This window comes from Rhizobium sp. WYCCWR10014, assembly GCF_001657485.1.
Lineage (GTDB): Bacteria > Pseudomonadota > Alphaproteobacteria > Rhizobiales > Rhizobiaceae > Rhizobium.
Genome location: NZ_LXFU01000031.1, coordinates 1 through 56478, shown reverse-complemented (window position 1 = coordinate 56478; position 56478 = coordinate 1). Strand labels below are relative to the sequence as shown.

Sequence of the window (56478 nt, the reverse complement as noted above, 5' to 3'; positions counted from 1 at the left end):
CCGCTGCGTTTCGTGCTGCCCTACCACAAGGGCGGCATCCGTCCGGCCTGGCTGATCCGGCTCGGCCTCTTCCTCTACGACCATCTTGGCGGACGCAAGCTCTTGCCGCCGACATCGGTGCTCGACATGCGCCGCGATCCGGCCGGCAAGCCGCTGAAGGCGCTGTTTTCCAAGGCCTTCGAATATTCCGACGGCTGGGTCGACGATGCCCGCATGGTGGTGCTGAATGCCCGCGATGCCGCCGACAAGGGCGCGCTGATCATGCCGCGCACCAAGGTGGTTTCGGCAAGGCGCGAGAATGGCCTGTGGCATATCGAGACCACCGATACGGTGAGCGGCCGCAATGACAGCTATCAGGCCAGGATGCTGGTCAATGCCGCTGGTCCCTGGGTCGACCATGTCATTCGTTCCGCCTTCGGCCAGAACGAAGCCCACCATGTCCGCCTCGTCCAGGGCAGCCATATCGTCGTGAAGAAGAAATTCGACGATGTGAGAGCCTATTTCTTCCAGAATCCCGACAACCGCATCATCTTCGCCATCCCCTACGAGGGCGACTTCACCCTGATCGGCACCACGGATCGCGACTATACCGCCGATCCCCGGGATGTCCGGATCTCAGAGGAGGAGACCGTCTATCTTTGCAATGCGGCGTCTGAATATTTCAAGGAGCCGGTCAGGCCCGAAGATATCGTCTGGACCTATTCGGCCGTCAGGCCGCTTTATGACGACGGCGCCTCAAAGGCGCAGGAGGCGACGCGCGACTATGTGTTGAAGCTGGAAGGTGAAGGTGACGCCGCGCCGCTGCTCAACGTCTTCGGGGGCAAGCTCACCACCTATCGCCGGCTTTCCGAACATGCGCTGGAGAAGATCGGTGCTGCAATCGGCGCCAAGGGCGCCCCGTGGACGGCCAAAAGCCATCTGCCGGGCGGCGATTTCCCGGTCCGCGGTTACGAGGCACAGGTTGACAAGCTGAGGCGGCGTTATTCGTTCCTCGCCGATCCGCTTGCCCGCCGCCTGGTGCGCCGCTACGGCACCAAGGCAGAGCAGTTGCTTGGCAATGCCAGCGGCATCGACGATCTCGGACGGCTGTTCGGCGGCGATCTCTACGAGGCAGAGGTCACCTATCTCGTCGAACATGAATGGGCCCGGCACGCCGAAGACGTGCTGTGGAGGAGAACAAAGGATGGTCTGCGCCTTTCGAAGGAGCAGGCCCAGTCACTGGAGGAGTACATGGCTGCCATGCCGGCGATGGCCGGGTAGGAGCCATGTGGTCCCCGCTGCGTGGAGGCACGGGAATCGGAATGCTGGAACTGCGAAACGCCGCCAAGATGGTGGGCGCGGACTATCATATCTATCCGACCGATCTGGTTCTCGAGCGGGGCACGCTGAATGTCCTGCTCGGGCCGACGCTCGCGGGCAAAACGTCGCTGATGCGGCTGATGGCGGGGCTTGACCGTCCCACAGGCGGCTCCATCCATTTCGACGGCACTGACGTCACTGGCATGCCGGTACAGAAGCGCAACGTCGCCATGGTCTACCAGCAGTTCATCAACTATCCGGCGCTGAGCGTCTACAACAACATCGCCTCGCCGATGCGCATATCGGGCAAGGATGCTGCCACGATCGACCGTGAGGTGCGCAAGGCGGCCGAGCTTCTGAAGCTCACGCCCTATCTCGATCGCACCCCACTCAATCTGTCCGGCGGCCAGCAGCAGCGTACGGCGCTGGCGCGCGCACTCGTCAAGAATGCCAGCCTCGTGCTGATGGACGAGCCGCTCGCCAATCTCGATTACAAGCTGCGCGAGGAACTGCGCGAGGAACTGCCGAAGATCTTTGCCCAATCCGGCGCAATCTTCGTCTATGCGACGACCGAGCCTTCCGAGGCGCTGCTGCTTGGCGGCAATACGGCAACGCTGAACCAGGGCCGGGTGACCCAGTTCGGGCCGACGATCGAGGTTTATCGCCGACCCGTCAATCTCGCCACCGCCGGAATTTTCGCCGATCCGCCGCTGAACACCCTCGACGTCACGAAATCAGGCAACGTGTTCACGCGTCCGAGCGGGGTTACGATTCCGGTTCCCTCGCATCTGGCCGTCGTGCCGGACGGTCCCGTCACTATCGCCTTTCACCCGCATCATCTCGGCCTTGCGCCGCAGACCGGCGACGCGGCCCGCCTGCAGGCGCGCACGCTGGTTTCAGAGATCACCGGCTCGGAGAGCTTCGTTCACCTGGAATATGACGGTGTACGTTGGGTGATGCTGGCGCATGGCATTCACGACATCGATCCCGACATGGAGGTCGAAGCTTTTCTCGACACCCGCCACCTGATGGCCTTCGGCAGCGACGGCCACGCCATCGCTGCGGCCGGAAAGGTATAGGAGAGCACAATGGCACGCATCACGCTCGACCATATCCGCCACGCCTATGGCGCCAATCCGAAGTCCGACAAGGATTATTCGCTGAAGGAAGTCGACCACGAATGGAACGATGGCGGCGCCTATGCGCTGCTCGGCCCCTCCGGCTGCGGCAAGACCACGCTGCTCAACATCATCTCGGGCCTGCTGCAGCCCTCGCATGGCCGCATCCTGTTCGACGGCAAGGATGTCACGAACCTTTCGACGCAGAGCCGCAACATCGCACAGGTCTTCCAGTTCCCCGTCATCTACGACACGATGACCGTCTACGACAATCTCGCTTTTCCCTTGCGCAACCGCGGTGTGGCCGAAGCGGATGTCGACCGGCGTGTCCGCGACATCCTCGAAATGATCGACCTTGCCAGTTGGGCCAGGCGCAAGGCGCAGGGCCTGACCGCCGACCAGAAGCAGAAGATCTCGCTCGGCCGCGGGCTGGTGCGCAACGACGTCAACGCCATCCTGTTCGACGAGCCGCTGACCGTCATCGATCCGCATATGAAATGGGTGCTGCGTTCGCAGCTGAAGCGGCTGCACAAGCAGTTCGGCTTCACCATGGTCTATGTGACCCACGACCAGACCGAGGCGCTGACTTTCGCCGAGAAGGTCGTCGTCATGTATGACGGCCAGATCGTCCAGATCGGTACGCCGGCCGAGCTCTTCGAGCGGCCGAGCCACACCTTCGTCGGTTATTTCATCGGTTCGCCGGGCATGAATTTCATGCCGGCCAGGATCGCGGGCAGCACTGTGGCGGTCGGAGATGAAACCCTGACGCTCGATTACGCGCCGAAGACATCAGGCACGGCCAAAACCGAACTCGGCATCCGCCCCGAATTCATTCGCCTCGGACGGGAGGGCATGCCGGTCACGATCAGCAAGGTCGAGGATATCGGCCGGCAGAAGATCGTGCGCGCCCGCTTTGCCGGCCAGCCGATCGCCATCGTCGTGCCAGAAGACGCCGACATTCCCGCGGACGCCCGCGTCACCTTCGACCCGTCCGCCATCAGCATCTACGCCGACAGTTGGCGTGTCGGCAGGGAGGCCTGAGCCATGCAGAAGACGTGGAATAACAAAGCCTGGTTTCTGGTCCTGCCGGTGCTGCTACTCGTGGCGTTTTCGGCCGTCATCCCGCTGATGACTGTCGTCAACTATTCAGTGCAGGATACGTTCGGCAACAACGAGTTCTTCTGGGCCGGTACCGACTGGTTCGTCCAGACCCTGCATTCCGACCGCTTCTGGGAATCGCTACAGCGCAATCTGCTGTTCTCCTTCATCATCCTGGCGCTGGAGATTCCGCTTGGCATCTTCATCGCGCTCAACATGCCGAAATCAGGACCGGGCGTTCCCGTCTGCCTGGTGTTGATGGCGCTGCCGCTGCTCATTCCGTGGAACGTCGTCGGCACCATCTGGCAGGTCTTCGGACGCGTCGATATCGGCTTGCTCGGCCACACGCTCGAAGCGATCGGCCTCGACTACAATTATGTCCGCGATCCGATCGATGCCTGGGTGACCGTCATCGTCATGGACGTCTGGCACTGGACAAGCCTCGTCGTGCTGCTCTGCTATGCCGGCCTGGTCTCGATCCCGGATGCCTATTACCAGGCCGCCAAGATCGACGGCGCCTCGCGCTGGTCCGTCTTCCGCTACATCCAGCTGCCGAAGATGAAGCGGGTGCTGCTGATCGCCGTGCTCCTGCGCTTCATGGACAGTTTCATGATCTACACCGAGCCTTTCGTCGTCACCGGCGGCGGGCCCGGCAACTCGACGACGTTCCTATCGATCGACCTCGTGAAAATGGCGGTCGGCCAGTTCGACCTTGGCCCGGCGGCGGCGATGTCGATCATCTACTTCCTCATCATCTTGCTGCTCTCCTGGGTGTTCTACACCGTGATGACCAGCAGCGATGAGAACGGCTAAAGGGGAGGCGAGACATGAGCAACAAATACAAACCTGCAGGCAGCCTTTCCTGGCTCGTTCCGACGATCTACATCATCTTCCTGATCCTGCCGATCTACTGGCTCGTCAATATGAGCTTCAAGGAGAATTCGGAGATCACCGGTGCCTTCTCGCTCTGGCCGACGAACCCGACGCTGCGCAACTACACGGTCATCTTCACCGATCCATCCTGGTATAACGGCTATATCAACTCGATCATCTATGTGGTGATGAACACGGTGATCTCAGTCGCGGCGGCGCTGCCGGCAGCCTACGCCTTCTCGCGCTACCGCTTCCTCGGCGACAAGCACCTGTTCTTCTGGCTGCTGACCAACCGCATGGCGCCGCCGGCGGTCTTCGCGTTGCCGTTCTTCCAGCTCTATTCCGCCTTCGGCCTGATCGACACGCACATCGCCGTGGCCCTTGCCCACTGCCTGTTCAACGTGCCGCTCGCCGTCTGGATCCTCGAAGGCTTCATGTCCGGTGTGCCGAAGGAGATCGACGAGACCGCCTATATCGACGGTTATTCCTTCCCGCGGTTCTTCATCAAGATCTTCATTCCGCTGATCGCCAGCGGCGTCGGCGTCGCGGGCTTCTTCTGCTTCATGTTTTCGTGGGTCGAGCTGCTGCTGGCCCGCACGCTGACGACGACGGCGGCAAAGCCGATCTCGGCGATCATGACGCGAACGGTCTCCGCCTCGGGCATGGACTGGGGCGTGCTGGCGGCTGCCGGCGTGCTCACCATCATTCCGGGCGCACTCGTCATCTATTTCGTCCGCAACTACATCGCCAAGGGCTTCGCGCTCGGGCGCGTTTGAGGAGGAGACGGTCATGAATTTTTCCTGGATGGCCTGGACGCTGCCGACGACGCTGTTCTTCCTGACGATCCTGGCGCTTCTGATCGCCATGAGTGTCTGGGAATATTTTTCGCCGGGCGGCTCGCCGCGCACGGGCGTGCTGCGTTTCGAGACGACGCGCGGCGACCGGCTCTTCATTTCGCTGCTGGGCAGCGCTTTCATTCATCTTGCATGGCTTGGGCTCGGTGGGCCCAACCTGTGGTGGGCTCTTGCCATCTCCGTGGTCTACGCCATCGGCGTCTTCCGCTACGTGTGACGGCAAGGAGAAGACAGATGGCCGGGGGTACTGGCCGCCTGAGACGTAACTGCAATCGCAAACCCTGGGAGGATATTATGCGAAGGCACTTATTGACGACGACAGCAGGCTTGCTGCTGGCAATGACAGCATCGGCCTATGCCGGCATGGACGAGGCCAAGACGTTCCTCGACAAGGAAGTCGGCGATCTCTCGACGCTTCCACGCGCCGACCAGGAAAAGGAAATGCAGTGGTTCGTTGATGCTGCGAAGCCTTTCGCCGGCATGGACATCAAGGTCGTGTCCGAAACGATCACGACCCATGAATACGAATCGAAGGTGCTGGCGCCCGCCTTCACGGCGATCACCGGCATCAAAATCACTCACGACCTCATCGGCGAAGGCGACGTGGTCGAGAAGCTGCAGACGCAGATGCAGTCGGGCGAAAACATCTATGACGCCTATATCAACGATAGCGACCTGATCGGCACCCATTGGCGCTATCAGCAGGCCCGCTCTCTGACCGACTGGATGGCCAACGAAGGCAAGGATGTCACCAATCCCGGCCTCGACATCGACGACTTCATCGGCAAGTCCTTCACGACGGCGCCTGACGGCAAGCTGTACCAGCTGCCTGACCAGCAGTTCGCGAACCTCTACTGGTTCCGTTACGACTGGTTCAACGACGAGAAGAACAAGGCGGACTTCAAGGCGAAGTACGGCTACGATCTCGGCGTGCCGGTCAACTGGTCGGCCTATGAGGATATTGCCGAGTTCTTCACCGGCCGCGAGATCGACGGCAAGAAGGTCTTCGGCCATATGGACTACGGCAAGAAGGACCCATCGCTCGGATGGCGCTTCACCGATGCCTGGCTGTCGATGGCCGGCAACGGCGACAAGGGCATCCCGAACGGCAAGCCTGTCGATGAATGGGGCATCAAGGTCGACGAGAACTCCCGTCCGGTCGGCTCGTGCGTCGCGCGCGGCGGCGATACCAACGGCCCTGCTGCGGTCTATTCCATCCAGAAATATCTGGACTGGATGAAGGCCTATGCACCGGCTGCCGCCCAAGGCATGACTTTCTCCGAATCCGGCCCGGTCCCGTCGCAGGGCGAAGTCGCCCAGCAGATGTTCACCTACACGGCCTTCACCGCCGACTTCGTCAAGGAAGGCCTGCCGGTCGTCAATGCGGACGGCACGCCGAAATGGCGTTTCGCACCGAGCCCGCATGGCGTCTACTGGAAGGACGGCATGAAGCTCGGCTATCAGGACGCCGGTTCGTGGACACTGATGAAGTCCACGCCTGACGACCGCGCCAAGGCGGCCTGGCTCTATGCCCAGTTCGTCACCTCCAAGACTGTCGACGTGAAGAAGAGCCACATGGGCCTGACCTTCATTCGCCAGTCGACGCTGGATCACAAGTCCTTCACCGATCGTGCGCCGAAACTCGGTGGTCTGATCGAATTCTATCGTTCGCCGGCCCGCCTGCAGTGGTCGCCGACCGGTACGAACGTTCCTGACTATCCGAAGCTCGCACAGCTTTGGTGGCAGGCGATTGGTGATGCTTCTTCCGGCGCCAAGACGGCGCAGGAAGCGATGGACTCGCTTTGCTCCGAACAGGAAAAGGTGCTGCAGCGCCTGGAACGCGCAAAGGTCCAGGGCGACATCGGCCCGAAACTCGCCGAGGAGCATGATCTCGCCTATTGGAACGCGGATGCGGTGAAGAACGGCAACCTTGCCCCGCAGCTGAAGATCGAGAACGAGAAGGACAAGCCGGTCACTGTCAACTACGACGAACTCGTCAAGAGCTGGCAGAAGAAGTAAGGCGGACCCGGCCGGAGGCGACGAGGCTTCCGGCCATCACTTCCTGCCACCGGCAGCAAGCCGGTGGCACCCACAATCTTTCTCTCGTGAACCGTCCGCGTCCTGCTGTCCTCTGCAGGCGGAGCGGTTTCGTGCGAGCCGGAGACGGATATGAGCGGCTATATTCTTTCAATCGACCAGGGCACGACATCGTCGCGCGCCATCATCTTCGATGGCGACATGAAAATGGCCGGCTCGGCGCAGGCGGAGATCACCCAATATTATCCGCAGCCCGGATGGGTGGAGCACGACGCCGCCGAAATCTGGCGATCCGTCGTCGACACAGTGCGCAAGGCGATCGCTGACGCCGGTATTGACGCCGCCGATATCGCCGCGATCGGCATCACCAACCAGCGCGAGACGGCGGTCGTCTGGGATCGCGGGTCAGGAAAGCCGCTCCACCGCGCGATTGTCTGGCAGGACAGGCGCACCGCAGAAATGTGCGAAAGCCTGAAGGCCGATGGCTACGAGAAGCTGTTCAGCGCCAAGACCGGGCTGCTGCTCGACCCCTATTTCTCCGGAACGAAGCTGCGCTGGCTGCTCGACAATGTCGATGGCCTGCGTGAGAAGGCCGAGGCCGGCGATGTCTGCTTCGGCACGATCGACAGCTGGCTGATCTACAATCTGACTGATGGACGCGTGCATGCCACCGATGCGACCAATGCATCGAGAACGCTGCTCTACAATATCGATGACGGTGCCTGGGACGAGGAGCTTCTCGGCATTCTCCGTATTCCGGCCGCCATGCTTCCTGACGTCAGGGAATGCGCCGATGATTTCGGCCGCGTCGACAAGGCGCTGTTCGGCGCGGAGCTTCCGATCCTCGGGGTCGCCGGCGACCAGCAGGCGGCGGCGATGGGCAATGCCTGCTTCGAGCCCGGCATGATGAAATCCACCTACGGCACCGGCTGCTTTGCCCTGTTGAACACCGGCCGGGATCGTGTTTCATCCTCCAACCGGATGCTGACGACGATCGCCTATCGGCTTGACGGCGAAACGACCTATGCGCTCGAAGGCTCGATCTTCATCGCCGGTGCCGCCGTGCAGTGGCTGCGCGACGGCCTTGGCATCATCGGCCAGGCATCCGAGGCAGGAGTGCTTGCCGCCAAGGCCGATCCCGGACAGCAGGTCTACATCGTTCCAGCCTTCACCGGCCTCGGCGCCCCCTACTGGGATCCGGCTGCGCGCGGCGCGATCTTCGGTCTGACGCGAAACAGTGGGCCGGCGGAATTTGCCCGCGCGGTGCTTGAATCGGTCGCCTACCAGACGCTCGATTTGTTGGTGGCGATGAAGAAGGACTGGGGCGTCAACCAGTTGGAAACCGTGCTGCGCGTCGATGGCGGCATGGCGGCTTCGGATTGGACGATGCAGTGCCTGGCTGACATGACCAGAAACCCTGTCGACCGCTCGGCGATCCGCGAGACGACGGCGCTGGGCGCGGCCTGGCTTGCCGGCTCGAAAGCCGGCATCTGGCCCGGCAAGCAGGATTTTGCGCAGGCCTGGGCCTGCGACCGCCGCTTCAGCCCTTCGATGGATGAGACCGAGAGGCAGGGCAAGATCATCGGCTGGAAGAATGCCGTCTCCAGAATGATTTCCGACGCCTCGGCGGTATAGAACCGCGTCCGAGGATACCACCTCAGTGGCGGCTTCTCTTAAGCGCTGCCGGCAGCCTTTCTGTTGATGAAGCTCAGGGCGAGCACGGCGAAGATCAGCGTGCCCGTACCAACCTGCTGCCAATAGAAGTTCAGATCGGTCAGCAGCAGGCCATTGGCGACGATGCTGAGCAGCAGCGCGCCGAGTACGGTCCCGCCGACATTCGGCCGTCCGAGTGGGCTGAGTGTCGTGCCGATGAAGGTCGCGCCGATCGCATTCAGCAAGAAGGCATTGCCCGAGGAGGGGATGTAGGTGGTGACGGTTGCGGTCAGGATCAGGCCGGCGATTGCCGCGATCAACCCGACCAGGATGAAAGTCACCGCGACATGGGCCGGCGCGGCGATGCCGGAATAGCGCACGACGCCCGGCTGGATGCCGATCGACAGGATGACGCGGCCGAAACGCGTCCGGGCAAAGACAACGGCAGCGGCCGCGATCACGACGATGGCAGCGGCAAGCGCTACTGGGAAGCCGGCGATCGTGCCATGGCCGAGAAAACGGAAGGCTTCCGGCACGCCGTTCGGCGGTAGATAGACCGGATTGCCGCCATTGGTCAGCAGTTGCTGAACGCTGCGGCCGATAAACAGCGTGCCGAGCGTGGCGAGGAACGGCGACACGCCGATCCCTGAAATCAGCAGCGCGTTGAAGGCGCCGACGAACGCTCCGGCCGCCAGTCCCGCGAGTGCGGCGACTGCCACCGGCTGCCCGGCGAGAACGAGCGAAACCAAGGCGAAGCTGGCGAAATCCATCGCCGTTCCCACCGAAAGATCGATGCCGCCCGACGCGACGGCGAAGGTCATTGCGATGGAGACGATGGCAAGCAGCGTGAAATTATTGACCAGGATGCTCTGCAGGTTGGCAGGCGTCAGGAATGTCGGCGTTGCCACGGAAAACGCGGCAAACACCGCAACCAGGGCGAGGATCAAGCCATAGCGCACCAGGCCGCCGACGAGAAGACGCGGCAGGCCGATGCTGGCGGGGGGAGGGGTCTGGAGCGACATGATCAGGCCTCCTGCCGGCGCAGCAGCGTGGTCGCGGAAACGACGATGAGAATGAGAACGCCCTGGACGCCGCTGACCAGCGTGCTTGAAATGTTCAGCAGCTGGAAACCGTTGACCAGGAAGCCGACCAAAAGGGCCGAAAGCAGCGTCCCGGTGATGGTGGGAACCAGCCGGCGCGAAAAGACCGAGCCGAGCAGGGCCGTGACGACGACGGGCAACAGCATCTCGCCGGCGCCGGTCGTGCTGCCGCTCAGATAGGAAACCGACAGGATGCCAGCGATGCCGCCGGAGACGCCGCTGGCAACGAAGGCGCCGGCCAGCAGCCGGCGAAGCGGCAGACCGGCGGCACGCGCCGCATCCGGGAACTCACCGACGGCGTAGAGACGCAGGCCGAGCGGCGTATATTGCACGATCGCCGTGGTGATCGCCGTAAACCCGAGGAGCACATAGGCAAGAACCGGTATGCCGAAAGCATCCGAGGCGGAAAGCGCCGAGAGAAAAGCCGTCGAGGCCGGCAGGACGGTATTGCCGGTCAACACCAACTCCAGGCCGGCGACGACATTCATGACGGCAAGAGTGGCCAGCAGCGGCACGATGCCGGCATAGACGACGGCAATGGCATTGACCGTGCCGATCAAGGCGCCGGTGAGGATCGCCGCCGCGATCGCCGTCGCATCGCCGTAGCCGAGCTGTGTCAGGCTCGCATAGACTGCGGCGCTGAGGCCCATATTGGCCGCGAGCGACAGGTCGATGCCACCGGTGACGACATTGGAGCCGCCGGCGATCAGCACGATCGTCAACCCAATGGCAAGCACGCCGGAGATGGCCGATTGGCCAAGTACATTGCCGATATTGCCGATGCTGAGGAAATAGGGTGCGGTCAGCGAAAAGATGATCAGGATGGCGGCGAATGCGATCAGCGATCCGAAGCGCAATGCCGCAGCTGCAATATTGCCGGCCGGGCGGGGAGGCGGTTCTGCAGCGGAAAAACCGGAAGGCGCGAATTCCACTTCAGCCGACATGGCGTTGTCCCTCGGGTGATCCGGTCGATTGAGCCAGCACGGCATCCGCCGTGGTCTCCGACGAGATGAATTCCCGCACCACGCGGCCGCGGAAGAGTACCAGGATGCGATCGGTGATACCGATGAGTTCGGGCAGATCCGAAGACAGCACGATGACCCCGGCACCGCGCGATGCGAGTTCGCCGATCAGCGTATAGATCTCGACCTTGGAGCCGATATCGACGCCGACTGTCGGCTCATCGAGGAGATAGACCTCGGAACGGCGGCTCAGCCACTTGGCGATGGCAATCTTCTGCTGGTTGCCGCCCGAAAGCGTGCGCAGCAGGGCATCTCGCCCATTGGTCTTCACTTGCAGCCGCGTAATCAGAGCGTCCACTTCTCTCTGTTCGCGTCTGCGATCGAGAAAGCCAAAACGTGTGAAGCGGCCAAGGCTCGAAAGGCTGATATTTTCCGCGACACTGAGGTCGAGTGCGACGCCGTGGCGACGCCGATCTTCCGGCACCAGGGCGATTTCGCGGCCGGCCGCCTGGGTGGGATTGGTGAAACGGGCAGCCTCGCCGCTGATCTCGATATGGCCGGAAGCCGGCACCTCCAGACCGAAGAGCGTGCGGACCAGCTCCTTCGCACCGGAGCCGAGCAGGCCGGTGAGGCCCAGCACCTCGCCGCGGCGAAGCGTGAAACTGATGTCGCTATATTTCCCCGGCGTCGACAACTGCTCCACCTTGAGGATGTCTTCGCCGGGCGTCACCTGCGGCTTCGGAAACATCTCCTTGATGTCGCGTTCGACCATCAGCCGCGCAATGGCACCTGCCGAAGTCTCCCCGATCGGCAGGGAGGCGACGTCCAGCCCATTGCGCAGCACGGTGACGTGGTCGCAGAGCTCTTCGATTTCGTTCAGGTAATGCGAGATATAGATGATGGTGACGCCTTCGTCGCGCAGACGGCGGATCAGCCGGAAGAGGATATCGGCTTCGCGACGAACCAAGGCGGCCGTCGGCTCGTCGAAGACCAGCACCTTCGGCTGATTGAGGAGCGCGCGGGTGATTTGGACGATCTGCTTTTCGGCCGTCGACAACTCGCCGATCAAGGCGGCGTTCGGCAACCGGATACCGAAATAGTCGTTGAGGATTTCGGATGCGCGGCGCTGCATCAGTCGCCGATCGAGGAACGGCGTGCCCGCGATGCGTGGCTCCCGGCCAAGGAACAGGGCTTCGCCGACGGTGAAGGTCGGCACCAACAGCCGATCCTGGTGAATGAAGTGGATGCCGAGCTCTTCGGCAAGATGCGGTGTCAGCCTGTCGAACGTTCGTCCCTCGATCTCGATCCGGCCGCCATCCGGCTGGTGCAGACCGGCCAGCAGCTTGATCAGCGTCGACTTGCCGGCGCCGTTCTGACCGACGAGGCCGTGGATGGTGCCGCGCCTGACGATCAGAGACGCACCGGCAAGCGCCTGCGCGCCACCGAAATGCTTGACGATGCCTTCAAAGCGGATGATGTCGTCGCGTGCCGTCACCGGCTGCTTCAACGAAATGGCCGTCATGTCGATCTCTCCGGGCGGGTAGATTCCGAGCGATCCGACATGACCGGATCGCTCGGGTTCAATGTCAGCCGATGCCGAGCTTCTTGGTGACTTCGCCGACATTGGTCTTGTTGGCGAGCAGGGCCGGAACATAGGTCTCGCGCGGCAGCGCCTGGCCGGCAAGCAGCTTGGCAACGTTGCGGATGGCGGTGCGGCCGATTTCTGCCGGCTGCTGGGCGACATCGGCGCCGGCCGGGGAATTCGGATCGGCGATGAGCTGCAGCACTTCCGGGCTGCCGTCGACGCCGTAGGTGCGGATCTCGGTTCGCCCGGCGGCGGCCAAAGCCTGGGTCGCGCCAAGCTGCGGAATGTCCCAGGCCGACCAGATCGCCTTGATCGAACCCTTTTCCGGATATTTGTTGAGGATGGCCGTGATCTGCGTGAAGGCGTCCTGCACGGTGTTCGGGATGACGTCGCGCAGTTCCGGCTGGAGGATTTTCACCTTCGGGAAATATTTGACGACATTGACCAACTGGTCGTAGCGGATCGCGCAGGGGGTTACGCCGTAGAAGCCGTTGAAGACGACGATATTACCTTCGCCGCCGATATCGGAGACGAGCTGCAGCGCCAAGTCCTTGCCGATGCCCCAGTTGTCCGAGGTGGTGTTGTTGATCGAATTGGTCGAGCCGACGTCGACGGTCAGAACCGGGATCCCGGCATCGCGCGCCTTCTTCAGCCAGGGATCGATGACGCTGAGCGTGCCGAGGATTTGAACGATCGCATCCGGCTTCTGGGCAATCAGCGTCTGCAGCTGCGAGACCAGCTTGCCGTCGTTGCGTCCGGCATCGACGGCGATCGGCTCGCCGCCGAGGCGCTTTACCTCTTCGATCTGGGCATTATAGGCCTGCAGGTCGAAGAAGTGGTCGGTGCCGGTTGCGCTGATAGCGATGCGCTTGCCTTTCAGGGACAGTTCTTCGTCGGCCGCGAAAACCGGCTTCTGCCCGACGAGCGCAGCACCCGCGACGACGGCCCCGGCCGCGGCAGACAGTTTCAACAGATCTCGCCTTCCGAGGCCGCTTCCGGACTTTTCGTTACTCATCGCAATTTCTCTCCAATTCAGTTATGTCTATAAATTAAGTAGACTAATGAGAATGGGGGAGAAAGGAATTTCCAAAATGACGCTCTCCGATGAAAAGAGTGGACGGAGCGAACGCTCATTCCTGGCTGCGGTTTCCCGCGAGCGGGCCGATCAAGAAGAAACATGCACTGCATAATTCTTGCGCACGCGACCAAATTTGCCGAGGATGAACTGCTGCTAGGCCGTTGTGCCGTGTGGCCCGACTGCAGGCGTAAAATCACTATTTCATGGGCGCCATCAGGTTTTATGCTGCGACGATGATCCAGCGCGAAGCTCGGCTTCCACTTGGCGCGCAACTTGCCTCTCTCCTGCTAGGGAGAATGAAACAATGCCCGATATCGACCCGCAGATTTTCTCAATAAGCCGACCATCGCTCGGAGGCTACATGGCCTTCGTTCAACGCGACATGATCGTCGAGACCTATCGCAGCGCCGCGGGGCAAATGGTTTCGCGGGGCTCCCTTCATAGAATTTCGATCAACCGCACGGCGCACGGCAAATATGCCTATCGGCTTGGAAGCGGGGCATTCCGCAAAGTTGAGAGGCCGCCGTTCACCCTGGGATTTCAACCGGCCGCCACCGTCCTCGAAGTCGATGGCGATGCGGCGGATTATATCTCGATCTTCCAGTCACCTGCGCTCTACAGCGGCATCGGCGGCTCTCGCTTCGATCCCGAGCATTGGGATAGTGATGCGCTCAGCGCCACGACTGATCCGACAACGCTGCAAGTCGCGCTCTCCCTTGCATTTGCCGCCGAGAAGACCGGGCGCGACGATCCGCTTTTGATGCAGCATCTTGGGATGGCGCTCGCCTGCTGCGTCGTAAAGCTGCTGGGCGCAAAACCTGAAGCAGGCGATCGCCCGCTGACATCGGACAATCTCCGGCGTGTGATCGATTACATCGAGAACCTGCTTGGCAAATCCGATCTGAGTGTGGAGGAACTGGCCGGGGTGGCCCATATGAGCCCCTTTCACTTCAGCAGGGAATTCAAACGGGCGGCCGGCATGGCGCCGCATCGCTTCGTTCTCGAACGCAGGATCGAGCGAGCACGGCTTTACCTCGCCGATGGCAAGGAGACGCTCGCAAACATCGCTTATGCCACAGGCTTTTCCAGCCAGGCGCATTTCTCCAGCGTCTTTCGCCGTCTGATGGGGGCGACCCCGAAGGAGTACCAGCGATCGGTCCGTCTTTGAGCGGCTCTTGCCGATGACAGATCAGCAGCTTTGCGAAAGACAACCGCACGAATTTGAAATCTCTTGAGGCTGCGGTCTGCGAGGCTTTTCCCATCAGGAGGCCCATATGACCGTTTTTGCCCAAACCAATCCGATTACCGACATCTGCTTTTTGGTCGAGGATATCGACAAGGCATCGGCCTTCTATGTCGAGCGGCTTGGCTTCAAGCCGCGCCGCCGGGCTCCGGGCTTTGCCGATTTCAAAGGGGCGGGCGTGACGCTGGCGCTGTGGGAGATCGAGCATATCGCCGAGAATACCGGTGTCTCAAGCCGCCGCGCCCCTCCAGGTGCGCACAAGGCCTGCGCGGCCATTGAGCTCGCCTCGCCAGAGCAGGTCGATGCCGCCTATGCGGAGCTGAAAGCTGCGGGCGTGCTCTTCCACGCACCGCCGCAGGACTATGTCTGGAACGCGCGATGCGTCTATTTCGCTGATCCTGACGACAATCTCTGGGAAATTTATGCATGGTCCGCAGGCGGCCCGATCGGTGACATCGACCCGCAATAGCAAGCGCAGTCGGCCGGTCGTCCAACAATCCAACAAGGGGAAAGGCAAGGAAAATGAACGGGGATGACAAACAAATCGTGGTCGGCAGGCGTACCGTCCTGAAGGGCGGAGCCTTTGCCCTTGCTGCAGCGACGGCAGGGATTAGCGTGTTCGTGCCGCGTCAATCGAATGCCGCCGCATCCAAGGTCGTCATCAAATATGACTGGCTGATGAGCAACGGACAGATCGGCGATATCGTCGCAGTCAAGCAAGGGCTGTTCGAGGCCGAGGGTCTCGACGTCGAGTTTTCCCCTGGCGGTCCCAATTCGGCGACGGTGCCGCCCGTGATCACGGGTGATGCGCAGCTCGGCCAATTCTCGGATTCGGCACAGCTTCTTCTTGCCAGGTCATCCGGCGTGCCGATCAAGATCTTCGCCTGCGGTTTCCGCATGGCGCCTTTCGCCTTTTATTCGCTGCCCAAGGCGCCGATCCGCACCGTCAAGGATATGGTCGGCAAGCGCATCGGCATCCAGCCGACCGCCCGTTATGTCCTTGATGCCATTTTGCTGAAGAACGATATCGATCCCTTGAGCCTGACCATCACCAATATCGGCTTCGACATGACGCCGCTGATGACCGGTCAGGTCGATGCAGTGACCGGATGGATCACCAACACGCAGGCCCTTTCCATCATCGGTCCCGATCGCATCGACCTGATGATGAAGGACATGGGCCTGCCGTCCTATGCCAACGTCTATTTCGCCACCGACGATGCCGTGAGCGGCCATGCCGAGACACTGGCAAAGGTGCTGCGTGCCGTCGCCAAGGGCTGGGCCTGGACGCATCAACATCCTGAGGAGGCGGTCAAATTGACGGTGGAGGCCTATCCGCAGCTCGATCTTGCCGTGGAGCTGAAGACGGTGCCGCGCATATTGTCGCTGAGCTTCGACGCGACGACAGGCAAGGACGGCTGGGGCAGCTTCGATCCGGCCGCTCTTGCCGAGCAGATTTCCGTCTACGACAAGATCGGCCAGTTCAAGAGCGGCGCGCCGAAGCTGGAGGATTGCTATACGACTGAGATACTCGACATGACGGCGGGCGACCGCCCGAAGATTGCGTGAGAGCGAATTTGCCTGAAGCAGCGGCCATCGAAACCAGGGATCTGGCTATCGGCTATGCCGGCACTGTCGAGACGACCCGCATTCTGTCCGGCGTCGACCTCATTGTCGGCAGGGGCGAGTTTCTGACCATTCTCGGTCCTTCCGGCTGCGGCAAGTCGACCTTGCTGCGTGCGGTGGCGGATCTTCTTCCGCCGCTTGACGGGCGGCTGTCGGTGCTCGGCAAGACAGCCTCGGAGGCGCGCCGGCGGCGCGAGGTCGCCTTCGTCTTTCAGGATGCAACTCTGTTGCCCTGGCGGACCGTGAGGGAGAATGTTGCGCTGCCGCTGCAGGTGGGGAAGAACAGCGTCTCGCGATCGGTCGATCCGCGGCCCGACCACTGGATCGAACTGGTCGGCCTGTCGCATCTGGCCGACCGCTATCCGCATCAACTGTCCGGGGGCCAGCGGCAGCGTGTCGCCATTGCGCGCGCTCTTCAATGCGAGCCGGATATCCTGCTCATGGACGAGCCCTTTGGTGCGCTCGACGAGATCACCCGCGAACGACTGAACGATGAGCTTCTGGACGTCTGGCGCCGGACCGGCACGACCATCCTGTTCGTGACCCACAGCGTCATCGAGGCGATCTATCTCGGCGGGCGCGTGATGGTCCTGGCGGCCAATCCGGGTCGCGTCCAGGCGCTGATCGACCTTGCACCGCTGAAAGACGAGCGTGGGCTCTGTCGGCGCGAGAGCCTCGATGTCCAGGAGACCGCCGCCCGTCTGCGCCAATTGCTGCAGCAGGGGAGTTCGGCTGCATGACGCATCGTCCGTTGTCATTCGCCGAGGCAATCGGCCTTCCTGTTATTGGCGCTCTTTCGCTGCTCCTTGCCTGGCAATGGCTGGTGCCGGCTCTCGGTGTTCCCGGTTATATCGTTCCAACGCCGCTGGCGATCCTGCGCACGCTTGGCATCGAATGGCGCTTCCTTTTGTCGAATGCGATCCCGACATGGGCCGAGGCGGGCCTCGGCTTCCTCCTGGGCAATAGTCTCGCTGTGATCCTGGCGGTTGCCTTTGTCTATAATCCGCGGTTCCAGGCCGCCTATTTTCCCGTTGTCCTGCTCTTCAACACCATCCCGGTGCTGGCGCTCGCGCCGATCATCATCCTCATCTTCGGCCTCGGCATGCTTCCGAAGGTCATCATCGCTGCTCTCATCTGCTTCTTCCCAACCCTGGTGAATACGGCCCGGGGCCTCAATCTGGCAACTGCGAGCGAGCTTGACCTGATGCATGTGCTTTCGGCGAGCGGGTGGGAGACGTTCTGGCGCCTGCGCGCCCCACGATCCGCGCCCTTGCTCTTTGCGTCGCTGCGCATTTCGGCAACCACCTGTGTGATCGGCGCGATTGTCGGGGAGTGGATCGGTTCGAACCAGGGCCTGGGCGCCGTCATCATCCAGTCGACATTCAACTATCAGGCGGAAAGGCTGTTTGCCGCCGTCGTGCTCGCCTCTTTCTCCGGCATCGTCTTTTTTGCCGCTGTTGCCCAGGTCGAGCGGATTTTCCGTCGGCTGCAGCCGGGGCAAAGGTGAAAGCGTTCAATGCGGCGCGCCGAAACGCTGACGCTTTCCAGGATATGACAAGGCCTCCCGCTGTTATTTGCGGGAGGCCTTGTCCGTTGCTACTCCTCCATGCTCTCACTGATGTCGGAGAGATCGATGCCATGAGTGTCGAACCACCAGTCGGGACCCATCTCGGAATGGCGGTCACGCAAACGCAGATATTTGGCGCGCAGCCGCTTCTGGCGTTCGACCTCTTCCTTGAAGAAGGGATGGTCGAGCGTACCGCCCATCTTATGGATGCGGCGGAGCAGTTTTCGCAAGACGTATCCCTGCTCCTTGTTGCCCGGCCGGTAGCCGCTCTCCACGATCGTCATGACCGTCTCGCACAATGTCCCGAGCGCATCGTCTTGCGGCGTGCCGTTGACGATCATGTCGAGACGCTCGAGACCGAAGCCGACGTCGATGCAGGTTCCGAGCGGATTGACGATGTTTCCGATCTCGACGCCATCCTTATAGAACTCGGTGCAGTATCCGCTGATGCTGCCATCGCTCCACATGCATTCCGGATCCGGCACAATGGGCACGCGCCCGCGATAGAGCGGCGTCCATTCCACCAGACGGTCTGGATGGATTGTCACATGATCCGGCACGAGCCCCACCGTTTCCAAAAAATCGAGCCAGAAATCGATGGCATTGCCGACGGTCATTTCCCGGAAGGAGAAAAGGCCGAGCATGGTGAAATGGAGAAGATGGGTTCCGTCGCCGATCTCGTCGAGGTCGCCCATGCGCAGGCAAGCCTGGCTGTTTGCGACGGTTCCACTATGGGAGGGATCGGTGAAGAGGGGCTTGTACTGCTGCATTCCAGCGCTGCAGAAGAGCGTGGTATGATCATGCGGCCGTACGGATTCTATGCGTATGAAATCGATGCCCTTGGAAAGGCAAAAGTCTTGATATTGCTGGATCAGGCGTCCCGCGGTGACATAGGCAACCTCCTTCGTTGTTCGTGCCTTCGAAAAATATAGAGGTCTCCGGCGCGCACGACAACCCGCTGCTATCGAAGATAAGCCGGGATGGCACTCTTGAACATTAACTCACTTGAGACTAAATGTAACCTCAAGTGAAAAGGAGCTTTGCCATGATGGGATTTGCCGGTATCGCCGATGTTCTCGGGCTGCCCGCCAGGGAGCCGGTATCGCGTTCGGCCTTCGGCCTGCTCTCTAGCATCGAGGAAGGATTGCCAGTCAAGGCGCTTGATCGGATGGCGCTGCTTCTGGCGCCTGATGACGCCCAGTTCAAATACCGGCTGGTTCCGAAGGCCACCTATGAACGGCGCAAGTCCAAGCATCGGCTCTCCTCAGATGAAGGCATAAAGCTTGCCCGTCTCGCGCGTGTCTGGGGTCAGGCGCTCGATGTCTGGCAGACCGAGATCGAGGCCCGCGATTTCCTGTTTCGGCCGCATGCAATGCTTGAGGACAGGCGACCGATCGACGTGGTCATTCAGAGCGAGATCGGCGGCGAGCTCGTGCTCGATATTCTCGGAAGCTTGAAATACGGCAGCGCTGCGTGAGCGCACAGCTTCTTGACCGCACACTGACATCCGTCCGCATCGGAGATCCCAGTGGAACCTATCCGATCTTCGACGCCACCGGCTCGACCATCGCGCCTGGCCGGTGGAACACGTCCGGCAGCCCGATCATCTATACGAGCGAGCATTATTCCACGGCACTGCTCGAAAAGCTCGTGCATGGCAGCGGGCGGCTGCCACCCAATCAGCACTATGTCACGATCATCCTACCGCGTGGGCTAAGCTACGAGGTCTTCTCCGAGCCCGCGCTGCCCGGCTGGGACAGCATGCCGGCAAACGTCAGCAAGGCTTTCGGCGAGCGGTGGTGCCAGGAAAAGCGCAGCGCCATCCTGCTGGTGCCAAGCGTTGTCGCCCGCGTCGACAACAACATATTGATCAACCCGGCCCACCCGGAATTCCCGTCGATCACGACAAGCCTTCACCAACCGGTTTTCTGGGATCGCCGCTTGTTCGGCATGTGACGGGTTGGGGTGCAATCAATGTTTCCGCAGAGCAGATCAAAACGCCGGACAGATGAGGCTTGGTCGGCAGATCATGATGCTGCTACCAAACGCACCGACAAGAGCTCTCGGCCCCGACGTAGCCAAGGCCTTTATCCAACTGCACAGGAGGCCATTTTAAACGAGGAGGTGCCTGCCTCGACCGTTCACGCGTCCGTCTCCCATGGATTTATCACCGCTGCGCCGGTGTCGCCGAAATCGCCGACATTGCGAGTGACGACAATCAGATCATGAACGATCGCCGTTGCGGCGATCAGCCCGTCGATATCTCCACGCGGCCGGATGGGCGGCGATGCGGCCCCATTTCGACGACGATCTCGTCAGTCACCGGCAGGATCCGGTCGCCATGATCATAACGCAGCTTGCGCAGCCCCTCGGTGAGATGCGCCGCGGTCTTCGGATCCGACTTCTGTTTGAGGGCAATGCCGCGCATGATCTCGCCAAGCGTCAGCGCGCTCAGGTGGATGGTGAGCGGATCGACGGAGCGCAGCCAGAAGACCGCCTGCAGCGTGCCGCGTCGCGCCTGCGAGACGATGTTGGTGTCGACCAGATACATCAGAAGGCAACGTCGCGGCTTGGAGTCTTGTTGCGTGCTTCGACCGCATCGGCGAACTCATCGTCCCAGGCGGGGCCACCGAGCAGGTCGTCGACGAGCGTCGGTCTGCCGGCGCGCAGGGCATCGTAGTCGCGGGCGGATAGAACGACGGCCGTGCGCTCACCGCGCACCGTAACCACCTGCGGCCCTTCTTGTCGGGCCTTCTGCACGACCTTCAAAAATTGGTTCTTGGCGTCCTGCAGTTACCATTCCATCGATTCTGCTCCTAGCTAGACTGTCTAGCTATGTGCGTGCGGAATGCCGATGCGTCAATGGGACGTTCCTGAACGACAGAGTCCGGTTTCTGTCTTTAGGTTTCATAACGAGAGTCCACATCGTTGTGTCGGCGATCGGCGCCTGTCGGTCCTTCTGGAAGCCGCGATCACGTTCCCTGCCGCGGCGAGCGGGCCATCAGCCGGGCATAGGCGATGGCCGAGAGCATGTTGACGTGGTTGGCCTTGCCGGTGCCGGCAATGTCGAAGGCGGTGCCGTGGTCGACCGAGACGCGGTCGATCGGCAGGCCGAGCGAGACGTTGACCGCGGTGTCGAAGGCGACGAGCTTGATCGGGATGTGGCCCTGGTCGTGATACTGGGCGATGACCAGATCGAAAGCGCCGTTATAGGCGCGGGCAAACACGGTATCGGCCGAGATCGGACCGACCACGTCGATGCCCTTTGCCTGCGCCTGCTCGACGGCGGGCGCCAGGAATTCCGTGTCCTCGGTGCCGAACAGGCCGTTTTCGCCGCAATGGGGATTGAGGCCGGCAACGGCGATGCGCGCTGTCTTGCCGAGCCGCAGGAAGTGGCGATGGCCAGCTTCGATGGTTGCCAGCACCCGCTCGGTCTTGGCGCGCTCGATCGCACCCTTCAGCGAGATATGGGTCGAGACGTGGATGGTGTTCAGCCGCTCGGAGGCAAGCAGCATGAAGGAGCTCTTCGAGCCGGTGAGATGCGCGAGAAGCCCGGTGTGGCCGTCATGGTGATGGCCGGCGAGGTTCATCGCCTCCTTGTTGATCGGCGCGGTGACGATGACATCCGCTTGCCCCGACATGGCGAGATCGACGGCGCGGGTGATATAGCGCACCGAGGCATCGCCGGCGACGGGGCTGACCTTGCCGATCTCGGGAAGGGCGGCGCCGAGCGCGACCTCGTCGACGGCGATCCTGTCGTCACTGGGTGCATCGGCAGGCCCGAACCGCAGCCCGGCGCCGGTGACGCGGTCGGCGCGCTCCAGCGCTTCGACATTGCCGACGATCACGAAATCACGGCGCTCTTCCCTCGGAAGGGCTGCCAAGGCCTTGACGATCACCTCGGGGCCGACGCCGGCCGGATCGCCGAGCGTCACGGCGACTTTCGCATTTCTGTCCATCGATCAAGTCCCTTCTAAAAAACCTTACCGCTTAAAAGGCAGCAGCATAAATCGCGCGAATGTCGGCGCGAGACAGATCTCGCGGATTGTTATCGAGCAGACGGCGAATGGCAAAGGCGTCGTCGGCCATGGCGTCGAGATCGGTTTCCGGCACGCCGAGGCCGGAAAGCTTCATCTCGATGCCGAGTTCGGCGCAGAAGGCGTAAGCCGCATCGAAGACGGAGGTGATGTTCCCGGAGGTTTCACGCCCAAGCGCTTCCATCACCGCCTTGGTTTTCTCAGGCGCCGACGGTGTATTGAAGGCGAGAACATGCGGAAAAATCAGCGCATTGGCCGCGCCATGGGCCACATGCCAGCGCGTGCCGAGGGGATAGGCAAGCGCATGGCCGCCGGCGGTATTGACCGGGCCGAGGCAGAAACCGCCGTAGAGCGAGGCGAGCGAGAGGCCGGCGCGCGCTTCGGCGTCGTTGCCGTCCTTGACGGCGCGGGCGAGATATTTGCCGACGAGGCGCGTTCCCTCGATCGCATAGATGTCGACCATCGGATGGGCCTTGCGGTTGGTGAAGGCCTCGACGCAATGGGCCATGGCATCGACGCCAGTTGCCGCCGTCGTGCGGGCAGGGACGCTGAAGGTCAGAGCCGGATCGATGACAGCGATATCGGCCAGCATATGCAGGCTTTCCACGGCAAGCTTTGCCATCGTCGCCGGATCGGTGACGAGCGCACGGATGCCGGCTTCACTGCCGGTGCCCGATGTCGTCGGCACCTGGGCGAGCGCCACCTTGCGCGGCCCATGCACCTTGTTCGGACCGACGACCTGGTGCAGCGTCTGGGTTGAGCCGGCAAGCACGGCGGCAAGTTTTGCCAGATCCATGGCGCTGCCGCCGCCGAAGCCGACGATCAGCTCGGCATCGGCGGCGTTTGCCGCCGCCAGAACCTTTTCGAGATTGGCTGTATCCGGTTCGGGCGTCACGTCGGCAAAGACCGTAACCTCGCCGTTCAGCTCCAGAACGTCGATGCGCGAAGCGTTGAAGGCATCGGAGATGACGAGCGTGCGCCGATAGCCCTTTTCGGCCGCCCATTTGCCGAGCTTTCCCGCCGTGCCGACGCCGAATTCGATCAGATGCGGCCGAACTATCGTGATCGGCGAATCCAAGCTGGCCATGAACCAGTCCTCCCTGCAAGATCTTGCGGCAATATCCTCGCCCTCTTTAATGTAAAGTTGTAAGATCAATGTCAAGCCAGCATTCCAAGGGGCGGTATTTTTTATCATCTGGTGTGCGATCGGCGCGCGCTTCCAGGCGGTGTTGCCGTGCTAATATCGATATTGATATCAGTGCTTTATGAAAATTGTGATGATGAGAGCGGCATGTCAGACGCAGCTGGCCATCATCTTTGCGGCGGCAGCGAATAATCCAACCATGTTGTCAAATTTTTCGTCAGTCAACCCACAGCCGTTATCATCCTGCGTCTTTTCGCGTGCGAGCCGATGCAGTATGACAATTTCCGGCTGCCGCTTTGTTTACGGCAGGGATTGCGGGGTGAGGCGCACATATTTGATGGCGCGCCGGTAGTAGGTGTAGCCGATATGGAGCGTGCCGTCGCCGCCCTGGACGATCGAGGGATAGGAGAATTCGCGGTTCAGCGAATCCTTTGAATTGTTGCTGAGGCAGAAGCCGTCGCCGGTATCAAGATCGATGCGACGCGGAAAGCTCTTGCCGCCATCCCTTGATATCGCAAGGCTCAGCGGCGCGCGCGGAACCCCCCAGACGGCCTTGCGCGCGCTGTTATCGGCAACGACGGCGGTCTCTCCAGCTTCGCCGCTCTCGATTTCGTCATAGAGGGACTGGCGCCGCGCATCCGACGTGTCGGCATTCGAATGGTTGTAAACCATTGCGATTGCTCCATCATTCAGGATCATGGCCTGGATCGAGGAGTTGTTGTTCGGCAGTTCGGTGGGCTCGGGCGAACTCCAGGTCTCACCGCCATCGGATGATCGGCTGGACAGGATGTTTTCGGCGAAACGGTTGCGGTAGAAGGCGATCATCTCGCCGCCGCCAAGCGGCAGGATGTTCATATGCACCGCGCCGATACTGTCCGGAATATCCCGCATTTGCCAGCTCGCGCCGCCATCACGCGATATCAGCACGGCCGCCGTATCGGCGTCACCGCTCCAGCGCTGGCCGTTCAGACCGACGCAGCGGAAGACCGGAAGCAGCCAGTCGCCTCGACTGTTCACGACGATCTGCTGGCGAACGAAGGTGCCGGGACTGTCGCAGAGGATACGAACCGGGCCAAAGGTCTGGCCGTCATCCCCTGAAATCCGGCATTTGACAACAGAGCCGTCCTGGTTGCCGGAGGTCTGCGAGGTGTAGAGCAGCCACACATTTCCATCTGGAGCGTTGAAAATCAACGGGTTCTGCTCGGATTTCTCCGGGTCGTCGCTCATCTTTTCCGGCACGGACCAGCGCTCGGAGCCCGGCACTAGGCGCGACATGTAAATCGAGATATCACCCATGCCCTCCATCGTGCCGCCAAACCAGACGCAGGTCAGCGTGCCGTCGGGCAGAAAGGCGAGATTTGCGGCGTGGTTCTGGATGCAGGGGGATGGCAGATAGGCATCCGCACGACCCTCGACGATGGGGTGATGGGCGATGGTCCCGGTCATCAGGGTCGGAACGGCTTCCGGGGGCAGGCCGGTGAAGTTCATGACGGATCTCCTCAGGGCAGCTTGGCATAGCTTTCGGCGAGCGCGGCATAGTCAGCATCGCCGAGCGGCATCAGCGGTGCGCGCGTACGTTTCCAGGCCGGATTGCCGGTCTTCAGTGCCACCATCGCCTTGATGGTCGGGATCTGGACGTAGGAATTGGAAAGCGTTCGATAGGCGTTGATGCGGGCCTGCGCCGCCTCGACATCGGCGGCGCGCGCCTCGTCATGGACGTGGTCGTAGACGGTGCGCAGCGAATTCGCCACGAGATTGGAGGTTGCGGTGATGCAGCCGGCGCCGCCGGCCTTCAGCAGCGGCAGCAGCAGCGGATCAGCGCCCGCGAGCACCGAGAAGCCGGGATAGGCCGCGATGATCGCTTGCATGTTGTTGAAATCTCCCGCAGATTCCTTGATTCCGACGACCGTCTCCGGGAAGGCCGCAATCAGCCGCCCGATCAGCGGAATGGATAGCGGAACGCCTGAGACCTGCGGAATATGATAGAGGATGACCTGCAAGCGCGTGTCGGCGACCTTCTCCAGCACCTGCGAATAGGCGGCGAAGAGGCCGTCGTCGGAGACGCCTTTGTAATAGAAAGGCGGCAGCATCACCACCTTGGTGACGCCAAGCGACAGCGCGTGCCGGGTGAGCTCCACCGTCTCGGGAATGGCGACGACTCCGGTGCCCGGCAAAAGTCTGTCGGCAGGAATGCCGGCCTTCAGTGCAGCTTCCAGAATGGCGCGGCGCTCGGCGCCGGAGAAGGAATTAGCCTCGCCCGTCGTGCCGAGCAGCGCCACGCCGTGGCATCCCTCGGCCAGCAGCTGCTGGCAGTGATCGGTAAAAAGGGCGAAATCCGGCGTATTCTCTGCTGTTAGCGGCGTTGCGGAGGCGCTGAAAACGCCTGTAATCCTGTGATGGCTCATTTCGCCCTCCTCGGCGCGTCCTGTCTGGGGATCCGTGTTCGAACCGCTAGGCTGCGCATTCCAGTTGTCATTCGTCTGTCGCGATGGAGTGCAAAGAACTTTTCCATTGCCGATCTTTTGTCAAGAAGACAAAATGCTGTAACGCCGCTCCGAAAAGTTATCTATCTGTTATAACTTATATATTTTCGGAAGAAAATTTTGTTCGAATTGAAATTGCGATTTTTTGTTGACATATTTACAATAACGAGAGAACGATACGGAACGGATTGTGCTGCGCCTGGCAGGTGCAGGGAGAGCGCTGCCGAATTCACTCTGGGAGGAATGCCATGTCTGATCAATCGGATAAAACCAATATATCACGTCGTAACGCGCTGAAGCTCGGCCTTGCAGCCGGCGTCGGCCTCACCGTGTTCGGGATGAATGCCCGTATCGTTATGGCCGATGAAGGCCAGGTTCTGAAGGTCGCAAATCCGGCCTTCGATCAGGACTGGTCGCCGCTACGCGGCGGCGGCAGAACCTTCCGCTGGAATTCCATCTGGTGGGCATCGCCGATGTATTTCGACAGCCAAGGCAATATTAAGCCCTACGTCTTCACCAGCTGGGAATCGGCGGACAACACGGTCTGGACCTTCAAGATCGACCCGAAGGCCGTCTTTTCCGACGGCAGCAAGATCACCTCGGCCGATGTCAAGGGATCGTGGGAAGTCTCCTCGATGCCGAACACCAAGAACCAGCGCGCCGACCAGGTGCTGAGCAGGGTCAAGGGTTACGCCGAAATCGCCGCCGGCTCCGGCAACGAACTCACCGGTGTCGCGACACCCGACGAGGGAACGGTCGTCGTGACGCTGGCTGCTGCAGACCCGATCTTCTTCATGCGTCTGGCAAACCACATCGCGCCGATCACCAAGGCAGCGCAGTCGCGCGGCAGCGACGGCGAGGAGATCATCGACTGGTACAAGCCTGAGAGCAAGCCGGTTTTCTCCGGTCCCTTCAAGTTGACGAGCCTCGATATCGACGCCGGCAAACTCTCTTTCGAGCCGAATGAGAACTTCTTCGGACCGAAGCCGAAGCTTGCCCGTATCGATATCACCTCGATCGAGGACAATGTCACCGCGACGTCGCTGATCAAGTCGGGCGAGTTTAACGCCCATACCGAACTGATCACCTCGACCATTATCCAGGATCTCGGCCCGGAATTTTCCGCCGGCCCGCTGATCCCGACCAGCCAGCACTTCTGGTTCAACATCTCTCGTGCGCCGATGGATGATCCGAAAGTTCGTCAGGCACTGATCATGGCGGTCGATCGCGATGGCCTGTTCAAGGCTTCCTATCCCGACGGGCCGCATAAGAAGGCCGATCAGATCCTCAACTCGGTCCCAGGTGCGGAGAATTCCGGCTTCGAGCCCTATCCCTATGATCCGGCGGCTGCCAAGAAGCTGCTTGCGGAATCGACCTACGGCGGTCCAGAGCGCCTGCCGAAGATCCTGTTCGTCGGCATCTCGGGGCCAGCCATTCAGGCTGCCGCCCAGTTCATTGCCGAGCAGTGGCGCCAGAATCTCGGCATCACTGCCGTCGATATGAAGCCGCAGCAGGACTCCTATGCGGGTCCGGATCAGAACTCGGTCCAGATCTTCCGCGACGACGTCGGCACCCGCGTGCCTGATGCCGTCTCCTATCTGGCGGGCAGCATCGCCTCGACCTCGTCGAACGCTCAGAACAAACTCGGCGGCTACAAGAACGACAAGGTCGACAGTGCCCTTGCCGAAGCGACGACCAAGGCTGCAGATGATCCGCAGCGCATCACTCTCGCCCAGGAAGCCCAGAAGGCGTTCCGCGAGGATTGGGCCTTCATTCCATGGTATTCTCAGGCGATGTCGCGCTGGGCCACCAAGGAGGTCAAGGGTCTGGAAAAGAACCTCGACTGGCAGGTCGTCGAACCCTGGAACATTTCCATCGGTTGATCGGCGGAAACCGTCCCTGTCGGCAATAAACCGCGCGGAGGCCGCAAGGCCTTCGCGCAAGTTTCAAGAAGAAGAGATGCGATCGCAGCCAAAAGCGGGAACGCATCGAACAACAGGTGGGAGGTGGCCATGCTGCGCTACGTGCTAACCCGATTTGCCATCTGGATTCCGTCCGTTCTGGTGGTGATGCTGGCGGTTTACGCGCTGGCCTTCTATGGCGCCGGCGATCCGATCAAGCTGATCTTCCTGCGCGCGCCGGGCGACGTCGCCTATAATCCGCAGCGCATCGAAGCCATTCGCGAAAGTGCCGGCCTCAACAAGCCCTTCATCGTCCAGTTCGGCCTTTACATCTGGAACCTGCTGCACGGCCAGTTCGGCAACTCGCTGACATCGGGCCGTTCCGTCTGGGCAATGGTCTCGGCTGCCGCACCCGTCTCCTTTCAGCTTGCCCTCTGTTCCATCATCCTGACCGCCGTCGTCGCGATCCCGCTCGGCATGATCGCCGCGCTCAACCAGAATTCGCGCATCGACTATGCCATTCTGGGCTCCGCACTCTTTCTCTGGGCGATCCCGGCCTATGTCGCCGGTCCGCTGCTGATGGTCGGCCTCATCGTGCTGCTGCCGGGTGCGAGCGTGCCCTACGGCTGGGGCGGCATATTCGATGTCCGTATCCTGCTGCCGCTACTCGTCCTTTCCTTCCAGCCGATCGCGCTGATCGTGCGCCAGACGCGTGCCGCCGTCATCGAGGTCCTGTCGGAGGATTTCGTCCGGACCGCCCGCGCCAAGGGCGTGCCCGAGATCATCGTGGCGTTGCGCCATATCTTGCGGCCGGTGCTGACGCCCGTCGTCACGCAGCTCGGCCTGATCATGATCACCATCGTCAATGGCGCGATCTTCGTCGAACTCGTTTTCGGCCTGCCGGGCCTTGGCCGGTTGACGGTGCAGGCGCTGATCAATTCCGATTATCCGGTCATTCTAGCGATCACGCTGATCGGATCATTTCTGGTGATGGTGTCGAACCTTTTGGTGGATGTGCTCTATCCGCTGCTCGATCCGCGCGCCAATGATTCAAGAAGGAGCCGCTGACCATGTCCGCCATCCCTCTTTCCACCATAGAAACCGTCGAAGAGCCGGTCAGCCTGTGGCGCGATGCCTGGTATCGGCTGAAGCGTAATCGACTCGCCATCTTCGGCCTCGTCATCGTCGTGATCCTCGCCTTCACCGCGATCTTCGGGCCTTACCTGACGCCCTATGATTATCTGAGCCAGGATCTCAACGCCCGCAACGTCCTGCCGTCGATGAGCCATCTCTTCGGAACCGACGATCTCGGCCGCGACGTCTTCAGCCGCGTGGTCTTCGGCACGCGCACCGCTTTCCTCGTCGCCGTCATCGTCACCGTCTTCGCCGTGCTGATCGGTCTCGTGCTCGGTGCCGTCGCCGGTTTCTTCGGCAATCCATTCGATCGCGCCATCATGTGGCTGACCGACGTGACGATGTCGGTTCCCAACCTGCTGCTCGTCGTCGTCATCAACGCCTCGCTGAAATCGCCGATCAGCAAATGGATGGAGTCGCGTTACCTCGAGACCCTCAATCCCTTCTATCGCGAAACCATGTGGGTGGATTTCATCCTCGTCTTCGGCTCGATGGCGCTGATATCCTGGCCGCCTTACGCCCGTCTCGTCCGCGCCCAGGTGCTGTCGATCCGCAGCCGACCATATATCACCGCGGCCCAGGCGCTCGGCCTGTCGAACTGGATCATCATCAAGCGTTATGTCATTCCGAATGCGCTGGGGCCCTTGATCGTCTCGGTCAGCGCCGGTCTCGGCACGGCGATGGTGCTGGAAAGTGCTTTCAGCTTCCTTGGCGTCGGGGTCAATCCGCCGACGCCGAGCTGGGGCAACATGATCTCGGACGGCCTGCGTGTCTGGCAGCATTATCCCCACCTTCTCGCCGCTCCGGCGGCCGTGCTCGGCCTTGCCTCGGTTGCCTTCAGCTTCCTTGGCGACGGTCTCAACGACGCGCTCAATCCGCGGGGCAGCAAATGATGGACACGAAAAGCACCAACCGCCTGCTCGATGTCAGGGGCCTCACCGTCGAAATCGATGGCCGCAACGGCCCCGCCGTGGTCGTCGACGGCATCGATCTCCATGTCGACAGGGGCGAGACCCTTGGCGTCGTCGGCGAATCCGGCTGTGGCAAGAGCCTGACCATGCTGAGCTTGATGCGGCTGCTGCCGAACAAGATCAAGGTCACCAAGGGATCGGCGACATTCGACGGCCGCGACCTTCAGACGATGTCCAATCGCGAGCTGCGCAAGGTGCGCGGCGGCGATATCGGCTTCGTCTTCCAGGATCCGATGACCTCGCTTAATCCGGTGATGCGCGTCGGCGACCAGATCTGCGAGCCGCTGATCTATCACCGCGGAATGAAAAAGGCGGCGGCCCGCGCCCGCGCCGTCGAGCTCCTGCGGCTTGTCGGTATTCCCGGTCCGGAAGAGCGCCTGCAGGCCTATCCGCACGAGCTTTCCGGCGGCATGCGCCAGCGTGTGATGATCGCGATCGGTCTTGCCTGCAATCCGAAGCTTTTGATTGCCGACGAGCCGACAACCGCGCTCGACGTCACCATTCAGGCCCAGATCGTCGATCTGGTGAAGGATCTGAGAGCCAAGCTCGGCATGTCGGTCGTCTGGATCACCCATGACCTGGCGCTGATCGCCGGCCTCGTCGATCGCGTCGCCGTGCTTTATGCCGGCACTGTGGTCGAAGATGCGCCGGTCGACGAGCTCTATGCCCGGCCGAGCCATCCCTATACGCGCGGTCTGCTGTCATCGATCCCGAAGCTCTCGGACCCGCCGGCAAGCCGGCTGAGCTCGATCGGCGGCACGCCGCCGGAGCCTGGCCGCCGGCCGAAGGGTTGCCCATTTGCGCCGCGTTGTCCGCTTGCCGAAACCATCTGCCACGAGAAGGTGCCGCAGCTCGAACCGTTGAGCGGCAGCAGCAATCACCGCGCCGCCTGTTTCGTCGTCCAGAGAATGCAGGAAGCCGCATGATGGGTGCTCAACCGCTGCTCAAGATCGAAAACCTGGTCAAGCATTTCCACGTCAAGCTCGGCGCCTTTGGTGAGTGTTCGGCAACCGTCTATGCACTCGACAATGTCAACCTCGACATCATGGAAGGCGAGACGCTGAGCCTGGTCGGCGAATCCGGCTGCGGCAAGTCGACGACCGGTTTCACCATCCTCAACCTCTACAAGGCGACTAGCGGCAAGGTTGTCTACAAGGGCCAGGATCTGGCGACGCTCGACGAAAAGCAGATGCGGCCCTTCCGTCGCGACCTGCAGATCGTCTTCCAGGATCCGTATTCGACGCTCAATCCGCGCATGACGGTGGGCGAGGCGATCGGCGAGCCGATCCTCTTCCACAAGCTCTGCACCAAGGCCGAACTGAAGGAGAGGGTGGCGACGCTGCTCACCGATGTCGGCCTGTCCACGCGGTTTGCCCAGCGCTACCCGCACGAGCTTTCCGGCGGCCAGCGCCAGCGCGTCGTCATTGCCCGGGCGCTCGCCTGCCAGCCGAAATTCATCGTCTGCGACGAGGCGATTTCGGCGCTCGACGTGTCGATCCAGGCGCAGATCATCAACTTGCTGCTCGATCTGCAGGAAAAATACGGGCTGACCTATCTCTTCATCGCCCATGATCTCGCTGTCGTGCGCCACATCAGTACTCGCGTCGGCGTCATGTATCTCGGGCGCCTCGCCGAACTTGCCACCCGCGAGGAACTCTTCGACAATCCGCTGCATCCCTATACCAAGGCGTTGCTGTCGGCCGTTCCGGAGACGGATCCCGAGCATGAGCGCACACGTCAGCGTCAGATCCTGCAGGGTGATGTGCCGAGCCCGCTGAACCCGCCGTCGGGCTGCCGTTTCCACACGCGCTGCCCAATCGCCATGGATGTCTGCAGCAAGGTCATTCCCGCGTGGAAGGAGGCGAAGCCCGGCCATCTCGTCGCCTGTCACGCCGTCAACACCGGACAGACCGCATGACGCTGATGGCCGTTATCGTCGCCGATGATCTGACCGGTGCGCTCGATACCGGCACGCCCTTCGTCGAAGCGGGCCTTTCGGTTGCGGTCGCTGTCGACGTCGGGGCCGCGGAGGATGCGATCGCCACCGGCTGTGACGTCGTCGTCGTCAATACAGCCTCGCGTGCGCTTGGCGAACCGGAAGCTGCCGAGAGGGTCCGCTTGGCGACCGCGGCACTTCGTGGCGTGAAGCCCGCAGTCGTGATGAAGAAGATCGACTCCCGGCTGAAGGGCAATGTCGCGGCGGAAAGCCTGGTGCTGGCCGATGCGCTCGGCCTGGAGACTATTCTCGTGGCGCCCGCTATTCCCGATCAGGAGCGTGTGACCTATAGAGGCTGTGTCGTCGGCCGCGGCGTCGACAAGCCACTGCCGATCGCCGATCTGTTCGAGGGCCGCACGGGCAATGTTGCTGTTGCCGATGCAGAGGATGACAGTGATCTCGATCAGATCGTTGCCGATCATGACTGGCGGCTGACGCTTGCGGTCGGCGCACGGGGTCTGGGTGCGGCACTTGCCCGTCAGCTCGGCGAGACGGGGCGGCAAGCGGTGCCGGAGTTTGCGGCAACCCGGCGTACGCTGTTCGCATTTGGCTCGCGCGATCCGATTACCGCTACCCAGATGGACCAGCTCGAGGCCTCGGGCGTCCTGCGGATGGTGATGGACGCGCCGATGGGGCAGGTCGAAGTCGGGGAGGGCATGGCGCTGCCGGCGCTTCTGCGTTGCACCGGCGATATGACAGCCGATGCAGCACAGGTCGCCCGCCGTTTTGCAGCAGGCGTCAGATCGGTTATCGACGATACCAAGCCTGACATGCTGATGGTCGGCGGCGGCGATACGGCGCTTGCCGTTTTCCGGGCGCTTGATGTCAGAGTGCTGGCGCCGAAGGGCGAAATCGAAGCCGGCGTGCCGTGGTTCGATGTCACCGCAGCCGACGGGCGGCATTTTCGGTGCGCCGTGAAGTCCGGGGGCTTCGGCAAGCCCGATAGTTTGCTAAGACTGGTTCTTTGGAATCGGGCGGCATAGTAAGATACCGCCGGGGAGAATGACGTGGCTGAAGTGAATGGCGAATCCTTGAACGCGGAAGCCGGCCCGCCGGGCAAGCCCGAACGCGGCAAGGCCGTCAAGCTGGTCGATCGCGTCTTCGACCAATTGCTCGAGCGTATCCGTGGCGGAAACTATCCGCCGGATTCACGCCTTCCCGGCGAGCATGAGCTTGCCTCGATGTTGGGTGTGTCGCGGCCGATCGTCCGCGATGCGCTGGCGCGCCTACGCGATCAGGGCATGGTCTATGCCCGGCAGGGCGCCGGCACCTTCGTCAGCGCGCATGGATCGCCGACGACGCAGCTTGCCTATTCGCCGGTCAAGACGATCGCCGACATCCAGCGCTGCTACGAGTTCCGCCTGACGATCGAGCCGGCGGCCGCCTATTTCGCCGCCAAACGCCGCAATGAGCAGGCCATCCAGAAGATTGCCAGCGCGCTTGCAGATCTGCGTGAGGCGACCAGCCACCAGCTTCACCGCACCGACGCCGATTTCCTCTTCCACCGCGCGGTGACGGAGGCTGCCAACAATCATTATTACACGGCCTCGATCGATGCGCTGAAGGCCCATATCGCCGTCGGCATGCATCTCCACGGCCTCTCTTTGCTCGGCCCCCGCCAGGGGCTGGAACAGGTCTACGAAGAGCATAACGCCATCTACAAAGCGATCGCCGATGGCCGGCCTGACGATGCGCAAAGACTGATGAAGGCGCATCTCGAAGGCTCCCGGGACCGTCTGTTCGAGGGCAGGGTGCTCGATCTGTCCTTCTGACGCGCATCCCAAGCGGCTAGCAACTCAAAAATGGTAGAGAGTTTATGCCCTTAAGTCGGGATGTCTCCTTCGTCGTCAATTGTCAGCCTGATTTCTGCTTCTTGATGATGCTGATGCGGCAACGCAGGCACTTTATGATTTTCCATTCCCCCTCCCTGTCCGTCATGCGGAGAACTTGGTTCGGAGGCAACCGTTGCCGGCCATGAGGGGGCCGTTGCCGTGTACATCGGATGTGAAGCTGTCCAGGCGTCTTCGCCGATCAAGGGAACGAAGAGCACCCCGCCGAGATCTTCCTCCTCGAATGCGGCGGCGCCGGTGCGCGTGAGCCGTGTCAGGCGCTGCCCTTCACCGCCGCCGACCGGGATGATGAGCCGCCCTCCGAGGCCCAGCTGTTCTTTCAAGGCGGTTGGTACCTCGGGTGCGCCCGCTGAAACGATAATGGCATCGAATGGCGCGGCTTTCGCCCAGCCTTTGCTGCCATCGCCGACGCGAACGTCAATGTTGCGGTATCCCAGTTTCTCGAACCTTTCTTTGGCCTGAAGCGCCAGCCTTTCGTGGCGCTCGATGGAGTAGACATGTCTTGCTATCCGGCTCAGGAGGGCTGAAGCGTAGCCGGAACCTGTTCCGACTTCGAGCACTGTGTCGCCGGCATCCAGATCTGCCTTTTCGAGCATCAAAGCCACGATGAACGGCTGCGAAATTGTCTGGCCCTCGCCGATCGACAGCGGCGCATCCTCATAAGCGAATTCCTCGGAGCCCGCAGGAACGAATATTTCGCGCGGCACCGTGCGCATCGCTTCGGTCACGCCTGGATCGCGAATGCCACGACGCGTAACGTGGTGCTCCACCATGCGATCTCGGATGCGCGTCATATCCATGGATCAGCTCCACTGTCGCCGACTACACCTTAGGCAAATCTCTGGGTGGTGCGGAATGTAAAACAAATGGGCGCCCGGAGAGTTCCTGAGATACGTGGGCGCACGTGGAATAGTGTTCATGGCGTGGCAGCAGCAGATTCCGCAGGAATGACGGCCGTCAGGCGTCGTGCCGGTCGTGTGGGAGCCGATCTACGCGGCCTCGAAATTCGCAGTTCAGGCCTTCGTCCATTCCACGCGCCGGCAAGTGGCGCAGCACCGCGTGCGCGTCGGTGCGGTGCTGCCAGGGCCTGTCATCACGGCCTTGCTCGACGACTGGCCGAAGGCGAAAATGGAGGAGGCGGTGGCCGATGGCAGCCTGATGCAGCCGAAAGAAGTGGCTGACGCCGTTCTTTTCATCCTGTCGCGGCCGCGTAATGTGACCGTCCGCGATCTTGTGATTCTGCCGAATAGCGTGGATCTGTAAACACCGGCCCACACTGCAGTTAGCCTGATCCTTGCCGACTTCAAAGGAGAGACCATGAGCGACACATCTCGCACGCCAGAAGCAGATGCCAAACATGTCATCGGCGTCGATATCGGCACCGGCAGCGCCCGCGCCGGCTTGTTCGACCTGACCGGCCGGATGCTCGCGTCCGCCAAGCGGAATATCACCCTGTTTCACGAGCCGGGTTCCATGGTTGAGCAATCGAGCACCGAGATCTGGGCGGCCGTTTGCGCGGCAGTGCGCGACGTGGTTTCCTCGGCCGGGATTGATCCGGCGTCCGTCATGGGGCTTGGGTTCGATGCCACCTGTTCGCTCGTCGTCCTTGGCGAAGGCGGCAAGCCGCTTCCCGTTGGGCCTTCGGAAGATCCGAACCGGGACATCATCGTATGGATGGACCACCGCGCCGTGCCGCAGGCGGAGCGTATCAATGCGTTCGGCCATGACGTCCTGCGTTACGTCGGCGGCCGCATCTCGCCTGAGATGGAAACGCCCAAACTCCTCTGGCTGAAGGAAAATCGCCCTGAGGTCTTTGATGCCGCGTGGCAATTCTTCGACCTTGCAGATTTCCTGACCTGGCGAGCGACTGGCGATCTGTCGCGTTCGACCTGCACGGTCACCTGCAAATGGACCTATCTCGCCCACGAGAAGCGCTGGGATGGAGATTATTTTCACCAGATCGGCCTCGGCACGCTCGCCGACGAAGAGTTTGCCCGCATCGGGCAGGCTATCGTCGAGCCCGGTTCGGCACTCGGTCGAGGACTGACCGCGGCTGCAGCCGGCGAGCTTGGCCTGAAGCCTGAAACGCCCGTCGCTGCCGGACTGATCGATGCTCATGCGGGCGGAATCGGAACCGTTGGCACGGGTGCCGGTCCTCAAGCCAATCTGGCCTATGTATTCGGCACTTCCTCCTGCACGATGACATCGACGGCAGAGCCGTCGTTCGTGCCCGGCGTCTGGGGGCCCTATTATTCGGCCATGGTGCCGGGACTATGGCTGAACGAGGGTGGCCAGAGTGCCGCCGGCGCTGCGATCGACCAGCTGCTCTCCTTCCATCCGGCTGCCGCGGAAGCGAGGGAGCTTTCGAAGAAGGCGGGCGTTCCGTTGCCGGTTTTGCTTGCAGATATGGCCGCCCGAAAAGCGGGCCGTTCTTCCGACGCCGTCACGCTTGCGGCCGGATTGCACGTCGTTCCCGAGTTCCTCGGCAACCGCGCGCCCTTTGCCGATCCGCATGCCCGCGCAATCATTGCCGGTCTCGGGATGGAGGACGATATCGGCAGCCTGGTTTCTCTTTACGTCGCAGGGCTTTGCGGCATCGGTTACGGCCTCAGGCAGATCATCGAGACGCAGGCCGATGCGGGTGTTACCATCGAAAACATCGTCATCAGCGGTGGCGCCGGCCAGCACGACTTTGTTCGCCAGCTGCTTGCCGATGCGAGCGGCAAGCCGGTCATCGCGACAAAGGCAGAAGAACCGGTCCTCCTGGGGGCCGCCATCCTGGGCGCTGTCGCCAGCGGGCTGTTTGCGGATGTACGTCAAGCGATGACGACACTCTCGGCGGTCGAAACGACATTCCTGCCATCAGAAGGCCCGATCCCCGATATTCATCATAAACGCTATGAAGGGTTCAAGGAGCTTCAGGCTCTGGCGCGCAAGCTGCGTATCGACGGTTAGATATCCCAACGCCAATTCGCGGGGGTTCATCAGCGATCGATCGGCTGACCGCTAGCGCCGAACGATGACCCGGGTTCCCGGCTGGACGATCTCGTAAAGCTCTTCGACATCTTGACGGTACATTCGAAAGCACCCGCTCGACGCGTTGGTGCCGATGGACGAGGGGTCGTTGGTGCCGTGGATGCGCAACAGGCCATCGGCGAGATAGATCGCGCGGGTTCCAAGCGGATTGGCGGGGCCGGGCTTCACGACCGCTGGAAGCCGAGGGTTCTTCTGCCGCATGCCGGCCGTGGGTCGCCATTCAGGATGCGCCCGCTTCGACACGACCCGCGTGGATCCATACCATTGCTTGCCCTCACGGCCGACCGCGATGGGGTAAGCGAATTGCTCGCCCCAAGGGGTGGTGTAAATGAGCGTATGCTCGCTCGTCACGATTTCGATGGTTCCTTTTGTACGTCTGGTCGGCGGTTGCCTGCGATCATGTAGGGGCTCTTGATAGGGAGGCGCCGGATCGTAATCGAGTGGTGGCGGATAGGGGCTGTATGGATCGTCGTAACCGTATCCACCAAAGTCGTCATATCCATCATACGGCCCATAGATCTGGGCTTGAGTCTGAATGACCGTTAGCAAAAAGGCCGCAGCCACGAGAGCCAGCAATCTCATCTTGTCGCCATCCGCTTGTTGAACAAGCTTGATTGGGCTGAATTCTGTGGCGGCACTATGACTGCCGGCCCCAGGATATTGAAAAGCTATTGCCGCTGATGATACTGCGGTAGCTCAGCCGGTCGGCTCCGGCAGCAAACAGGAACTTGCTGAAACCGATCCTCGTCCTCAGCCCGCCTTCCAAGACGTTTCATGTCCATTGCTGTCGGAGCGATAGCGCACATGGTCGACGAGCGCGCGCAGCTTCGGAGGCAGATTTCGCCGATCCGCGAAATAAAGAAAGAAACCTGGGAACGGCGGTAGGTACTCCTCCATGAGCGACACCAGTTCTCCCCGGTCGAGATATGGCCTGAACGTTTCTTCCATGCCGAATGTCACGCCTCCGCCGGCGCACGCCGTCCGCACCATGACCCCCATGTCGTTTGTCGTGATCCTCGGATTGACGGCCACGTCGAATTCCCGGCCATTCTCCTCGAACTCCCAGCGATACGGCGCCACATCCGGCGCCGGACGCCAGCCGATGCAGCAGTGCCGCGAAAGCTCTGATGGATTTGCGGGCCTTCCGAAGCGTTCCAGGTAAGACGGCGCGGCAACGACGAGCTGCCGCTGGCTGCCGGAGACCGGAACCGCGATCATGTCCTGCTCAATCACTTCGCCGAGCCGCACACCCGCATCGTAACCCTCGGCGACGATATCGAACTCCTCATCCGTGACGTTTACATCGACCTGCACGCCCGGATAGGCGTGCGTGAAGCTTGCAAGCAGCGGCCCGGAAATAAACCGCTCGGCAATCGACGATACAGCGAGCCGCAGGAGTCCTGTCGGCTGGGAGTCCCGATCCTGGGCATCATCCAGTGCCAATTCGACTTCGGCGACTGCGGGCCCAACGCGCTCGTAAAGCCGCATGCCCGCTTCAGTCAGGCTGACGCTCCGCGTCGTGCGCTGGAAGAGAGCAACTCCCATCCGGTCTTCCATCCGCCGGATCGCCTGGCTTACTGCCGAGTGGGTGAGGCCGAGGCGCTCAGCCGCGCCGCGGAAACTCTTCGCTTCCGCGACGGCGAGGAATACGGACACGAGTTTAAGATCGATGGCCATTGGTCAGCAAAGCTTACCAAGCTTGTCACCATTCGTAAATTGTTTCGCCGTCGTCTCCGCCATACTTTCGGTGCAAGGACATTCGGGATGAGGATCGACGCCCCTGGGGCGCTGACGAGAGCGGAGCGAACCGGGTCCTCAGGTCTCGCGTCGGAAGAAATGGATCGAACAAGGAGAATCTTCCATGTATCAGAATATCCGCTCACACTTTGCAGTCGCGGGTACTGCGGCGCTCTTGGCCATATCGCCGGACGTGGCCTTCGCTCAGACTGTGGAGGAGCGCCGCGAACGTGGTGCTGCCGTCATCCGGAGCCTCAACAACGGCATGACACAGCCAAATTTAGAAGCGATGCGGCAAGAGTTTCCGTTCCTCGCCGAAGCGACCGAAGCCTACGCTCTCGGAGATGTGTGGTCACGTCCGGGCATCGATAATCGCACGCGCCAACTCGCCGCCGTCGCTGCATTCGCGGCAATGGGCCTGACAGATTTGATGAAGGTTCATGCCGGATATGCGCTCAACATCGGCGTTCCCAAGGAGGAGCTCAAGGAAGTGATCTATATGATAACGGTTCCGGCAGGCTTTCCCCGTGCCATTGCCGCGTCGCAAGCACTGTCTCAGCTTTTTGCGGAGCGGTCGGAAGCCGGCGTCAATGAGCCAGCGGGAGCCAGACCGTAGTCACGGTCTTGAAGCGCGCAATCGCCGTCTTGTCGCCGGAAGCTCACCGGCCTTGCGCCAAAGCGGCGGCGAGTGTTGCTCGACGTCGATTCGTGGATGCGGCCCAGAATACGCGGCCTCCGACCTGGCGCCCTACCAAGAGCCGGCTCGATTGCAGCTAATCGTCACCTTCGTCTTCAACGACCCCCGTCAGTCTCATACCCTGGATCCAGGTCGCGCCATCCTTTCGGATCACCCGCTTCGGCCGCACCCCACAGCGCTCTTCCACGGCCGAGGCGAGAGGTTGGGAATGCGTGACGATCCAGATCTGGCTACGTCGTGCCGCTGCGGCGATCATGTCGGCGAGCGGCGACAGCATGTCCTGATGCAGGCTTGCTTCCGGCTCGTTCAATGCGATCAGCGGCGGCTGGCGATAGGACATCAGCGCGGCAGCGAGCCCGAGGAAACGGATCTGTCCGTCAGAAAGCTCGCGCGGTTGAAAAATCCGGCGCGGGAAATCTGGAAAGATCAGTCCGAATTCCGCATGCTCCCCCGGTTCCGGCACGTGCAACCTTGCCCCGCCCAAGGCGGAGGAAATGGCCCGGTCGAGCTCGACCGTGTCCCCGCGGGTATGCACCAGCGTCGCGAACACCGCCGCCATGTTTGCGCCGTCCTGGTCGAGCAGCGTCGACGTGACCGCCAGGCAGGGACGCCGCAACGCCGACTCCCGATCGGTCCTGAATCCATGGAAGAATCGCCAGCCGTCGATGAGACGGCGAAAGGCGGCAATTTCCGGATAATGTCCAGCATCTCCGAGCATCGCGATTCCTGTTTCCGACGTCATCGCCTGCTCCGGGTAATCCTCCATGCGGCCGCGGACACCGCGAACCATGATCCCCGGCCCGCTGCGCTTCATCATGGTAACGGGACGCGACCCGGCCTCAAAGCAAAGCTCTTCGGCCTTGACCTGGGGCTCGAAGGCAAATCCGGCGGCGGCCTCCGGTGGTCTGAGCCCGGCTTCGACCCAATATCGCCACGTCACCGCCCGCTCCTCGTCGAGAACCTCCACCTCCAGCTTGATGCGAAAATACTTCTCGTCGCGCCTTGGGCCGGTCCACAACGCCGAAGCCATGCCGCCCTCGGCGGCGATCTCATGCGCGAACGTGCCGCGCACCGCCGCCTGCACAAGCTGGAGGCTGCGGTAGAGGTTCGATTTGCCGACGCCGTTCTCGCCGATGAAAACATTAACGCCGGCCAGATCCATGCGGATGGAGCGTAACGAGCGGTAGTTTTGGGCAAACATGGAGCGAAGAAGCATGGTCGACTTCCATAGTAGGGGTCCGTCCAACGAAAGCGATCTGCCGCAGCCTTGATGGGCCACAGCCGTGCGCATGGCTGTCACTCTGTCAGTTGAAGCGCATGTCTGCTCCTCAACAGCGTTTCGCCCTTGAGCCGGTCATCCGAGCAAGCGCTTGTGGACAACGGGGAATCCACTCTGGCGTCCGGCCTATACGGCGTCTATTGGCGCCACCGACTGGCGCACGATCATTTCGCACTCCAGCTTGACCTTGTGATTGTCATGTCGCATCCGCGGCGCGGCGATCATCTCGGCAAGCTTCTCGACGGCATAGCGCGCCATGTCGGCATGGGGCAGTTGCATCGTCGTGAGCGGCGGCAGCATATCGCCGGAATAGGATTCATTGTCGAAACCGATGACCGAAAGGTCGCGCGGGATCGAGAGGCCGGCTTCCTTCGCGGCTTCATAGACACCCATGGCAATGCGGTCGCAGAAACAGCATATCGCCGTGGGTCGGTCATCGAGCGCTTGCAGGCGCTTGAAGGCTGCATAGCCGCCCTGAATCGTCCAACGTCCCTTGATGATGAGATGGTTGTCGACAGGAATGTCGCGCATCGTCAAAGCTCGGCGATAACCCTTGATGCGCTCGCGAGAAGCTTCGATCGCGTCCTCGCCACCGATATAAGCAATGCGCGTATGCCCGGCATCGATCAGCGACAGCGTCGCCTTCATCACAGCCGACAGGTCTCCGGGCACCACGCTCGGCAGGGGCTTGTCGACCGTATAGCAGTTCAAAAGTACCATCGGCCATTCCGCGAGCTGCGGAGCAAGCGTCACTTGCTGCGTGATCAGCCGCGCATAGATGATGCCCGCAGCGGGCAGCGTCGCGAGATGGCTCAGCGCTGCCTGCTCTGCCTCCTCGTCGGCGTCGGTCGGCATCACCGAGAGCAGATAGCCCAGCTCGTTTGCCGCCTCTCCGGCTCCGTCGATCAAGCCGGCGACATGGGGCGAACTTGTCACCTCGTTGATGAGCATGGCAATCAGCGGACGCCGGTCGATGCGCCGAGCCTGCGTCCGGTAACCCATTCTGGCCGCCGCACTTCGAACAGCCTCACGCGTTGCCGGCGATATGCGCGTTCCCGGAGCATTGTTGAGCACAAGCGACACGGTCGCCTGCGAGACACCGCAGGCGGCAGCGATGTCGGACATCGTCGGCTTTTTGATCACGCGAACCCCTTGCAAGACTGACTATTCGCTTAGCACGAAGTTTTACCAACGCAAAAGCGGCGAGGGCTTGCTTGATAATAATTTTAGTTATAACCAGTGATTTATAACTAATCGCTCTGGGAGGAGTGCATGGCAGGAGTAACGCTCGCTGGGGTGTCCAAAAGCTATGGCGCGGTGAATGTCATCCGTGACATTTCGCTTTCGATCAACGACGGCGAGTTCCTCGTTTTCGTCGGGCCTTCCGGCTGCGGAAAATCGACACTTCTGCGCATGATCGCCGGTTTCGAAACCATCACCGGCGGCGACGTCCTGCTCGGGGGCAACCGGGTCAATGATACGGCCGCCCGCGATCGGGGGGTGGCGATGGTCTTCCAGAACTACGCGCTATACCCCCACATGACAGCTCGCGAGAACATGGCCTTCGGCCTGCGCAATATTGGTACGCCGAAGGCTGAAATCGCCTCACGCATCGATAAGGCCGCCGCCATCCTCCAGCTTGAGCCTTATCTCAACCGCAAGCCTAAGGCGCTTTCCGGCGGCCAGCGTCAGCGTGTTGCGATCGGCCGCGCCATCATGCGCGAACCGGATGTCTTTCTGTTTGACGAGCCGCTCTCCAATCTCGATGCCGCTCTTCGCGTCTCGATGCGCACCGAGATTGCTAAGCTCCACCACCGCCTCGCCGCAACCATGATCTACGTCACTCACGATCAGACGGAAGCCATGACCATGGCAGACCGTATCGTGGTCCTCAGGGACGGGCAGATCGAACAGGTCGGCGCGCCGATCGAGCTTTACGAGCGCCCTGCCAATGCCTTCGTGGCTGGCTTCCTCGGTGCGCCACGCATCAATCTGCTCCCGGCTACAGTCACAGCCGTCGACGGCGAAACGGTCGAACTCGCCTGTGCGGGAGATGCCCGCCTTACTGCCAACGTCCGTGCCAGTCCCGCCAAAGGCGACACGGTGACGATCGGCCTGAGGCCGGAAATCCTGTCACCGGCCGATGAAGGGGCGCTCAGCGGAACCGTTGATGTCGTGGAGCAGCTCGGCTCGTTGCAACTTGTCTATGCAACGCTTGCCGATGGTACGACCATCGTCTCCGAACTGCGCGGCGGTGCGGCGCCGTCGATCGGCTCCGTCGCCCGTTTTGCGATCGGCCCCGGCACACGCCACGTCTTCGATGCAAACAAGGTCTCGATTACCCTATATTCTGAAGCGGGTGGAGCATGAGCACCAGCAGCCTGACCGCCGCGCGCAGGCGCGATGCGCTCGCCGCTTACATCTTCCTCGCGCCTTTCGCGGTGATCTATGCCACGTTCCTGGTCTACCCCTTCTTCAAGGGCTTGTGGATCAGTCTCCACGACTGGGAGCTTGCCGGCAACTACCGGAAATATATCGGCCTCCTGAACTACGAGGACATGTGGTTCGACACGATCTTCTGGAAGACGGTGGGCAACACGCTGACCTTCGTCGCCATGACCGTGCCGACCATGACCGCACTGGCCCTGGTGCTGGCTCTTGCCGTGTTCGGGCAGGGGCGGCTCAAGGGTGTGCTGCGCTCCGTGTTCTTCATGTCGAGCGTGTTTTCGGTCTCGGTCGTGACGCTGATCTGGTCGATGGTGCTGTCTGCGGACAACGGCCTGCTGGTGCCGCTCTTCAATCTCATCGGCGTCAAGCCCGTCAATTTCCTCGGGCACCCGACGCTCGCCATGCCGTCGATTGCGTTGACGACGCTTTGGTGGGGTGTCGGCCTCCCCATGGCGCTGTTTCTGGCGGCATTAAGCCAGATACCGCCGGAACTTTACGAAGCGGCCGAACTCGATCATGCCAGTCGGTTCAGCGTCCTGAAAAACATCACCCTGCCGTCGATCCGTCACACCGTGCTCCTGGTTCTGGTCCTGCAGATCGTCGGTCAGTTCCAGATTTTCGGTCAGGCCCACCTGATGACACAGGGCGGCCCCGCCAATCGAACGCGTACGCTGGTTCAGTACATTTACGAGACGAGCTTCCGTGACTGGCAGGTCGGTTACGCCACGGCCATGTCCTTCGGGCTCTTCATCCTGATGCTTGGCTTCACAATGCTGCAGCTCTGGCTCGGCCGCAGGGGGGACGAATGATGGCAAGCGCACGCACAAGCGGCCTGCGCCGCGCCACGGACGTTCTCATCCTTGGAGCAACCATCGCCTTTGCGATCCTCTGGCTTCTGCCCGTCGTCTGGGTCGTCGCCATGTCGCTGAAGCCGAATACCGAGCTGATGCGTTCCACGGCAGGCTTCCTGCCGGTCCCCTTCACGCTCGATAATTATATCGGCCTCCTGAAGCTCGATACCGTGCCGCGCTGGCTGATGCACAGTCTCATCGTCTCGGTAACGATGACAATTCTGGTTCTGATCGTCTCGTCTATGGCCGGCTATGCGTTCGCGCGCCTGGAGTTCCCCTTCAAGAAGACGCTGTTCATGCTCGTGATTGCCGGCCTGATGGTGCCCGAGCAGGCAGTGTTCATTCCGCTGCACACGATGGTCTCGGGCTGGGGACTGCATAATACCCACTTCGCGCTGGTCATGCCGCGCGTCGCCGTGCCGATCGGTGTGTTTTTGATGATGCAGTTCTTCCGCAGCGTTCCGAAAGAACTGGAGGAGGCGGCCGCCATTGATCACGCCTCACGGCTGACGATCTTTCTGAAGATCATGTTGCCGCTCTCCGTACCTGCACTGACCACGCTCGGTCTGTTCACCTTCATCTTCGCCTGGAACGACTTTCTCTGGCCGCTCGTCTCGGCGACCAAGGCCGACATGTACACGGTCACGATCGGCCTTGCCTCGATCCAGACCAACTTCGCTTTCTCGGAGGGCATAGGCGCCGTCATGGCATCGGCGGTCTTCGCCAGCTTGCCCATCGTTCTTCTGTTCCTGATCTTCCAGCGCTTCATCGTGGCAGGTGTTGCCATGAGCGCCGGCAAATAGGCACCGGCCCGACCGGCCATGCCGGGACGGGTTTTTCGCAACGGCATCGCAAGGAGGATATGATGCACAAGACGAAAATGCTGCAACGTCTGGCGCTCGCCACGACACTGATGACCGCGCTCTGGGGAGGATCAGCCCAAGCAGTCGACATCTCGTTCTTCCGCTTCTTCGGCGATTGCCAAGGCGAATACGGCGCGGTGACAGACGTCACCAAGGCCAATGGCGAATGCGGCATCATCACCGCGCTCACCAACAAGTTCAACGCAGAAAACACCATCGGCGCCAAGGTCGTCACCCAGACGGCCGAATGGGGTGCCTATTACGACCTGCTGACCGCGACATATTCCACCGGCAACATCCCTGATGTCGCCGTCATGCACGCCTCGGTGATGCCGAATTTTTCCGACCGGGATCTCCTGACGCCGCTGACCAAGCCGATTGCCGATCTCGGTATCCAGACAAACGACTTCGTACCGGCGGCGCTGAAGAACGCTACCGCCAAGAATGAAATCTATGCCCTCCCATACGACCTTCATGCGCTGCTCTTCCACGTCAACATGGACCTGATGAAGAAGGCGGGCCTTGTCAACGCAGACGGCTCGCCGATCCTGCCGAAGTCGCCCGAGGAACTGCTCGAGCAGGGCAAGAAGTTCAAGGAAGCGACCGGCAAGTACTATATCGGTTCGGAAGCCCAAAGCTCGGAAGGCATGATGGTGCGCCTGTTCGACACGCTTCTCTGGCAACAGGGCGTCGATGTTCTCTCCGCCGACGGCAAGACGGCAAGCATCAATACACCGGAAGGGCTGAACGCTGCCAAGCTGATCTCATCGATATTCTCGGAAGGCCTTGCCAATCCGGCACTCGATTATCCCGGCTCCGAACAGGCGTTCCTCAACGGCGAAACCGGGATTCTGATCAACGGCACCTGGGGCGTCGACAACTACGATACCCAGGCCAAGGCCGGCAAAGTGGCCCTCAAGGACTATCGCGTCGCCAATGTGCCGCAACTCTACGCCAAGCCGTCCGTCTGGGCCGACAGCCATATGTGGGTCATTCCGAAAGATGACAGTCGCAGCGAAGACAAGACGAAAGCCGCTCTCGCCTTCCTGAAGTTTCTGAGCGACAACAGTTTCCAGTGGTCGCGTACCGGCCATTTGTCGACTCGTCAGTCGGTTCTGAATTCCGAAGAGTTCAAGGCCCTGCCGCACCGCGCCGAGTTTGCCGACACTGCCAAAAATGCCACGTCGCTGCCGCAGATCCAGAACCAGCGTGCGGTCTACAACGCGATGATCACCGACTTGAACGCGATGTGGCTGACCGGCACCGATCCGCAGGCAACGCTTGAAGCGATGCAGGCCGGCGTCGAGCGCGTCCTGCGTCGCAATCGCTAGTTCCTCCAACCCCTCCTGAGGGGTTGGTCTCCCGCCGGGATACGCGCCACGCCGTGCGTATCCCGGAACTCCAATCGAAAAAGCCGATCTTCCAAGGACAACCGATGAACGCCTATTCCCAGTCGCTCGCCCCAGCGAACACGCCGCTCCGCGAAACGCTTTCTCTTGATGGGAGCTGGGAGTTCCGCCACGAGACCGATCGTGAATGGCGGCATGCAAAGGTGCCGGCGCACTGGCAGGCTTGTTTCGAGGATCTCTCCGTCAGCTTCGGATCGGCAACCTATCGCAGGACCTTCACGCTCCCTGTAGAATGGTCGGCTCGGGAAATCGCCATCCGCTTCGGTGCCGTCAGCGATCTGGCCACTGTCTTCATCAACGGCACTGAGATCGGTCGTCACGAAGGCGGTTATCTTCCTTTCGAATTCGTGATCCCACCTGCTCTCTTGAAGGCGGAGAATACCGTCGAGGTCCTGGCCTGCCTGCCGGATGCTCATCGCAACGAGAGTGGCGCCGATTTTGCGGAGATCCCGCATGGCAAGCAGAGCTGGTATGGCCCGCAAGGCGGCATCTGGCAGTCCGTCCTCATCGAGGCCCGCGATCCCGCTCACATCTCGTCGCTTCGCCTCGACCCGATTTGGCCGGAAGCCAGGCTCGATCTTAAAGCCCACTTCGCCAGCATGGTTGCAGGCTCGCTGAAAATCGAGATCATCGATCCGCAGGGCATGCCCGTCTTTACCGGAAACATTCCGGCCGCGGGACATGCCCTCAAACATTCGATTCAGCTCGACGCCGTCGCGCCATGGTCGCCGGACAGCCCGAACCTCTATACGATCACAACGATCCTCAGTGCCGACGGCGTCGAGATCGACAGCCGGCAGGAAAGTTTCGGATTTCGCCGCTTCGAAGCCCAGGACGGCTTCCTGCATCTGAACGGTAAGCCGCTTTATCTGCGCGCCGCGCTCGATCAGGATTACTATCCCGATGGTTTCGGCGCACCGCCCTCGCTCGACCTGCTCGAAGACCAGTTGCGCAAGGCTAAGGCAATGGGACTGAATTGCCTGCGCTGCCACATCAAAGTGCCGGACCCGCGCTATTACGAGGTCGCCGACCGGCTGGGCATGCTGATCTGGAGCGAAATTCCAAATATCGAGACCTTCACCCCGGCCTCCGCCGAGCGCCTGCGCACGACCATGGAAGGTATTCTCGCCCGTGACGGCAATCACCCATCCATCGCAATCTGGACCCTGATCAATGAAGATTGGGGAACTCGGCTGCGCGAGGCGGCCGAACAGCGGCAATGGATTTCCGACATGGTCGACTGGCTGCGTGCGGAAGACCCGCTACGGCTCGTTGTCGACAATTCCGCCTGCTTCCCGAACGTCCACGTCAAGACCGACATCAACGACTACCACTTCTACCGAACGGCGGTGGATCGGCGCGAGGAATGGGACAGGCTCTGCCGCGAATTCGCAGGCAATGCCGACTGGACCTTCTCAACCGAAAAGGAAGCCGTGCGCACGAGGAAGGAGCCGCTGGTCCTCTCCGAGTTCGGCGTCTGGGGTCTACCCGATCCTGCCCGTCTGCGCGAAAAGAACGGCCGCGACCCCTGGTGGATGGCCTATGGTGCCACCTGGGCGGATGGCACGGCACTGCCCCAAGGCATCGAAGCCCGTTTCCGCGAACTCGCTCTTGAGAAAGTCTTTGGTGATCTCGGTCGTTTCGTCGAGAAGGTGCAGTGGTATCAATACATGAACCTCAAATACGAGATCGAGGTCATCCGAACGCACGCGCCGATCGGAGGCTATGTCATCACCGAACTCACCGATGTCCATTGGGAGGGCAATGGATTGATGGACATGGCACGCAATCCGCGCGTCTTCGCCGAAGCGCTGCCGGCCATCAATTCCGATCTCGTCATCGCGCCGGGCGCGGCCCGCCACGCCGTCTATGAAGGGCAGACGGCCAGCTTCGACATCAAGGTGTCGAGCGGCGGAGCAGCCGTGCCCGAAGGCAGTCGCCTCGTCTGGGAATTTGGCGCTGAAAAAGGCGAGATATTGCTGCCGGCCATGGCGCCGATGCAGGTTCATAATGCCCCGATCACCGCAACAGCAGATGCAGTGCCGGTGCCCGAGATCCAAAAGGCACGGTTCCAGGTCGTGGCGCCTGATGGAAGCGTGCTGTCTCAGAATTCCGAGACACTTGCGGTCTATGGCAAGCGCGATGTGCCGCCCATCCGCTTTGCTTCGAACGACGCCAGCCTTTCCGAGAGGTTGTCAGCCCTTGGACATGTCAGCGTGTCGCCGCACGAGGCGGATGTCTTCATCACCAAGGACATCGATGCCGATCGCGTCGAGGCAATCCATTCCGGCCAGCGCGTGCTGCAGATCGTCGACAAGGATCCCGGCCGTCTGCGCGATGACGCGCCGCCGCGCGATGGCCCGATGTCGATCGAAATCGATCCGGGCGCCGGCGGCATGGTTTCCGGGCCATACTTCAGTTTTCCCGGCTACAATCTCGTCAATCGTCACAAATCGATCTGGCGCGGGGATTGGGTCGGCAACTTCTCCTGGCTGCGACGGGATGGTGTGTTCGCTCATGTGCCGGGCGGTCCGCTGTTCGACCTGTCCTTCACTGGCGTCGTGCCGCACCAAGTGATGGCCGGCCTTCGTCCCTGGGAATTCCAAGGTCGCGTGCACGCCGGCGTCGTTATCGGCTGGGTTCACAAACCCGCTGCCTTCATCATCGAAAAGCGGCTCGGTCGCGGTAAACTTGTTGCGACGACCTTCCGCCTCCACCAGGAGGCACCGGATGTCGACCCGCTTGCCACCGCGCTTTACGAAGGCCTCCTCGCACTCACCGCAAGACCCTGAGCCCAGCGACAGTCGACAGAGGTCGCGAGAACTTCGCTTCGTGCTCAAGCGCTAGCGGGAGGGGCTCAGGTCGCCGGTCGGGTATATGGCCCGAAGCGGGCGAAATTTGTCGAAAGACTTCGTAGCGAGCCTCCCAGGCTGCACTGTCTTTCAGGAGAATCATCCCGTAGGAGATAGGCCTGTTATGCGATCGTCGGCTGCGATATTCTCGACCGATGAAACTCAGTCAGACCATACGGTTCGCTACAGCCGAGGACGGCACCCGTATCGCCATGGCGTCTTGCGGGCAGGGCCAGGTGATCCTGCGGGCGGCGCACTGGCTGAGCCATGTCGATTACGATCTCGAAAGCCCGGTGTGGCGGCCGTGGCTCCAGGCGCTGTCCGCCCACAACCGGTTTGTGCGCTACGATCCGCGCGGCTGCGGTCTGTCGGACCGGCATGTCTTCGACCTTTCGGTCGAAGCATGGCACGCAGATCTTGCTGCCGTGGCGGCGTCGATCGAGGAGCCGCGCTTCGTCCTCCTCGGTCTTTCGCAGGGCGGCGCGCTCGCCATCGCATATGCCCTCAAGTATCCCGAGCGAGTATCGCATCTGGTGCTTTTGAACGCCTATGGTCAGGGTGCCCGCGCCAGAGCTCAGACCGAGGCAGAGCGGCTGGAAGCCGAGACCCTTGTCAATTTCGTTCGCATCGGCTGGGGACGCGATAATCCGGCGTTCTGCCGGTTCTTCACCAATCTCTTTATCCCCGACGGTACAGCAGAACAGCATCGCTGGTGGGGCGATCTCGAGCGCCAAACGGCAACGGCCGACGTTGCCGCACAACTGCTTTGGCAGATGCAGGGGATCGATGTGCTGGACCTTGCGGCGATGCTGCGCGTCCCGACGTTGATCGCACACAGCCGCGGTGACATGCGCGTGCCGTTCGACCAGGGTTGCAAGCTCGCCGCCGCGATTCCGGGCGCGCGCTTCGTGCCGCTTGAGAGCAAGAACCATGTGCTCCTGCCGGACGAGCCTGCGTGGAACGTGTTTCAAACGGAACTTGCCGCCTTTCTCGGGCAGGATCGGTGGATGCGGCCGCGTGCGGTCAGTGAGGCCGGTCTGACACCCGCCGAGGCAGCCCTTCTCGACCTCGTCGCGGAGGGGCTAGACAACCGCGCGATCGCGGAACGGCTTGGCAAGAGTGCAAAGACCGTCCGAAACCAGCTGTCGGTGATATTCAGCAAACTCGGCGTGCATAGCCGCTCGCAAGCGATTGTCGTCGCGCTCTCCCGATAGTCCCGCTTCTGCAGGTGGATAGACACCTCCTCCGATGCCGATGGGACATGTGTCCCTCCAAGGAGCGGGATTTCTTCGCAGGCGCGGGACAACCGCCTCATGCCCGCCGAGACGGCAAGCTTCATCCTTAGCGTCACGGATGGCAGGACGCCATCCGAGGACCGGGAGGAATTCACGTGACGGAAATCAACGAAACAACGCTCAATGAACTCGTGGGCCGCGTCCTTGGCGACCTTGGCGGAGCGGTCAGCGTGCCGCTTGTACGGATCGGAGATGCTCTCGGGCTATATAGGACGCTTAAGGAGATCGGGCCGGTGAAGGCCAACGAACTTGCCGATGCCACAGGATGCGCACCTCGCTATGTGCGCGAGTGGCTGGCGGCACAGGCTGCCTCAGGTTATGTGCACCATGAACGAGGATTGTTCTCGCTGACGCCCGAGCAGGCCTTCGTGTTTGCCGAGCCGGACAGCCCGGTCAATCTGATCGGCGCGTTCGATACCGCTGCTGCGATGGTCGAGAACCAGCCGAAGGTGCAGTCCGCCTTCAAAACCGGCCGAGGCGTTGCCTGGGGCGATCAGGCCGGCTGCATGTTCTGCGCTGTCGCGCGGCTATTCCGCCCAGGTTATGTCAATGCCCTTGTGCAGGACTGGCTGCCGGCGCTCGACGGTGTCACCGATAGGTTGAAAACGGGCGCGAAGGTAGCGGACGTCGGATGTGGGCACGGGCTATCGACGATCCTGATGGCGCAGGCGTTTCCCAATTCCCGGTTTGTGGGCTACGACTTCCATCCAGGCTCGATTGCCGCTGCGTCCGCGCACGCCCAGGCACACGGGTTGACGAACCTGCACTTCGAGGTCGGCCGGGCGCAGGACTTCGACGGCCGGGATTTCGATTTGATCACCTGCTTCGACTGCTTGCACGACATGGGCGACCCGAAAGCCGCTGCGGCTCATATCCGAAATGCGTTAAAAGAGGGCGGCGTCTGGATGGTGGTCGAACCAATGGCCGGAGATACGCTGGAGGAGAATATCAATCCGGTTGGACGGCTCTACTACTCAGCCTCGACAATGATCTGCGTTCCGACCTCGCTTGCGCAGGAGACGGGGCTGGCACTCGGTGCGCAAGCGGGAGAGCGGCGATTGTCCGAGGTGATCCGCTCAGGCGGTTTCACCCATATCCGGCGTGCCGCCCAGACGCCCCTCAACATGATCCTCGAGGCAACCTGACAGGTCGCGCCTTCTGTTGGAAATGTCGCGCCGCATTCCCAGCCTCGTCGGGAAAGTCGACGAGTGCGGTGGCTGGCTTGCAGGAGCACGCCGGCCACCTTAACTTTCAGCGACGGCGGTAAACCGTGCATCTGATTGCCGGTCTGACGGCAACTGCACAATGATCCTTTTTAACCGGTCGAAGTATTCGCGATGCGCTGAATGATGCCGACGCGACGGTCCTGCTCGGAAAACACTCGATCGCTCCGGATGAGACGTTGTGTCCGATCTTGTACAATATTCAAGCTATCGCTACTTCGATCGACAGGAACCGGCCTTTCAATTTGTCTAAGGCGGCGAACCACAAAAGGTGTGAATCGCTCGTAATTTCCGATTAGCACTATGGACTTGCCGTGCGTCATTCCATTGCCTTCAACCGAATTCCGGGACCACCGACCCCAGAGTACTCGCCATCGAGGAATATAACCCCTTCCTTCTCCAGGACTGTCCGAATGGCGGCGATTGTCCTCGGCTTCAGGTCCTCGCCGCGCTCAAATCTCACGATCGTATTTGTTGAGACAGCGGCTGCATCGGCGAGTTGTTTCACGCCCATCTCTAGCGCGGTCCGAGCCATCTTACACTGAATAGGCAACAAAATCGCTTCCCCATATTGAAATCGCCTTGACGTGGCGATTTGTACGTCGTATGCATTGTTGCGTGGGCTAACTCCCACGCAAGCTGATTCATCAACGGCGACTATAGCCTAGCTCAGTGCTGAAGCGCGAGGGCGACGTGAGCCGTCGTCGGGACAGGCCATTCATGGAACTACGCCAGCTCTCCTACTTCGTCGCGGTGGCCGAGGAACTGCACTTCGGCCGGGCGGCCGCCAAGGTGCGCATCGCCCAGCCGGCGCTCAGCAACCATGTGCAGGCGCTGGAGCGGGAACTCGGCTGTCCGCTGTTCATCCGCTCGACCAGGCGGGTGGAATTGACCAGGGCAGGGGAGATCTTCCACGAGCGCTGCGTCGGGATCCTGAGCGAGGTCGATCTGAGTGCCGAGATCACCAGGGCGGTGGCCGGCAAGACCATCCGCCAGATCAGGATCGGCACCGTCTATCCGGCCACCACCGGCGTGCTGCCGGCGTTTCTGGCGAAGATCGCCCGCAAGTACCCGGATATCCGCATCCATATATCAAGCGGCAATACCGGCGACATCATCCGCGGCCTGGAAAATGGCCAGATCAATCTCGGCTTCATCAGACCGGTGGAGAACATCGGCTCACTTCGCTTCTCCTCGATCGCCCATGAGCGGTATCTGCTGGCAGTGGCCAGGACCAACCGCCTGGCCGGGCAGGCAGAGATCGCCATCGACGATCTGCGCTCGGAAAGGATCATCGCCTTCAACCGCAAGAACCTCTCCTATACCGAACGGTACTTCAACGAGAAGTTCGAGGAGTACGATCTGACCGGCAACATCGCCTATAGCTGTGACGACACCTATTCGCTGGTGTCGCTGGTCTCGGCAGGCCTTGGCATCGGCTTTGCGCCGGAATGGACCGAGGGCCTGCCGAACCGGGCCTTCGAGCTGAAGGCGGTGAGAGGCATCGACTTCAGGATCGGGCTCGGTGTCGCCTGGAACAAGGAGGACCCAACCGCTTCGCGCGATGACATCGTCGATATCGCAAGGTCACTGGCGCGGCCGGGCAGGTGAGGCGAGGGGCCACGGGTACACCCCAAGTGGAACGGCTTGCCGGGGGCAGTCGGTCCCGGGTTCCGCTCGTTGCGAGCGGCGCTTNCCTGCGGCTGCCCTTTTAACCGGTCAAGCCGTGCGCGAACTGGCGCCGGCGCGGACGCGCCTTCGCCTGGTATGCTCATTGTTTGGAGGAAGCTGCCTGCCGTGGCAGGCACGATCTCAAGAACAAGAAGTGCTGACAGTCGCAAGTTCGGCATTTGATTCACGACGTACACGCGATAGAACATCGAGCGGTCCGTCTTCTGCTCCCACATTGTTCTCGTCGCCCTGACCTGTGATCGCCTTTCCATGGACAAGCGAAGGGATCTCGCGGTGGAAGACCTTGAGACAGCTATCGCGGCCGTTCATGCAGAGCCGAGGCCGATAGCCCTTCAGGCAAGCAGCACCCCAAACGCGCCGCCAATCGCGGCGCTCTTTCCCGTCCATCTTCCTCGATCGATGAGATCATCGAGCCGGAAAGCCCCATCTGCTCTGCGGTGGAGGCTTGCATGGCTTGGCGAGGACGTGTCCGAACGGTTGGGCGTCGTTCCAGCGCAGTGCACGCGTCCTCGTCACCGCCGTCCCAAATACGCCTGCCGGGCCTGTCCGACAGCGTTGTTCAGGCTCCAACGCCTGACTATCGCGAGGTTTCCAGAGGGCGATCGCCGCGCAGAAGATTCAGCCAGGCTCGGGACGCTTTCTCCCCGCCTGTGCCCCCGAAATGGCAATCGTCGTAGCGGTCGTCTCCATCGAGTAACGCATCAGAATTTACTCCCTCTCGGATACCGTGGCCGCTTTTTGACAGGGCCAGTTGCGCCCGTACGATCGCATTGTCTGGAATATGCTCCTTGAAGCCGCCGTTGCTCGGTTCGAGGCATTTCGATGCAATCGAAATGTAAACGGGTGCGTCGACGCCGTGCTGACGCAACGTGTCAACCATCGACATGAAACGTTCCTGGTAGGCCTCCGCAGTGGTGCCCATAACGAGGTCCGCCTCTCCTTGCACCCAGAGGACGTTCGTTATCCGGTAACCGGAATCCTGAAGCTGTTTCACTGTATCGACCAGCACGGGATTGAAGTCACCACCTGCCGCCCATCGTGCGATCTCAGATCCGGAATATGCGAGAGGTGCGAGGATGACGCTGTCATTTTGACCCGATGCGATCAAATTGTTCCCAAGAAGCGTCCAATACTCTCCCCTCGTATTGGTCGATCCAAGAAGGGGCGACGCCGCGATGAAGCAGCGTTTGTCAAAGGCGTTTACAACGCGAGCGCCATACATCGACCGGTGCCGCTGTCCACCGTAGTTGGCCGCGTTCGATTGGCCAAGAATGAGTAAGACGGCAGTTCGGTCAGTCTGCGGCGGGCAGGCCACAAGCGTTTTTGATTCATCCCCGACCAGTCGTTCCTTGTCGTCGAACGTATAACGGCTTGGAGCCGTCACCTTCTCTCCGCCGACCATCTTCTTCAGCGCGGAAAGTTGGGGCCAAGGAAAGATCTCATGTCTCGCGCTCATGCCGCCCAGAAAGTACACGGCGATCAAGGCAGCCACGCCGACTGCCATTGTCTTGCGCATGTCGTTACCTTTCAAACATCATCCGATGACATGGAGCCTTCCGGACCGATCAAGGCTGCTCCAGCCATGCCGCGCCAATCCCCATGCGGCTCTTTGCATTGTTTTCGTTTCCAACACGGATCGACGAGTGAGCAACTAATCAGGAAGGTTCAGACCGGAGTCAACAACACCGCTAAAACCTCCCTGACGTCCTTTCAACAAGCATCAGGACAATCTAGGCCCGATTGTGCCGAGGGAAAGCCGGACCTAAGTCGGACTAGCGACCCTAGGTCTCACTGCTCATATTGGTTTTGAGTTAACGTGAAGGTCCGTTGAGGGGCGGAACAGGAGGAGTGTATGAAATTCGGGCCCAACAATCATGAAGAGTGCTGTTCGGAAGGCCATGTTGCGGCTGCCACCATCGCAACGATATCAGCAGCTCTTTCCGCCGAAACTGACATTGACACCAGTGCGATCGAGATCAGGATGCTAGGCCCCGTCGTTGTGCTTGAAGGCTACATAACAAAGTTCGCAGACCGCGACAAAATCATCTCACTCGCAACGATGATCGTCGGTCAGGAGACCGTCCTGGACCGGATGCTAAGCCGTTTCAGCCAAGGGCAGTTAAACGGGCTGGGGCTAAGGTCCGACTGAACCCCCGCGTGAAGTCTTATCTCTGGAACACTTCCTCCATATTACGCTTTGGTTGTCCAGCGGAACCAACTGCATCAACGGAGGAAACGTAGATGAGTAGCAAAGCAGTAGGAATTGCCGCCGGCATCATGTTGGCATCGACCTCTGCCTTTGCGCAGTCTTCGACGGTAACAGGAGCAGTAGGCGGTGCTGCGACGGGTGCGATTGGCGGCCTGGTCGGAGCTCCATCGGCGTCAACGATCAGCGGGTGATCGTCGAACCTTCCTCACGGACGGTCATCCAGGTCATCGAGTGACCATTGGGCGGATCCAGCCGCCCCTTACAATCAAACAATCAGGGCACGCATGCGGCGCATGAGAATGCGTGGCGGCACCGCGTGCCCGAAAATCTCGGAGATCGATCATGAAAAGCAACCATCTCACAATGCTCGTGGCCGCGCTGTCACTCAGCGTGTCGCCACTTGCAACACTGCCCGCTGCAGCCCAGGTCACCACCGCCGCCGCTACGCCAGACCACGACGACCAAGTCCACATGCGCGGCGGGAAATCTCCATCAATTCAGGCATGCATAGGCAGACACGAGACTCCTCTGGACCATGGAAGCCTTTGCGGTGGAACACACCGCATCGCCCGGCTATTAAAGGTCAAGTTGCGTTAGCATTTTGGCGGGGACCCAGCCCAATTTTCGCGAATCCTCAGGCGAAAGCTTGACAGCTCAAGCACGGGCGGCAATCAGACAGGAAAGTCGGCCGCGCGACGCAAGCGTTCAAGATTGCCCTGATCGCGGGCCGCCAGGCGCATCATGTTTGCGAAGGCAGTCTTGATCTCGTTGGCATGGATCATGATGAAGCGCTCCCGTTGCCGACATTGCCGAGAGACGGCTCATTTGCCTGAGGCTTTAGGAGATCGTCGAACAGATCCCGATCGCCATCGCGGGTGAGGAATCTTGGCAGTTCGGATCTGAGCCAGGCTGCCAGTCCTCCGCCGATGTGAACATCGCGATCATTCTCCAGCCGATGCAGCACAAGTGCGCCGATCAACACCTTGCGGCGTGTGTCGATGGCGCGTTCCTGCTTGCTGAGCCGGATCTGCAATGTCTTTCGCTGGGCTTCCAGCTGCGCCAGCCGTTCCCCAATGGTTTTGCGTGCCACCGTCGTTGTCTCCCTTCTCGTCGATAAGCGATCTGCCCGGCGCCATCAGGACAATGACCGCATACGATCGCATGCGCAGATGCTGCGACGATGGGTGCATGTCGGCTACCCGCAAATCTGCGCGTGGAAGCGACCGGGTGAACGGCTTACGAGGTCATCGGGAGATTGCCGCGTGCTCCCACCAGTGC

At 61.2% G+C, this 56478-nt stretch carries 51 protein-coding genes and 4 pseudogenes (1 of these 55 only partly in view); 36 read left to right on the top strand and 19 right to left on the bottom strand.

Annotated elements, in window-relative coordinates:
• The 8 genes from glpD to glpK form a co-directional block, all read left to right on the top strand.
• Nucleotides 1–1260, top strand: partial view of a glycerol-3-phosphate dehydrogenase gene (gene glpD / locus A6U98_RS12590; RefSeq protein ID WP_064650176.1) — the 3' portion only. 255 nt of this gene lie to the left of the window's left edge; only the last 1260 of its 1515 coding nucleotides appear in the window; its start codon lies beyond the left edge, outside the window; the stop codon is at nucleotides 1258–1260.
• Nucleotides 1261–1301: 41 nt separating this feature from the next.
• The gene (locus tag A6U98_RS12585) at nucleotides 1302–2378 is read left to right on the top strand and encodes an ABC transporter ATP-binding protein (RefSeq protein WP_064650174.1); all 1077 of its coding nucleotides are present in this window, start codon (nucleotides 1302–1304) and stop codon (nucleotides 2376–2378) included.
• Between the two features lie 9 nt (nucleotides 2379–2387).
• Nucleotides 2388–3458, top strand: coding sequence for an ABC transporter ATP-binding protein (locus A6U98_RS12580; RefSeq protein WP_064650171.1), 1071 nt, complete (start codon nucleotides 2388–2390; stop codon nucleotides 3456–3458).
• Between the two features lie 3 nt (nucleotides 3459–3461).
• Entirely contained in the window at nucleotides 3462–4328 is an 867-nt protein-coding gene (locus A6U98_RS12575) for a sugar ABC transporter permease (RefSeq protein WP_011649610.1), read from the top strand.
• Nucleotides 4329–4342: 14 nt separating this feature from the next.
• The gene (locus A6U98_RS12570) at nucleotides 4343–5164 is read left to right on the top strand and encodes a carbohydrate ABC transporter permease (protein ID WP_017957584.1); all 822 of its coding nucleotides are present in this window, start codon (nucleotides 4343–4345) and stop codon (nucleotides 5162–5164) included.
• 13 nt (nucleotides 5165–5177) lie between these two features.
• Complete coding sequence (locus A6U98_RS12565) at nucleotides 5178–5459, top strand: DUF2160 domain-containing protein (RefSeq protein ID WP_003549529.1); 282 nt, start codon at nucleotides 5178–5180, stop codon at nucleotides 5457–5459.
• 77 nt (nucleotides 5460–5536) lie between these two features.
• Nucleotides 5537–7261, top strand: coding sequence for an ABC transporter substrate-binding protein (locus tag A6U98_RS12560; RefSeq protein ID WP_011649612.1), 1725 nt, complete (start codon nucleotides 5537–5539; stop codon nucleotides 7259–7261).
• Between the two features lie 150 nt (nucleotides 7262–7411).
• The gene (glpK, locus tag A6U98_RS12555; RefSeq protein ID WP_064650169.1) at nucleotides 7412–8914 is read left to right on the top strand and encodes a glycerol kinase GlpK; all 1503 of its coding nucleotides are present in this window, start codon (nucleotides 7412–7414) and stop codon (nucleotides 8912–8914) included.
• A gap of 38 nt (nucleotides 8915–8952) precedes the next feature.
• Here glpK and A6U98_RS12550 read toward each other — a convergent pair whose 3' ends face one another.
• The 4 genes from A6U98_RS12550 to A6U98_RS12535 form a co-directional block, all read right to left on the bottom strand.
• On the bottom strand, nucleotides 8953–9954 hold the full coding sequence (locus A6U98_RS12550; protein WP_064650167.1) for an ABC transporter permease: 1002 nt from the start codon (nucleotides 9952–9954) through the stop codon (nucleotides 8953–8955).
• Between the two features lie 2 nt (nucleotides 9955–9956).
• Nucleotides 9957–10976, bottom strand: coding sequence for an ABC transporter permease (locus A6U98_RS12545; protein ID WP_064650166.1), 1020 nt, complete (start codon nucleotides 10974–10976; stop codon nucleotides 9957–9959).
• Nucleotides 10966–12516: a sugar ABC transporter ATP-binding protein gene (locus A6U98_RS12540; protein ID WP_064650164.1), complete on the bottom strand. Its 1551-nt coding sequence runs from the start codon at nucleotides 12514–12516 to the stop codon at nucleotides 10966–10968. Before A6U98_RS12540 ends, A6U98_RS12545 begins: the two co-directional genes overlap by 11 nt.
• Before the next feature lie 64 nt (nucleotides 12517–12580).
• Nucleotides 12581–13594 carry a sugar ABC transporter substrate-binding protein gene (locus tag A6U98_RS12535; protein ID WP_064650162.1) on the bottom strand — a complete coding sequence of 338 codons (1014 nt, stop codon included), beginning with the start codon at nucleotides 13592–13594 and terminating at the stop codon, nucleotides 12581–12583.
• A gap of 367 nt (nucleotides 13595–13961) precedes the next feature.
• On the opposite strand from A6U98_RS12535, the gene A6U98_RS12530 reads away from it, so the two are divergent.
• From A6U98_RS12530 to A6U98_RS12510, 5 genes are all read left to right on the top strand, one after another.
• Nucleotides 13962–14825 carry an AraC family transcriptional regulator gene (locus tag A6U98_RS12530; protein WP_064650160.1) on the top strand — a complete coding sequence of 288 codons (864 nt, stop codon included), beginning with the start codon at nucleotides 13962–13964 and terminating at the stop codon, nucleotides 14823–14825.
• A gap of 106 nt (nucleotides 14826–14931) precedes the next feature.
• Nucleotides 14932–15369 (top strand): VOC family protein, encoded by a 438-nt coding sequence (locus A6U98_RS12525; protein WP_064650158.1) that lies wholly within the window; start codon nucleotides 14932–14934, stop codon nucleotides 15367–15369.
• 53 nt (nucleotides 15370–15422) lie between these two features.
• On the top strand, nucleotides 15423–16469 hold the full coding sequence (locus tag A6U98_RS12520) for an ABC transporter substrate-binding protein (protein WP_064650156.1): 1047 nt from the start codon (nucleotides 15423–15425) through the stop codon (nucleotides 16467–16469).
• An 8-nt stretch (nucleotides 16470–16477) separates the two neighbouring features.
• Nucleotides 16478–17266: an ABC transporter ATP-binding protein gene (locus A6U98_RS12515; protein ID WP_064650154.1), complete on the top strand. Its 789-nt coding sequence runs from the start codon at nucleotides 16478–16480 to the stop codon at nucleotides 17264–17266.
• The gene (locus tag A6U98_RS12510; RefSeq protein WP_064650152.1) at nucleotides 17263–18033 is read left to right on the top strand and encodes an ABC transporter permease; all 771 of its coding nucleotides are present in this window, start codon (nucleotides 17263–17265) and stop codon (nucleotides 18031–18033) included. The genes A6U98_RS12515 and A6U98_RS12510 overlap by 4 nt, the downstream gene beginning before the upstream one ends.
• Before the next feature lie 89 nt (nucleotides 18034–18122).
• Here the strand turns inward: A6U98_RS12510 and A6U98_RS12505 are convergent, their stop codons facing one another.
• Entirely contained in the window at nucleotides 18123–18968 is an 846-nt protein-coding gene (locus tag A6U98_RS12505) for an alanine--tRNA ligase-related protein (RefSeq protein WP_245304526.1), read from the bottom strand.
• 170 nt (nucleotides 18969–19138) lie between these two features.
• Here A6U98_RS12505 and A6U98_RS12500 point away from each other — a divergent pair, with 170 nt between their 5' ends.
• Together A6U98_RS12500 and A6U98_RS12495 are read left to right on the top strand one after the other, a co-directional pair.
• Nucleotides 19139–19570 (top strand): antitoxin Xre-like helix-turn-helix domain-containing protein, encoded by a 432-nt coding sequence (locus tag A6U98_RS12500; protein WP_003552236.1) that lies wholly within the window; start codon nucleotides 19139–19141, stop codon nucleotides 19568–19570.
• The gene (locus A6U98_RS12495) at nucleotides 19567–20049 is read left to right on the top strand and encodes an RES family NAD+ phosphorylase (RefSeq protein WP_064650148.1); all 483 of its coding nucleotides are present in this window, start codon (nucleotides 19567–19569) and stop codon (nucleotides 20047–20049) included. Before A6U98_RS12500 ends, A6U98_RS12495 begins: the two co-directional genes overlap by 4 nt.
• A 185-nt stretch (nucleotides 20050–20234) precedes the next feature.
• On the opposite strand, the pseudogene A6U98_RS12490 reads toward A6U98_RS12495, so the two are convergent.
• From A6U98_RS12490 to A6U98_RS12465, 6 genes and pseudogenes are all read right to left on the bottom strand, one after another.
• Nucleotides 20235–20644: pseudogene (locus A6U98_RS12490) on the bottom strand (type II toxin-antitoxin system VapC family toxin).
• A complete protein-coding gene (locus tag A6U98_RS12485) occupies nucleotides 20644–20886 on the bottom strand; it encodes a type II toxin-antitoxin system Phd/YefM family antitoxin (RefSeq protein ID WP_245304525.1) in 243 nt (80 codons plus the stop codon). Before A6U98_RS12485 ends, A6U98_RS12490 begins: the two are co-directional and overlap by 1 nt.
• 179 nt (nucleotides 20887–21065) lie before the next feature.
• Nucleotides 21066–22052: a 4-hydroxythreonine-4-phosphate dehydrogenase PdxA gene (gene pdxA, locus A6U98_RS12480; RefSeq protein ID WP_064650146.1), complete on the bottom strand. Its 987-nt coding sequence runs from the start codon at nucleotides 22050–22052 to the stop codon at nucleotides 21066–21068.
• Nucleotides 22053–22083: 31 nt separating this feature from the next.
• Nucleotides 22084–23217, bottom strand: a complete 1134-nt coding sequence (locus A6U98_RS12475) for an iron-containing alcohol dehydrogenase (protein WP_064650144.1) — start codon at nucleotides 23215–23217, stop codon at nucleotides 22084–22086.
• 357 nt (nucleotides 23218–23574) lie between these two features.
• Nucleotides 23575–24762 carry an exo-alpha-sialidase gene (locus A6U98_RS12470; protein WP_064650142.1) on the bottom strand — a complete coding sequence of 396 codons (1188 nt, stop codon included), beginning with the start codon at nucleotides 24760–24762 and terminating at the stop codon, nucleotides 23575–23577.
• An 11-nt stretch (nucleotides 24763–24773) separates the two neighbouring features.
• The gene (locus tag A6U98_RS12465; RefSeq protein WP_064650140.1) at nucleotides 24774–25679 is read right to left on the bottom strand and encodes a dihydrodipicolinate synthase family protein; all 906 of its coding nucleotides are present in this window, start codon (nucleotides 25677–25679) and stop codon (nucleotides 24774–24776) included.
• A gap of 326 nt (nucleotides 25680–26005) precedes the next feature.
• On the opposite strand from A6U98_RS12465, the gene A6U98_RS12460 reads away from it, so the two are divergent.
• The 7 genes from A6U98_RS12460 (at nucleotide 26006) to A6U98_RS12430 (ending at nucleotide 33531) form a co-directional block, all read left to right on the top strand.
• Nucleotides 26006–27640 (top strand): ABC transporter substrate-binding protein, encoded by a 1635-nt coding sequence (locus A6U98_RS12460; protein WP_064650138.1) that lies wholly within the window; start codon nucleotides 26006–26008, stop codon nucleotides 27638–27640.
• Nucleotides 27641–27769: 129 nt separating this feature from the next.
• Complete coding sequence (locus tag A6U98_RS12455; RefSeq protein ID WP_029875013.1) at nucleotides 27770–28726, top strand: ABC transporter permease; 957 nt, start codon at nucleotides 27770–27772, stop codon at nucleotides 28724–28726.
• A 2-nt stretch (nucleotides 28727–28728) separates the two neighbouring features.
• Nucleotides 28729–29685, top strand: a complete 957-nt coding sequence (locus tag A6U98_RS12450) for an ABC transporter permease (protein ID WP_064650137.1) — start codon at nucleotides 28729–28731, stop codon at nucleotides 29683–29685.
• Nucleotides 29682–30689, top strand: coding sequence for an ABC transporter ATP-binding protein (locus tag A6U98_RS12445; RefSeq protein WP_064650135.1), 1008 nt, complete (start codon nucleotides 29682–29684; stop codon nucleotides 30687–30689). The genes A6U98_RS12450 and A6U98_RS12445 overlap by 4 nt, the downstream gene beginning before the upstream one ends.
• Entirely contained in the window at nucleotides 30689–31681 is a 993-nt protein-coding gene (locus A6U98_RS12440) for an oligopeptide/dipeptide ABC transporter ATP-binding protein (protein ID WP_064650133.1), read from the top strand. The genes A6U98_RS12445 and A6U98_RS12440 overlap by 1 nt, the downstream gene beginning before the upstream one ends.
• The gene (locus A6U98_RS12435) at nucleotides 31678–32742 is read left to right on the top strand and encodes a four-carbon acid sugar kinase family protein (protein WP_064650131.1); all 1065 of its coding nucleotides are present in this window, start codon (nucleotides 31678–31680) and stop codon (nucleotides 32740–32742) included. The genes A6U98_RS12440 and A6U98_RS12435 overlap by 4 nt, the downstream gene beginning before the upstream one ends.
• Nucleotides 32743–32766: 24 nt before the next feature.
• Complete coding sequence (locus A6U98_RS12430; RefSeq protein ID WP_003549481.1) at nucleotides 32767–33531, top strand: FadR/GntR family transcriptional regulator; 765 nt, start codon at nucleotides 32767–32769, stop codon at nucleotides 33529–33531.
• Nucleotides 33532–33647: 116 nt separating this feature from the next.
• Here the strand turns inward: A6U98_RS12430 and A6U98_RS12425 are convergent.
• Nucleotides 33648–34409: pseudogene (locus A6U98_RS12425) on the bottom strand (protein-L-isoaspartate(D-aspartate) O-methyltransferase); the annotation flags it as partial.
• A gap of 157 nt (nucleotides 34410–34566) precedes the next feature.
• Here A6U98_RS12425 and A6U98_RS12420 point away from each other — a divergent pair.
• Together A6U98_RS12420 and A6U98_RS12415 are read left to right on the top strand one after the other, a co-directional pair.
• A pseudogene (locus tag A6U98_RS12420) lies at nucleotides 34567–34872 on the top strand (SDR family NAD(P)-dependent oxidoreductase); the annotation flags it as partial.
• A gap of 54 nt (nucleotides 34873–34926) precedes the next feature.
• Entirely contained in the window at nucleotides 34927–36564 is a 1638-nt protein-coding gene (locus tag A6U98_RS12415) for an FGGY-family carbohydrate kinase (protein ID WP_064650128.1), read from the top strand.
• Between the two features lie 51 nt (nucleotides 36565–36615).
• Here the strand turns inward: A6U98_RS12415 and A6U98_RS12410 are convergent, their stop codons facing one another.
• Nucleotides 36616–37227 carry a L,D-transpeptidase gene (locus A6U98_RS12410; RefSeq protein ID WP_064650125.1) on the bottom strand — a complete coding sequence of 204 codons (612 nt, stop codon included), beginning with the start codon at nucleotides 37225–37227 and terminating at the stop codon, nucleotides 36616–36618.
• Nucleotides 37228–37395: 168 nt separating this feature from the next.
• Nucleotides 37396–38322, bottom strand: a complete 927-nt coding sequence (locus A6U98_RS12405; protein WP_064650123.1) for a LysR family transcriptional regulator — start codon at nucleotides 38320–38322, stop codon at nucleotides 37396–37398.
• A 184-nt stretch (nucleotides 38323–38506) separates the two neighbouring features.
• On the opposite strand from A6U98_RS12405, the gene A6U98_RS12400 reads away from it, so the two are divergent.
• Nucleotides 38507–38998, top strand: coding sequence for a carboxymuconolactone decarboxylase family protein (locus tag A6U98_RS12400; protein WP_064650122.1), 492 nt, complete (start codon nucleotides 38507–38509; stop codon nucleotides 38996–38998).
• A 157-nt stretch (nucleotides 38999–39155) separates the two neighbouring features.
• On the opposite strand, the gene A6U98_RS12395 is transcribed toward A6U98_RS12400, so the two are convergent.
• Nucleotides 39156–40295, bottom strand: coding sequence for an AAA family ATPase (locus tag A6U98_RS12395; protein ID WP_064650120.1), 1140 nt, complete (start codon nucleotides 40293–40295; stop codon nucleotides 39156–39158).
• A 189-nt stretch (nucleotides 40296–40484) separates the two neighbouring features.
• Nucleotides 40485–41501, bottom strand: a complete 1017-nt coding sequence (locus A6U98_RS12390; RefSeq protein ID WP_064650118.1) for a LacI family DNA-binding transcriptional regulator — start codon at nucleotides 41499–41501, stop codon at nucleotides 40485–40487.
• 129 nt (nucleotides 41502–41630) lie between these two features.
• On the opposite strand from A6U98_RS12390, the gene ugpC reads away from it, so the two are divergent.
• The 7 genes from ugpC to A6U98_RS12355 all read left to right on the top strand — a co-directional run bounded on the left by ugpC (nucleotide 41631) and on the right by A6U98_RS12355 (nucleotide 51221).
• A complete protein-coding gene (ugpC, locus tag A6U98_RS12385; RefSeq protein ID WP_064650116.1) occupies nucleotides 41631–42728 on the top strand; it encodes a sn-glycerol-3-phosphate ABC transporter ATP-binding protein UgpC in 1098 nt (365 codons plus the stop codon).
• Nucleotides 42725–43615, top strand: a complete 891-nt coding sequence (locus A6U98_RS12380; RefSeq protein ID WP_017957558.1) for a sugar ABC transporter permease — start codon at nucleotides 42725–42727, stop codon at nucleotides 43613–43615. Before ugpC ends, A6U98_RS12380 begins: the two co-directional genes overlap by 4 nt.
• Nucleotides 43612–44460, top strand: a complete 849-nt coding sequence (locus A6U98_RS12375; protein ID WP_064650114.1) for a carbohydrate ABC transporter permease — start codon at nucleotides 43612–43614, stop codon at nucleotides 44458–44460. Before A6U98_RS12380 ends, A6U98_RS12375 begins: the two co-directional genes overlap by 4 nt.
• A 62-nt stretch (nucleotides 44461–44522) precedes the next feature.
• A complete protein-coding gene (locus A6U98_RS12370; RefSeq protein WP_064650112.1) occupies nucleotides 44523–45851 on the top strand; it encodes an extracellular solute-binding protein in 1329 nt (442 codons plus the stop codon).
• A 104-nt stretch (nucleotides 45852–45955) separates the two neighbouring features.
• On the top strand, nucleotides 45956–48721 hold the full coding sequence (locus tag A6U98_RS12365) for a glycoside hydrolase family 2 (RefSeq protein ID WP_064650110.1): 2766 nt from the start codon (nucleotides 45956–45958) through the stop codon (nucleotides 48719–48721).
• Between the two features lie 215 nt (nucleotides 48722–48936).
• A complete protein-coding gene (locus A6U98_RS12360) occupies nucleotides 48937–49995 on the top strand; it encodes an alpha/beta fold hydrolase (RefSeq protein WP_064650108.1) in 1059 nt (352 codons plus the stop codon).
• Between the two features lie 176 nt (nucleotides 49996–50171).
• Nucleotides 50172–51221: a class I SAM-dependent methyltransferase gene (locus tag A6U98_RS12355; RefSeq protein ID WP_064650106.1), complete on the top strand. Its 1050-nt coding sequence runs from the start codon at nucleotides 50172–50174 to the stop codon at nucleotides 51219–51221.
• A gap of 397 nt (nucleotides 51222–51618) precedes the next feature.
• Here the strand turns inward: A6U98_RS12355 and A6U98_RS12350 are convergent, their stop codons facing one another.
• Nucleotides 51619–51834, bottom strand: a complete 216-nt coding sequence (locus tag A6U98_RS12350; RefSeq protein ID WP_197496386.1) for a transcriptional regulator — start codon at nucleotides 51832–51834, stop codon at nucleotides 51619–51621.
• A gap of 185 nt (nucleotides 51835–52019) precedes the next feature.
• On the opposite strand from A6U98_RS12350, the gene A6U98_RS12345 reads away from it, so the two are divergent.
• Nucleotides 52020–52910: a LysR family transcriptional regulator gene (locus A6U98_RS12345; protein ID WP_064650103.1), complete on the top strand. Its 891-nt coding sequence runs from the start codon at nucleotides 52020–52022 to the stop codon at nucleotides 52908–52910.
• Between the two features lie 336 nt (nucleotides 52911–53246).
• A pseudogene (locus A6U98_RS35840) lies at nucleotides 53247–53566 on the top strand (IS66 family transposase zinc-finger binding domain-containing protein); the annotation flags it as partial.
• Between the two features lie 2 nt (nucleotides 53567–53568).
• Here the strand turns inward: A6U98_RS35840 and A6U98_RS12340 are convergent.
• The gene (locus A6U98_RS12340; RefSeq protein WP_064650102.1) at nucleotides 53569–54507 is read right to left on the bottom strand and encodes a sialate O-acetylesterase; all 939 of its coding nucleotides are present in this window, start codon (nucleotides 54505–54507) and stop codon (nucleotides 53569–53571) included.
• Nucleotides 54508–54843: 336 nt separating this feature from the next.
• On the opposite strand from A6U98_RS12340, the gene A6U98_RS12335 reads away from it, so the two are divergent.
• A complete protein-coding gene (locus A6U98_RS12335) occupies nucleotides 54844–55140 on the top strand; it encodes a hypothetical protein (protein ID WP_064650101.1) in 297 nt (98 codons plus the stop codon).
• 92 nt (nucleotides 55141–55232) lie between these two features.
• Entirely contained in the window at nucleotides 55233–55391 is a 159-nt protein-coding gene (locus tag A6U98_RS35835; protein WP_245304527.1) for a hypothetical protein, read from the top strand.
• 587 nt (nucleotides 55392–55978) lie between these two features.
• On the opposite strand, the gene A6U98_RS12330 is transcribed toward A6U98_RS35835, so the two are convergent.
• Nucleotides 55979–56290, bottom strand: a complete 312-nt coding sequence (locus A6U98_RS12330; protein WP_064650099.1) for a hypothetical protein — start codon at nucleotides 56288–56290, stop codon at nucleotides 55979–55981.
• Nucleotides 56291–56478 lie beyond the last annotated feature (188 nt).

What these genes read in the sequence shown, in the direction of transcription:
- A6U98_RS12500 (WP_003552236.1), top strand. Translation starts at nt 19,139, where the DNA reads ATGATGGGATTTGCCGGTATCGCCGATGTTCTCGGGCTGCCCGCCAGG.
- A6U98_RS12435 (WP_064650131.1), top strand. Translation starts at nt 31,678, where the DNA reads ATGACGCTGATGGCCGTTATCGTCGCCGATGATCTGACCGGTGCGCTC.
- A6U98_RS12565 (WP_003549529.1), top strand. Translation starts at nt 5,178, where the DNA reads ATGAATTTTTCCTGGATGGCCTGGACGCTGCCGACGACGCTGTTCTTC.
- A6U98_RS12465 (WP_064650140.1), bottom strand. Translation starts at nt 25,679, where the DNA reads ATGAGCCATCACAGGATTACAGGCGTTTTCAGCGCCTCCGCAACGCCG.
- A6U98_RS12530 (WP_064650160.1), top strand. Translation starts at nt 13,962, where the DNA reads ATGCCCGATATCGACCCGCAGATTTTCTCAATAAGCCGACCATCGCTC.
- A6U98_RS12440 (WP_064650133.1), top strand. Translation starts at nt 30,689, where the DNA reads ATGGGTGCTCAACCGCTGCTCAAGATCGAAAACCTGGTCAAGCATTTC.
- ugpC (WP_064650116.1), top strand. Translation starts at nt 41,631, where the DNA reads ATGGCAGGAGTAACGCTCGCTGGGGTGTCCAAAAGCTATGGCGCGGTG.
- A6U98_RS12460 (WP_064650138.1), top strand. Translation starts at nt 26,006, where the DNA reads ATGTCTGATCAATCGGATAAAACCAATATATCACGTCGTAACGCGCTG.
- A6U98_RS12455 (WP_029875013.1), top strand. Translation starts at nt 27,770, where the DNA reads ATGCTGCGCTACGTGCTAACCCGATTTGCCATCTGGATTCCGTCCGTT.
- A6U98_RS12405 (WP_064650123.1), bottom strand. Translation starts at nt 38,322, where the DNA reads ATGGCCATCGATCTTAAACTCGTGTCCGTATTCCTCGCCGTCGCGGAA.
- A6U98_RS12580 (WP_064650171.1), top strand. Translation starts at nt 2,388, where the DNA reads ATGGCACGCATCACGCTCGACCATATCCGCCACGCCTATGGCGCCAAT.
- A6U98_RS12560 (WP_011649612.1), top strand. Translation starts at nt 5,537, where the DNA reads ATGCGAAGGCACTTATTGACGACGACAGCAGGCTTGCTGCTGGCAATG.
- A6U98_RS12335 (WP_064650101.1), top strand. Translation starts at nt 54,844, where the DNA reads ATGAAATTCGGGCCCAACAATCATGAAGAGTGCTGTTCGGAAGGCCAT.
- A6U98_RS12380 (WP_017957558.1), top strand. Translation starts at nt 42,725, where the DNA reads ATGAGCACCAGCAGCCTGACCGCCGCGCGCAGGCGCGATGCGCTCGCC.
- A6U98_RS12345 (WP_064650103.1), top strand. Translation starts at nt 52,020, where the DNA reads ATGGAACTACGCCAGCTCTCCTACTTCGTCGCGGTGGCCGAGGAACTG.
- A6U98_RS12585 (WP_064650174.1), top strand. Translation starts at nt 1,302, where the DNA reads ATGCTGGAACTGCGAAACGCCGCCAAGATGGTGGGCGCGGACTATCAT.
- A6U98_RS12525 (WP_064650158.1), top strand. Translation starts at nt 14,932, where the DNA reads ATGACCGTTTTTGCCCAAACCAATCCGATTACCGACATCTGCTTTTTG.
- A6U98_RS12570 (WP_017957584.1), top strand. Translation starts at nt 4,343, where the DNA reads ATGAGCAACAAATACAAACCTGCAGGCAGCCTTTCCTGGCTCGTTCCG.
- A6U98_RS12365 (WP_064650110.1), top strand. Translation starts at nt 45,956, where the DNA reads ATGAACGCCTATTCCCAGTCGCTCGCCCCAGCGAACACGCCGCTCCGC.
- glpK (WP_064650169.1), top strand. Translation starts at nt 7,412, where the DNA reads ATGAGCGGCTATATTCTTTCAATCGACCAGGGCACGACATCGTCGCGC.
- A6U98_RS12360 (WP_064650108.1), top strand. Translation starts at nt 48,937, where the DNA reads ATGAAACTCAGTCAGACCATACGGTTCGCTACAGCCGAGGACGGCACC.
- A6U98_RS12400 (WP_064650122.1), top strand. Translation starts at nt 38,507, where the DNA reads ATGTATCAGAATATCCGCTCACACTTTGCAGTCGCGGGTACTGCGGCG.
- A6U98_RS12470 (WP_064650142.1), bottom strand. Translation starts at nt 24,762, where the DNA reads ATGAACTTCACCGGCCTGCCCCCGGAAGCCGTTCCGACCCTGATGACC.
- A6U98_RS12415 (WP_064650128.1), top strand. Translation starts at nt 34,927, where the DNA reads ATGAGCGACACATCTCGCACGCCAGAAGCAGATGCCAAACATGTCATC.
- A6U98_RS12340 (WP_064650102.1), bottom strand. Translation starts at nt 54,507, where the DNA reads ATGCGCAAGACAATGGCAGTCGGCGTGGCTGCCTTGATCGCCGTGTAC.
- A6U98_RS35835 (WP_245304527.1), top strand. Translation starts at nt 55,233, where the DNA reads ATGAGTAGCAAAGCAGTAGGAATTGCCGCCGGCATCATGTTGGCATCG.
- A6U98_RS12410 (WP_064650125.1), bottom strand. Translation starts at nt 37,227, where the DNA reads ATGAGATTGCTGGCTCTCGTGGCTGCGGCCTTTTTGCTAACGGTCATT.
- A6U98_RS12540 (WP_064650164.1), bottom strand. Translation starts at nt 12,516, where the DNA reads ATGACGGCCATTTCGTTGAAGCAGCCGGTGACGGCACGCGACGACATC.
- A6U98_RS12510 (WP_064650152.1), top strand. Translation starts at nt 17,263, where the DNA reads ATGACGCATCGTCCGTTGTCATTCGCCGAGGCAATCGGCCTTCCTGTT.
- A6U98_RS12370 (WP_064650112.1), top strand. Translation starts at nt 44,523, where the DNA reads ATGCACAAGACGAAAATGCTGCAACGTCTGGCGCTCGCCACGACACTG.
- A6U98_RS12550 (WP_064650167.1), bottom strand. Translation starts at nt 9,954, where the DNA reads ATGTCGCTCCAGACCCCTCCCCCCGCCAGCATCGGCCTGCCGCGTCTT.
- A6U98_RS12350 (WP_197496386.1), bottom strand. Translation starts at nt 51,834, where the DNA reads ATGGCTCGGACCGCGCTAGAGATGGGCGTGAAACAACTCGCCGATGCA.
- A6U98_RS12395 (WP_064650120.1), bottom strand. Translation starts at nt 40,295, where the DNA reads ATGCTTCTTCGCTCCATGTTTGCCCAAAACTACCGCTCGTTACGCTCC.
- A6U98_RS12375 (WP_064650114.1), top strand. Translation starts at nt 43,612, where the DNA reads ATGATGGCAAGCGCACGCACAAGCGGCCTGCGCCGCGCCACGGACGTT.
- A6U98_RS12575 (WP_011649610.1), top strand. Translation starts at nt 3,462, where the DNA reads ATGCAGAAGACGTGGAATAACAAAGCCTGGTTTCTGGTCCTGCCGGTG.
- pdxA (WP_064650146.1), bottom strand. Translation starts at nt 22,052, where the DNA reads ATGGACAGAAATGCGAAAGTCGCCGTGACGCTCGGCGATCCGGCCGGC.
- A6U98_RS12545 (WP_064650166.1), bottom strand. Translation starts at nt 10,976, where the DNA reads ATGTCGGCTGAAGTGGAATTCGCGCCTTCCGGTTTTTCCGCTGCAGAA.
- A6U98_RS12450 (WP_064650137.1), top strand. Translation starts at nt 28,729, where the DNA reads ATGTCCGCCATCCCTCTTTCCACCATAGAAACCGTCGAAGAGCCGGTC.
- A6U98_RS12445 (WP_064650135.1), top strand. Translation starts at nt 29,682, where the DNA reads ATGATGGACACGAAAAGCACCAACCGCCTGCTCGATGTCAGGGGCCTC.
- A6U98_RS12520 (WP_064650156.1), top strand. Translation starts at nt 15,423, where the DNA reads ATGAACGGGGATGACAAACAAATCGTGGTCGGCAGGCGTACCGTCCTG.
- A6U98_RS12475 (WP_064650144.1), bottom strand. Translation starts at nt 23,217, where the DNA reads ATGGCCAGCTTGGATTCGCCGATCACGATAGTTCGGCCGCATCTGATC.
- A6U98_RS12535 (WP_064650162.1), bottom strand. Translation starts at nt 13,594, where the DNA reads ATGAGTAACGAAAAGTCCGGAAGCGGCCTCGGAAGGCGAGATCTGTTG.